Here is a 57671-nt window from a genome sequence, read left to right on the forward strand (position 1 = left end):
GCGCCCTGCTGATTCAGGAAGCCGGTGGCCTGGTCAGCGATTTCAGCGGCGGCCACGAATTCCTTGAGAAGGGCCACATCGTGGCGGGCAACACCAAGTGCTTCAAGGCCGTGCTGACCGCCATCCAGCCGCACCTGGCACCGAGCATGAAGCGCTAAGCGAACTCTACTCGGCAATAAAAAAGCGCCCCGCGGGGCGCTTTTTTATTGCCGGACCATTACTGCGCCGGCGGCGCGACGGTCTGCTGCGAGAGAATCAGCTGGCCACTGTCACTCAACGGGATGCGCTGACCCGGATCATGATCCATGCGCACCTGACCGATCTTGCCGTCCAGCTGGTACTGCACGTCATAACCCACCAGTTTTTCACTGGTATCGGTCACCGTATTGCAGCGTGTTTCGGTGGTGGTGTAGGTATCACCCGCCTGCATGTTTTCCTGCACCTTGTTGCCGGCATAGCCACCTGCCGCGGCACCGGCCACGGTGGCCACCTTCTTGCCGGTACCACCACCCACCTGATTGCCAAGCAAACCACCGGCCAGTGCACCAATCACCGTACCAGCGATCTGATGCTGATCCTTCACCGGCGCCTGTTTGGTCACCGTCACCTCGCGACACTCCTGGCGCGGCGTCTTGATGGTTTCCTTGACCGGCTGCACCGCCAGCACCTCGGCATACTTGGGAGCAGTGACCATATGGTAGGTCGCCACAGCACCTCCGGCAGTGACACCTACGGCACCCAGCACCGCTCCTACGATCATCGACTTGTTCATCTTGCCCTCCAATATGGCGCGATCTGCGGATAAATCCCGCACCTGCTTAATTGGAGGGCAATTTCGCCGGTGAGTTCCAGGCGATCCCACTGCAGGCCAGCAGTTGCGAAGCACCCCACAAAAAAGCCCGGCACTAGGCCGGGCTTTTCTTATGCCATGGCATCAAGGGCGCTCATCAACCTCTTCGGCAACCGCCGGAGGAATCAGATCCTCAGTCGTCAGCTTCAGCCAGATCAGCAGAATGCTGGCGATATACACCGACGAGTAGGTACCCGCCGACACACCAATGAACAGCGCCAGGGAGAAGCCCCACAGCGGCTCACCACCAAACACCATCAGCGCAACGATCGCCAGCAGCGTGGAGATCGACGTAGCCATGGTGCGCAGCAGGGTCTGGGTGGTCGAGATATTGATGTTGTCGATCAGCTCGGTCTTGCGAAGTACGCGGAAGTTTTCCCGGATACGGTCGAACACCACGATGGTGTCGTTCAGCGAGTAGCCGATGATCGCCAGCACCGCGGCCAGCACGGTCAGATCAAACGGGATCTGGAAGAAGGAGAACACGCCCAGGGTCACGATCACGTCGTGAATCAGCGACACGATAGCGCCAAAGCCGAACTTCCACTGAAAGCGGAAGGCGACGTAGAGCAGGATGCCCCCGAGCGCCAACAGCATGCCCAGGCCACCCTGATCGCGCAGCTCCTCACCTACCGCCGGACCGACGAACTCGACACGTTTTACCGTCGCCGGGTTGGCGCTGTCGGCCTTGAGCAGTGCATCAGCCACCTGGTTGCCCAGCAACGGGTCATCGCCCGGCATACGCACCAGCAGATCGGTGGTGGCACCAAAACTCTGTACCACCGCGTCGGCATAACCAGCCTGAACCAGCTGCGCCTTGACCTGCTGCTGGTCAGCCGGTTTCTGGTAGGACAACTCGATCAGCGTACCGCCGGTGAAGTCCAGGCCGAAGTTGAGCCCCTTGATGGCCAGGCTACCCAGCGAAATCAGGGTCAACACCACGGTGACCGCAAAGGCCACGTGGCGAATACCCATGAAATTAATGACTTTTTTCATCTGGTCAGCCCCTTAGATCCACAGCTTCTTGAAGTCCCGACCACCGAAGATCAGGTTGACCATGCCCCGGGTTACCACTACCGCCGTGAACATCGACGTGATGATGCCCAGCGACATGGTCACGGCGAAGCCCTTGATCGGGCCGGTGCCCATGGCAAAGAGAATGCCGCCGACCAGCAGCGTGGTCAGGTTGCCGTCGATGATGGCCGTAAAGGCACGATCGAAACCCTCATGGATGGCGCGCTGGATCGACATGCCATTGGCAATTTCCTCGCGAATACGCGAGAAGATCAGCACGTTGGCGTCCACCGCCATACCCATGGTCAGCACAATACCGGCGATACCCGGCAGGGTCAGGGTTGCGCCGAGCGCCGACATCAACGCCAGCAGCACGACCATGTTGAAGCCCAGCGCCACAGTTGCCAGCACACCGAAGAAGCGGTAGATAGCGATGATGAACAGCGAAACGAAGAGGAAACCCCACAGGGATGCCTCGATGCCCAGGTCGATGTTCTCGGCGCCGAGGCTCGGACCGATGGTGCGCTCCTCGGCGAAGTGCATCGGCGCCGCCAGACCGCCGGCACGCAGCAGCAGCGCCAGCTCGGACGACTCACCCGGACCATCCAGACCGGTGATACGGAACTGATTACCCAGCGCCGACTGAATCGTGGCCAGGCTGATGATCTTCTTCTCTTCCTTGAAGGTCTGTACTTCGACTTCCTTCTCGACCCCATCGACCAGCTGACGCACCAGTTTGCTCTGCGGCTTCTGCTCGATGAAGATCACCGCCATGCTGCGCCCGACGTTGGTGCGGGTGGCGCGAGTCATCAATTCACCGCCGTGACCATCCAAACGAATGTTCACCTGCGGCCGACCGTTCTCGTCAAAGCTGGCCTGGGCGTCAGTTACCTGATCACCGGTGATGATCACCCCACGCTCCAGCGGCACAGCCGGACGTCCAGCCTCGCGGAACTCGAACGCCTCGGTAGCGGCACGCGCGGTGTCCGCATCCGCCGCCAGACGGAATTCCAGGTTGGCGGTCTTGCCAAGAATGCGCTTGGCCTCGGCCGTGTCCTGCACGCCCGGCAGCTCGACCACGATACGGTTGGCCCCCTGACGCTGTACCAGTGGCTCGGCCACACCCAGTTCGTTGACCCGATTACGCACGGTGGTCAGGTTTTGCTTGATCGAGTATTCGCGAATCTCGGCCAGCTTGGCCTGGCTCAGCGCTAGACGCAGCACCTGCTGACCAGCACGCTCGCTACGGGTCATCTCGAACTCGGTAAAGCTCTTGCGCACCAGCGCCTCGGCCTTCTCCAGGGTTGCCTCATCACTGAAGCCCAGAGCGATGGCACCATCCTGCGGCGGCAGGCTGCGGTAGCGCACACGCTCCTTGCGCAGCAGGCTCTTCACCTCCCCTTCATAGACCTTCACGCGCGAGGTGACGGCCTTATCCATGTCGACTTCCAGCAGGAAGTGCACGCCACCGGAGAGGTCCAGACCCAGCTTCATCGGGCTGGCAGCCAGATTGCGCAGCCACTGCGGTGTAGTCGGCGCCAGGTTCAGAGCGACCACATAGCCATCGCCGAAGGCATGTTTGAGCACGTCCTTGGCCGGCAATTGATCGGCCATCTTGGTCAGGCGCAGCAAGGCGTTCTTCTCGCCCAGACTGCCGGCCTTGACTGCAATGCCAGCGGCCTTGAGCGCATCTTCAGCCTTCTTGACGTCGGCTTCGGTGATTTTCAGCGCCGTGCTCTCGCCACTGATCTGGATGGCCGGATCGTTGGGGTAGAGGTTGGGCGCGGAATAGATAAAGCCGATCGCCAGCACAGCCAGGATCAGCAGGTATTTCCACAGTGGGTATTTATTGAGCATGACACCGCCCGTTTATTATGAAGCGGGGCGCCATAAGCGCCCCGTTGTTGGAAACCAGCCTGAAAGTCAGATGGCTTTCAGCGTGCCTTTCGGCAGGGCTGCGGCAATCGCACCCTTCTGCATCTTCAGCTCGACGGTATCGGAAACCTCGATCACCACGAACTCATCGGAAACCTTGACCACCTTGCCGGCGATACCACCGGAGGTCACCACTTCGTCGCCCTTCTGCAGGCCGCCGATCAGGTTCTTGTGCTCTTTGGCACGTTTGGCCTGCGGACGCCAGATCATGAGATAGAAGATGACCACGAAACCGATCAGGAATACCCACTCGAAACCACTACCGGCAGGACCAGCAGCGGCAGCCGGAGCAGCTGCATCGGCGTAGGCAGCGGGAATCAGAAAGCTCATGTAAAACTCCTAGTCAAAGGTCTTGTATTGGGTGAGCGACCGGCCAACCGGACCGATATCGCACGAACTCTGCAAACTGACAGCGATTCTCATTAATTGGGGTGCGCACAAGTCGATTTCAAGCCTACTCAATCCGCCAGCGGAGGCACTGGCAGACCGCGTTTGGCGTAGAAGGCCGCAACGAAGTCGGCCAATGTACCCTGTTGAATAGCCTCGCGCAAACCAGCCATCAGACGCTGATAATGGCGCAGGTTATGGATGGTATTGAGCATGCTGCCGAGCATTTCGCCGCACTTGTCCAGGTGGTGGAGATAGCCGCGGGAGAAGTTCTGGCAGGTGTAACAATCACAACTCGCATCCAGCGGCGACTCGTCATGTTTGTGCACCGCATTGCGGATTTTCAGCACACCGCTCTCGACGAACAGGTGGCCGTTACGAGCGTTACGCGTCGGCATCACGCAGTCGAACATGTCGACCCCACGACGCACACCTTCGACCAGATCTTCCGGCTTGCCCACGCCCATCAGGTAACGCGGTTTGTCAGCCGGCAGGTGCGGCGGCAGGAAATCCAGCACACGGATCATTTCTTCCTTGGGCTCACCGACCGACAAACCGCCAATCGCCAGACCATCGAAGCCGATCTCGTTCAGCCCTTCCAGCGAACGCAGACGCAATTCTTCGTGCATGCCGCCCTGAACAATGCCAAACAGGGCCGATGGGTTATCGCCGTGAGCCTCCTTGGAACGCTTGGCCCAGCGCAACGACAGCTCCATCGAACGCTTGGCGGTATCGAAATCCGCCGGATAAGGCGTGCACTCGTCGAAAATCATCACGATATCGGAGCCCAGTGCGCGCTGAACGGCCATCGACTCTTCCGGCCCCATGAAGACCTTGGCGCCATCCACCGGCGAGGAGAAGTACACGCCCTCCTCCTTGATCTTGCGCATGGCACCGAGGCTGAACACCTGGAAACCGCCGGAGTCGGTGAGAATCGGGCCCTGCCACTGCATGAAATTATGCAGATCACCGTGCTGCTTGATCACCTCAGTACCCGGACGCAGCCAGAGGTGAAAGGTATTACCCAGAATGATCTGCGCGCCGATCGCCTCGATATCCCGCGGCAGCATGCCCTTGACCGTACCGTAGGTGCCCACCGGCATGAAGGCCGGGGTTTCCACGACGCCCCGCGGAAAGGTCAGGCGACCACGACGGGCACGCCCATCGGTAGCCAGCAAATCGAATTTCATGAAGCTCATGCCTGGGTCTCCGGTGCATCGGGCTGCGGATTACGGGTGATGAACATGGCGTCGCCATAACTGAAGAAGCGATAGCCATGCTCGACCGCCGCCGCGTAGGCGGCCATGGTGGCGCGATAGCCGGCGAACGCGCTGACCAGCATCAGCAGGGTCGACTCCGGCAGGTGGAAGTTGGTGACCAGAGCATCGACCACATGAAACGGCCGCCCCGGATAAATAAAGATGGAAGTATCACCACTGAAGGCCTTGAGCTCGCCGCTTTGCGCTGCAGTTTCCAGCGAACGCACGCTGGTGGTGCCCACAGCGATCACCCGACCGCCGCGCGCGCGACACGCCGCCACGGCATCGACCACATCCTGGGTGACCTCCAGCCACTCGCTGTGCATGTGGTGATCCTCGATACGCTCGACGCGCACCGGCTGGAAGGTGCCCGCGCCGACGTGCAGGGTGACGAAAGCCGTACCCACGCCCTTCTCACGAATGGCAGCCAGCAAGGCCTCGTCAAAGTGCAGCCCGGCCGTCGGCGCAGCGACAGCTCCTGCCTTGTCCTTATCGGAATAAACCGTCTGATAGCGCTCACGGTCAGAGGCGTCGTCCGGACGATCGATATAGGGCGGCAACGGCATATGGCCGACCCGATCCAGCAGCGGCAACACCGGTTCGGCAAAGCGCAGCTCGAAAAGGGCATCGTGACGCGCCAGCATCTTGGCCGAACCGCCGCCGTCGATCAGAATCTGCGAACCGGGCTTGGGCGACTTGCTGGAGCGCACATGGGCCAGTACACGATGGGTATCGAGCACTCGCTCGACCAAGATTTCCAGCTTGCCGCCGCTGGCCTTCTGACCGAACAGACGGGCTGGAATCACCCGGGTGTTGTTGAACACCACCAGATCGCCAGGGCGCAGATAGCCCAGCACATCGGAAAACTGATGATGACCAAGCTGCCCACTAGGGCCGTCAAGCACCAGCAGGCGACTGGCACGGCGCTCCGCCAACGGGTAGCGGGCAATCAACTGTTCAGGCAGGTCGAAGTGAAAATCGGCAACGCGCATAGCGGGTAATTCTCGTTAGGGGCGCAAATCTTACCGGAAACCCCTATCGGCAGCCACGCACGAGCCCGTCAGCCCGACTAACGCACCCCGGTATAACGCTCAACGATGCCGGCCAGCGTGCCATCCTGCCGGACCTTGGCAATGGCCGCGTTCAGCGGCACAAGCAGATCGGCCCGAGTACGATGCACCCGAATCCGCAGCGCAGAACGGTTGATCACAGGCCCCAGTTCGATCTGCTCTGTCAAACCAGTTAGATCCGGATGTTCCCGCAATAGATAGGCAACCTCCAGCCGGTCGATAATTGCGGCCTCGACACGCCTCTGGGCTACCCTGCGCAACTGCGACTTACTGTCGGGACTGTCACTCCGGGTAAAGTACTCACTGCCGATGTATCCATAGCCCCGCACGGTTGCGATGGTATGACCCTGCAAGTCCTGCAACTGGCCGAAGGGGAATGCCCGGCCGGCGGGAAACACCAGCACTTCTTCGGCGTCCAGTACCGTATCGCTCCACAGCGACACCTCTGCCTGCTCAGGCGACGCTCGCCAGGCCTTGCTAACGCAGCATTCCAGCTGCACCCGGCCCTCACGGAACTGTTTCTGCGCCCGCAGGGGTGGCAGCGGTCGATCCGCCAGCAAGGGCTCGTCCAGACTCACCTGCAGCGCCTGCATGACATCACTCAGGATCCCGCTGACGGCGGTATCGCGCACTATCCAATAGGGCTCCCAGCTCTCGCTGGTCACGGCATAACGAACCGACTCCGCCTGGGCACAAAGCGAGAGACTAAGGGACACCCACAACGTCAACCGGACAAGACCGTTCACATCAAGCTCCGAGCACTCTTTCCCCGAGCATAGTCCGCCCCCACCACAGAAGGACAGTCCACCCAAAGTCACCGACAAAGACCGCCTGTCGATTGACCGCCCCAAGACGCATCCCTATACTTCGCGCCCTGTGCCTCGGTGGCGGAATGGTAGACGCAGCGGATTCAAAATCCGCCGTTGGTAACAACGTGAGAGTTCGAGTCTCTCCCGGGGCACCACTCCTTCGATTTACCCCTCGTTTTACCCCCGCATTTCCCTCCTGTTTTTCCTGTTGGCAATCACAACACATTTGGCGTAGAGTGCTTTTCACTGTGTGTTTGCATGGGTCACGAGAAACATGACCTGATGCAGTAGATCGTTAGATCCGCTTCATCTTTGCTTGATTTTCCTTAAATCCTTGCAAAACTCAGTACCGGCCCTCGGCCATGAGGACGAGGCGTTTTATTAAGTTTCAAGGATTTTAGGCATGTCCCAGCGTCAAAACGGCACCGTGAAGTGGTTCAACGATGAGAAAGGCTACGGCTTCATCACCCCGGAAAGCGGCCCAGATCTGTTCGTTCACTTCCGCGCTATTCAGGCTGACGGCTTCAAGAGCCTGAAAGAAGGCCAGAAAGTGACTTTCGTGGCCGTTCAAGGCCAGAAAGGCATGCAAGCAGACCAGGTACAACTGGTAGGCTAAGGCCAAATGAGAAAAGCCCCCACGGGAAACCCTGGGGGCTTTTTTCTGCCTGCCATTTATTGCTGCTCCCGCCTTACAATGACGGCCGAATGCACTTCGTGAGCCCGTCATGCCGAAACATCAGCTGCGCCCTCAGGGCGACTTCCCCACAGCCGGACTGATCCGCCGTCTGGCCGCCCTGTTCTACGACTTTCTGCTCAGTGTGGCCCTGCTGATGGTAGTGACCCTGATCTACAAGGGCATCCAGATGAGCATCATCGGCGAAGAGCGCCTGCGCCAGCTCAGCGACGCCGGCGCGTTGGACGGAGACCCGCTGCTCTCGACCATCCTGGTCATGGTGCTGTTCGGCTTCTTCGCCAAGTTCTGGACGCACAATGGTCAGACCCTTGGCATGCAGGTGTGGGGATTGCGCATCCAGAATGCCGACGGCAGCGCCATCAGCCTGTGGCAGGCACTGCTGCGTTTTGTCGTGTCCGTGGGCTCCTGGCTCTGTGGCGGTCTGGGTTACCTGTGGCTGCTGTGGGACAAGGAAAAACGCACCTGGCACGACATCTACTCGGAAAGCCAGGTAGTGCAACTACCGAAGAACGTGCACAAGAAATGAAAGAAGCCGGCAGTTGCCGGCTTCTTTCATTTAGCCCCACGCCTAACGGCGCAACTGGGCGCAATAGTCCTGCTCAGGCAAGGCCGCCGTGTACCAGACATAGTCGGCCTGCTCAACACCGACCGTTTGCCCCGCCTCCGCCAGCATCAGCACGACCGGCTCAATGCCAGCCAGATCCTTCATGTGCAGCGGAACGCCCAGATCCTTGCGCACATGGAAACCTCCGGCGAACAGCAGGCCTGGCGCCGGCGCCGCCAGCAGACGCTCAGCCATGCGCCGGTCACGTTGCTGCTGGACGGCCAGCATGGCCGGCAGTTGCGCCTCCGGCAGCAGCCCACAATGTGACGCACTGATATCATCGAGCAGCGCTTTCTGCACCGTTTCAGCTGTCGACGCCTTGCCACTCAGCGCGGGTTTGCTGCGATAGATCGCCATGATTTCGTCACGATCAAGGTTGGCCGCCAGCAGCGGAAACGGTTGCTGCAGGGCATAGTCGACCAGCGGGCCGTACAGCGACCACGACCAGTTCTTCTGCCATCCCAGCTGCCGCGGCAGGTTCTCAAGCCTCTCCCCCTGACGAAGACGCTGCTGAACCGCCTCGACCTTGCCCTGCTGATCCGGGTTGAGCATCTCCAGCAGCAGACTGCCCTGAGCCCTCTCGCGCGCCAGCCCGCGTAGCAGCCACAACTGCAGCGCATGGTGATCGGGATTGTCGTGCTTTTCCCCCACCAACACCTGCGGCGCGCTCACCAGGCGAGCCAGCAGCATTTCCGGCGTCAAACGCTGCCCTGTGCGAAGTTCCTCAATCACTCCCAACTGCGGGTGATCCCGCTGAGCAGGTGCCTGCCAGGCCGGCACCTCGGACACTGAAGATTGGCAGGCACTGAGCAGCCCCAGCACCGTCACCAGCACAACACGTAAATTCATGATTACCTCAACGCGCCACAATCAACGGATGACCCCGTTCGGGGTGCGCCTGTACCAGCACTTCCAGCCCAAACACCCGACTAACCGTCTCAGCCTGCAGCACCTCGACCACAGGACCATAGGCACAGGACTCGCCACGATCGAGCAAGAGCAATGTGTCGCAATAGCGCGCCGCCAGATTCAGATCATGCAGAATCACCAGCACCGCCACGCCGCGCTCGGCAAACTGACGCGCTGCCTGCAGGATGGTGTGCTGATGCAGCGGATCAAGCATGGAGGTCGGCTCATCGAGCAACAGCACCTGCCCGGCCTGCCCCGGCCACAGCTGAGCCATAACCCGCGCCAGATGCACGCGCTGGCGCTCCCCCCCGGACAGGGTCAGGTAACTGCGCCCCGCCAGATGCCCGACATCCGCCGCAGCCAGTGCGGCCTCGATGACCTGCGCATCGACAACCCGGCCACTGGCGTGCGGCAGGCGCCCCATGCCCACCACCTCATCCACGCGGAAGGCAAACCCCAGCGTGGAGCTCTGCGGCAACACCGCCAGTTGTCGGGCCCGGGGCAACGCCTCCCAGCCCTGCAACGGCGTGCCGTTCAACAGTATCTGCCCGCCACTGGCCGGCAGCTCGCCACTGAGAGCAGCCAGCAAGGTGCTTTTGCCCGCGCCATTGGGCCCCAGCACCCCCAGCACTTCCCCCGGCCGCACAGTCAGGGCAATGTCGCGCAATACCGGGCATTCGCCACGGTTCACGCCCAGATCGATTACCTGCAGCATCAGTGACGCCCCTTGACCAGCAAATAGAGGAAGAACGGCGCACCGAGCAATGCGGTAATGATGCCAATCGGCAATTCCGCCGGAGCCAGCAGCAAGCGCGCCAGCAGATCCGCCAGCAGCAACAGCGCCGCACCGGCCATCGCCGATGCCGGCAGGAGAATGCGGTGATCCGGACCGACCAGCAGGCGCAGCAGATGAGGCACCACCAGCCCGATAAAACCGATCAGCCCGGCCGCTGCCACCGCCGCGCCTACCCCCAGGGCGGTGCACAGCACCAGTTCCCGCTTCAGCCGCTCGACCTCGAATCCCAGATGACGGGCTTCCGACTCACCCAGCAGCAGCGCGTTCAGCGCCGTCGCCCGGCGTGGCAACCAGATGGCCACCCCCACACCCACCAACAGCAACGGCCACAACCGTGCATAGCTGGCACCATTGAGGCTGCCCATGTTCCAGAACGTCAGACTGCGCAGCGTCGCATCGTCGGCGAGGTAGGTGAACAGTCCAATCAGTGCACCAGCCAGAGCACTCAGCGCCACCCCGGCCAGGAGCATGGCGGCCACACTGGTCTGGCCGTCACGCCGCCCGAGGCGATACACCACGGCCGTCACCCCCAGACCACCGGCGAAGGCGGCCAGTGACAGCAGGTAGGGCTGCAGCCATAAGGGGCCAAGCCCCCAACCCAGACTGGTGCTGCCGACAATCACCAGCGCCGCCCCCAGGGCGGCACCACTGGAGACTCCGACCAGACCGGGATCGGCCAGCGGATTGCGAAACAGCCCCTGCATGGCGACACCACACAGCGCCAGCACCGCACCCACCGACAGCCCCAGCAGGGTTCGCGGCAGACGAATCTGGCCGATGATCAGCTCGGCCTGCCCCGGCACCTGTTCACCAGACAAGCCGCTCAGGCGCAGCAACGCCTCAAGGGTATCCAGCAAAGGCAGGCTGACCGGCCCCAAGGCCAGCGACAGCCAAAGCGCCAGCAACAGCAAGGCCGTCAACGCGACAAACAGGGAACGAGAAGAGATGACGGCAATCATGACTGAGCGTGCGCCAGACGAAGACTTGGAGCGGCAGGATAAAAGCCTGCTGCCATGCTGGCCAGCACTTGCGCCCCCTGGCAAGCAATAGCGACTCGTTAGTCTCAACCGCCACGGCCCAGCGGACAGGAAAATCTGCGTGGACACTACCGACAGCGGTGACGGGCAGGGATAATGCACACCCTTCGGAGGCTGCCATGCATTTGCTCTGTTTCAGCCGCGAACTGGCCGAGGGCCAGAGCCGCGGTTTTATCGTTGAAGACCGCAACCTGCTGCTGGTACGCCGACATGGGCAGGTGTACGCCTACCGCAATCGCTGCCCTCATCGCGGCATTGCCCTGGAGTGGCTGCCCAACCAGTTTCTCGATCACAGCGGCAGCCTGATCCAGTGCGCGACCCACGGAGCGCTGTTTCTCATCGAATCCGGCGAGTGCGTGGCCGGCCCCTGTGCCGGACAGATGCTCCAGGCGATTGGGTGTCAGGAGCAGGACGGCAGCATCTGGGTTTCGGCTTGAAAAGCCTGGCTAGAGCACTACGTCCAGGCGTCGCACCAGGCGAATCGCCTCGGGGGTGATCTCGGCGCCATAGGCCAGCACCTCGACACCCGCCTCCCAGGCTTCACGGAGCCCGGCGGCATAGGCCGGATCGATCTCCTGTGCCGCGCGTACTGCTTCGATGCCACTGAGGTTCACGCAATACAGCTGCACGGCCCGCACACCGGCGCGGGTCTGTGCCGCCAGCTCGCGCAGGTGCCTGGTGCCTCGTTCGGTGCGGGCATCGGGGAAGGCGGCCACGGCCGAATCCGCAAAACCCAGGGTCACGCTCTTCACTTCGATCCAAACCGGCCCTGTCGAGAATTCCAGACGAAAATCCGCCCGGCTGTTTTCCTCGCCAAAGCGCACCTCACGCCGGAGCCCGGTAAAACCGGCGAGTTCAGTGATCACCCCGTCACACAGAGCCTCCTCTACCAGCGCATTGGCCCGCGCGGTATTGATGCAGGCCAGGCGCCCGTGCGGGGTTTCGCCCAGTTCCCAGGTGCCCGGCAATTTGCGCTTAGGGTCCTGGCTGCGGCTGAACCAGACGCGGCAACCTTCGCTCATGCAGTTGAGCATCGAGCCGGTGTTCGGGCAGTGGATGGTCAGCTGCTCGCCGCCGGCGGTCTCGATATCGGCGAGAAAGCGCTTGTAGCGGCGCAGCAGGCAGCCCTCCTCCAGGGGCGGATCAAAGCGCATCGGGGCGCCAGCTCTTCAGCCCGCGGGCAATGCGCTCGACCGCCTGCTGCAGACGCGGCAGGCTCTGGGTGTAGGCAAAGCGCACATGCTGGTCGGCCTGGTAACGGCCGAAGTCGATGCCCGGGGTGAAGGCCACATGCTCGGTTTCCAGAAAGTGCCGACAGAACGCAAAGGCGTCGCCACCAAATGCCGAGATGTCGGCATATAGATAGAAGGCGCCCTGTGGCTCCACGGCGATGCGGAAACCCAGTTCGCGCAGGGCCGCCAGCAGATAGTCGCGGCGCGCGGCGAACTCGCCGCGACGCTGCTCGAGAATGGCCCGCGTCTCCGGCTCGAAGCAGGCCAGTGCCGCATGCTGGGCCATCGAGGGGGCACTGATATAGAGATTCTGCGCCAGCTTCTCCAGCTCGCCCACCGCGGCCGGCGGCGCCACCAGCCAGCCGAGGCGCCAGCCGGTCATGCCGAAATACTTGGAGAAGCTGTTGAGCACGAACGCCTCGTCATCCACCTCCAGCACGCTGGCCGCCTCGCAGCCGTAGGTCAGACCATGGTAGATCTCGTCCACCACCAGATGCCCGCCACGCTGCTTGAGTGACTGCGACAGTGCAGCCAGCTCATCACGCTCCAGCAGGGTGCCGGTGGGATTGGCCGGCGACGCCACCAGGGCCCCCACACTGTCAGCGCTCCAGAAACGCTCGACCAGCTCCGATGTCAACTGGTAACGCACCTCGGGGCCGACCGGCACCAGTTGCGCGGCACCTTCGACCAGCCGCAGGAAATGGCGATTGCACGGATAGCCTGGATCGGCCAGCAGCCAGTGCTTGCCCGGATCGACCAGGAGGCTGGTCGCCAGCAGCAGCGCGCCGGAGCCACCGGGGGTGATCAGAATGCGCTCTGGATCGATCGACAAGCGATAGCGATCGGCGTAGAACCGAGCAATGGCCTCGCGCAGTTGAGGCAGACCACGGGCGGCGGTGTAACGGGTATGGCCGGCACCCAGCGCCGCCTGGCCGGCTCGCACGATGGGCTCGGCGGTGGTGAAGTCCGGCTCGCCGATTTCCAGATGAATCACATCGTGACCGGCGGCCTGCAATTCATTGGCCCGCGCCAGCAGTGCCATGACGTGAAAGGGCTCGATGGCACGACTGCGTGCACTGTAAGACTGGGCCATGAGGCTACCCTGAAAAGACAAAGGCGCAATTCTACCCAAGCCCTGCGCGCACGGCAGCAAGCACGACATGCGGGAGTGGCGCCCACGGGAACCTTCTGGTAAGTTCGCCCGCTTGCAGCCGCAGGGCCCGTTTACCGGGCGATGGACACGTTCCTGCGCAGTGGATAAGAGAAAGTGAGAGGCAGTCATCCATGGCCACCAAAGCAAAACAACAGAACAGCCAACTGATTCGCGGCTTCGAACCCTACAAAGAGAAAAAGGGTGAGGAGTACATGAGCGATCCGATGCGCGCGCACTTCACTGACATTCTCAACAAATGGAAGCTGGAGCTGATGCAGGAAGTCGACCGTACCGTGCATCACATGCAGGACGAAGCGGCCAACTTCCCGGACCCGGCCGACCGCGCCAGCCAGGAAGAAGAGTTCAGCCTGGAACTGCGTGCCCGCGACCGCGAGCGCAAACTGATCAAGAAGATCGACGAAACCCTGCAGCTAATCGAAGACAACGACTACGGCTGGTGCGATTCCTGCGGCGTTGAGATCGGCATTCGCCGCCTCGAGGCCCGCCCCACCGCCACGCTGTGCATCGACTGCAAGACCCTGGCGGAAATCAAGGAAAAGCAGATCGGTTCCTGATCCCGGACGGGGCGCCTAGGCGCCCCGTTGCATTTCTGCGACCTGCCTCGCCATGACCACCAGCTCCTACATCGGGCGCTTCGCTCCCACCCCCAGCGGCCACCTGCACTTCGGCTCACTGGTCGCCGCCCTCGCCTCCTACCTCGACGCCCGCCATGTGGGTGGCCGCTGGCTGGTGCGCATGGAAGACCTCGATCCGCCACGCGAAATGCCCGGCGCCCAGGACGCCATTCTGCGCGCCCTGGAAATCTACGGCCTGCACTGGGACGGTGAGATCATCCGCCAGAGCGAACGCCAGGCAGCCTATGCCGCGATGATCGAGCGTTTGCTGCAGCAAGGCCTTGCCTACGCCTGCAACTGCTCGCGCAAGCAACTCGAGGGCCACCACGGCATTTATCCCGGCACCTGCCGCAATCGCCAACTGCCCCCCGATGACGCGGCCATCCGCCTGCGTGTACCCGAGCTGGACTACCACTTCTGCGACCGGGTGCAGGGTAAGTACCGCCAGCACCTGGCCCGTGAAGTCGGCGACTTCGTGATCCGCCGTCGCGACGGGCTGTACGCCTATCAGTTGGCCGTGGTGCTGGATGATGCCTGGCAGGGCATCACGGATATCGTCCGCGGCGCCGACCTGCTCGACTCCACGCCGCGCCAGTTGTACCTGCAGGAGCTGCTCGGGCTGCCCCAGCCGCGTTACCTGCATGTGCCGCTGATCATCCAGCCGGACGGTCACAAACTGGGCAAGTCCTACCGCTCGCCGCCGCTGCCGGCCGATCAGGCCCCCACCCTGCTGGTACGCGCCCTGCGCGCCCTGGGCCAGCAACCGCCGGAAGCTCTCGCCGCCTGCAGCACCGACGAGGTGCTGGACTGGGCCATCAGCCATTGGGATGCCCTGCGCATCCCGCGCTGCCGCACCCTGGCCGAAGCGCAACTGCGCTGACCGCCTCGCCGGGTCACGATGCTTTCAGCCGCCGGTCGGCTCCGCTACCATCGCGACACGCCCGTCACGAGTTCCGGCATGTACATCTACCGTCTGGTCCTGCTCCTGGTAGTAGGGATCTACCTGTTTTCCCCCGCCATCATGGATTGGTGGATCGAGCCCACCGGCGCCTGGTACCGCCCGTACCTGCTGTGGCTGATCCTGATCGTGGCAACCTTCATCCTGCAGAGCCAACACGATGCTGACGAGCTTTAGCCTTAGCCAGCTGCTGGCCATCAGCACGCTCTACCTACTGGCCCTTTTCGGGGTTGCCTGGATCAGCGAACGCGGCTGGATTCCCCGACGCATCATGCGCCACCCGCTGACCTACACCCTGTCGCTGGGCGTGTACGCCAGCGCCTGGGCCTTCTACGGCACCGTGGGCATGGCCTACCAGTACGGCTATGGCTTTCTGGCCAGCTACCTGGGGGTGTCCGGCGCATTCCTGCTCGCGCCGGTGCTGCTCTATCCGATCCTGCGCATCACCCACACCTACCAGCTGTCATCGCTGGCCGACCTGTTTGCATTCCGTTTCCGCAGCACCGCCGCCGGCACCCTGACCACGGTATTCATGCTGCTCGGCCTGCTGCCACTGCTGGCGCTGCAGATCCAGTCGGTCGCCGACTCGATCAGTATCCTCACCCATGAACCTCTGCAGGAACGCGTAGCCCTGGCCTTCTGCGGTCTGATCACCCTGTTCACCATGCTGTTTGGCGCCCGTCATGTGGCCACCCGCGAGAAACATGAAGGTCTGGTGTTTGCCATCGCGTTCGAGTCGGTGGTCAAGCTGGTGGCCCTTGGCGGCATCGGCCTGTACGCCCTGTATGGTGTGTTCGACGGCCCGCAGGACCTGCAGCAGTGGCTGCTGCAGAACCAGTCGGCGCTGACCGCCCTGCACACCCCGCTGCAGGAAGGCCCATGGAGGACCCTGCTGCTGGTGTTCTTCGCCTCGGCCATCGTCATGCCGCACATGTACCACATGGCCTTCACCGAGAACCTCAACCCGCGGGCCATGGTCACGGCCAGCTGGGGCCTGCCGCTGTTGCTGCTGTTGTTCAGCCTGGCGGTCCCGTTGATTCTCTGGTCGTGCCTCAAGCTCGGCGCCACCACCAGCCCGGAATACTTCACCCTGGGCCTGGGTATTGCCGTGGAAAGCGAAACACTGGCCCTGCTCGCCTATGTCGGCGGCCTGTCCGCGGCCAGCGGCCTGATCATCGTGCTGACCCTGGCGCTGTCGGGCATGGTTCTCAACCACATCGTACTGCCGCTGTACCAGCCGCCTGCCGAAGGCAACATCTACCGCTGGCTGAAGTGGACCCGCCGTGGCCTGATCTGCGCCATCATCCTCGCCGGCTATGGTTTCTACCGCCTGCTCAAGGCCGAACAGGACCTCTCCAACCTCGGCATAGTCGCCTTCGTCGCCACCCTGCAATTCCTTCCGGCCACACTCTCGGTACTCTACTGGCCGAACGCCAATCGACGCGGTTTCATCGCCGGCCTGCTGGCAGGCATGCTGGTATGGGCGGTCAGCCTGCTGCTACCGCTGCTGGGCAATGTGCAGACGCTCTATGTGCCGGTGTTCAGCACCGTGTACGTGCTGGATGACACCAGCTGGCATCTCGCAGCCATCGCCTCGCTGGCCGCTAACGTGCTGATATTTACCCTGGTGTCGCTGTTCACCGAGGCCAGCGCCGATGAAGTCAGCGCCGCCGAAGCCTGCGCCGTGGACAATGTACGCCGCCCGCAACGTCGCGAACTGCTGGCCGTATCGCCGCAGGAATTTGCCGCGCAACTTGCCAAGCCGCTGGGCGCCATGACCGCGCAGAAGGAAGTCGAGCGGGCCCTGCGCGACCTGCATCTGCCCTTCGATGAACGCCGCCCCTACGCCCTGCGCCGCCTGCGTGACCGCCTGGAGGCCAACCTCTCCGGCCTCATGGGCCCCAGCGTGGCGCAGGATCTGGTGGAGAATTTCCTACCCTACAAATCCGGCAGCCAGGCCTACGTCAGCGAGGATATCCATTTCATCGAGACACGCCTGGAGGACTACCACTCGCGCCTGACCGGCCTGGCCGCCGAGCTCGACACCCTGCGCCGCTACCACCGCCAGACCCTGCAGGAACTGCCGATGGGCGTGTGTTCGCTGGCCACCGACCAGGAAATCGTCATGTGGAACCACGCCATGGAGGATCTCACCGAGATCCCCGCGCAGCAGGTCATCGGCTCCCGGCTCGATGCCCTACCCAGTCCCTGGCGCGAACTGCTGGTGTGCTTCGTCGACCTGAACATCGAGCACCTGCACAAACAGCGCCTCAACCTCGATGGCCAGGCGCGCTGGCTCAACCTGCACAAGGCCGCCATCGAGGAGCCGCTGGCACCCGGCAGTAACGGCCTGGTGCTGCTGATCGAAGACGTCACCGAGACCCAGTTGCTGGAAGACAAGCTGGTGCATTCCGAGCGTCTGGCCAGCATCGGTCGCCTGGCCGCCGGGGTAGCGCACGAGATCGGCAACCCGATCACCGGCATCGCCTGCCTGGCACAGAACCTCAAGGAAGAGCGCGAGGGTGACGGCGAGATCGAGGAAGCCAGCCTGCAGATTCTCGAACAGACCAAGCGTGTCTCGCGCATCGTGCAGTCGCTAATGAGCTTCGCCCACGCCGGTACCCGCACTCATAACAGCGAACCGGTGTGCCTAGCCGAAGTGGCGCGCGAAGCCATCGGTCTGCTGTCGCTGAACAAGCGCAGCCACGACGTGCAGTTCTTCAACCTGTGCCATCCCGATCACTGGGTCAGCGGCGACCCCCAGCGCCTGGCTCAGGTGCTGATCAACCTGCTGTCCAACGCTCGCGATGCCTCGCCTGACGGCGGCACCATCCGCGTCTCCAGCGAACAGCAGGGCGACAGCATCGAGCTGATCGTCGAGGATGAAGGCAGCGGTATTCCAAGGGCGATCATGGATCGTCTGTTCGAACCCTTCTTCACCACCAAGGACCCGGGCAAAGGTACGGGCCTCGGCCTGGCTCTGGTCTATTCGATCGTGGAAGAGCATTATGGGCAGATATCCATCGATAGCCCGGCCTTCCCTGACCGTCAGTGCGGAACCCGCATCCGTGTCACCCTGCCCCGGCATGTCGAGGCGACGTCCGATGAACCCTGAGCAATCGCGCGCTCCCGGCCGGCCTGAAGCCCGCTGTGTTGCAGCACCGATCCCGCGACCGTCGAGAGAACTGTATTGATGCCGAATATCCTGATCGTCGAAGACGAAACCATCATCCGCTCCGCACTGCGACGCCTGCTGGAGCGCAACCAGTATCAGGTCAGCGAAGCTGGCTCGGTACAGGAGGCTCAGGAACGCCACAGCATCCCCAGCTTCGACCTGATCGTCAGTGACCTGCGCCTGCCCGGCGCGCCCGGCACAGAACTGATCAAGCTGGCCGAAGGCACCCCGGTGCTGATCATGACCAGCTATGCCAGCCTGCGTTCGGCCGTGGATTCGATGAAACTCGGCGCGGTGGACTATATCGCCAAGCCCTTCGACCATGACGAGATGCTCCAGGCCGTAGCCCGCATCCTCAAGGATCGCGAAAACGCCCGTAACCGCCCAGCAGAAAGCCCGCGCAGCAACACTGGCCGCAGCTCGGAAAAGGCCGTGGCCGCCGTCGAAGGCGACATGAACATCATCGGCAACTGCGCGCCGATGCAGGATCTGTTCAGCAAGATCCGCAAGGTCGCGCCTACCGATTCCACCGTACTGATCCAGGGAGAGTCCGGTACAGGCAAGGAGCTGGTGGCCCGTGCGCTGCACAATTTCTCCCGCCGGGCCAAGGCACCGATGATCTCGGTGAACTGCGCGGCCATCCCGGAAAGCCTGATCGAGTCCGAACTCTTTGGTCATGAGAAAGGCGCCTTCACCGGAGCCAGCGCCGGCCGTGCCGGCCTGGTGGAAGCCGCCGATGGCGGTACGCTGTTTCTCGACGAGATCGGCGAGCTGCCACTGGAGGCCCAGGCCCGCCTGCTGCGCGTCCTGCAGGAAGGCGAGATCCGCCGGGTCGGCTCGGTACAGTCGCAGAAGGTCGATGTGCGCCTGATCGCCGCCACCCACCGCGACCTCAAGTCCCTGGCCAAGATCGGCCAGTTCCGCGAAGACCTGTATTACCGCCTCAACGTCATCGCCCTGCGCCTGCCCGCCCTGCGCGAGCGCGGCGATGATGTCCTGGAAATCGCCCGTGCCTTTCTGCAACGCCAATGCACGCAAATGGCGCGTGAAGGCCTACATTTCAGCTTCGAAGCCGAGCAGGCGATCGCCCAGTACAGCTGGCCGGGCAACGTACGCGAGCTGGAGAACGCCATCGAGCGCGCGGTGATTCTTTGCGAAGGCGGCGAGATCAGCGCCGAGCTGCTGGGCATCGACATCGAACTGGCCGAGCTGGACGACGATTTCGACAACAGCAGCAGCGGTTCAGGCCTGGAGCCTACCGAAGACCTGTCACTGGAAGACTACTTCCAGCACTTCGTCCTCGAACACCAGGACCACATGACCGAAACCGAACTGGCGCGCAAACTCGGCATCAGCCGCAAGTGCCTGTGGGAACGACGCCAGCGCCTGGGCATTCCCCGGCGCAAATCCAGCGCTTCCTCCTGACCCAGACTGCCGGCCCTGAGCCGGCAGTTTGCTGTTACCCCCTCAACATCTCGTAACAAGTCCGGGGCAACCGGTAACGAGCCTGCCCCACCCGCAACCATCTCGCCACCACAAAAAACAGCTAAGTCACTGATTTTAAATGGCTTTAAAAAGTTGGCACGCCATCTGCTTTCTATTTGGCACAACAACAATAAAAAGCTCCAGCTAAAACAATAAAAATAAGACGTTACGACTCCCGTACAACAAAAACAAAAGTGTGGAGGCGCAGTTAACTGATTGTTTTGGAGAGGAAGCGCCGCCGGGTCAAACCGCAGACAGACCGAGAATAATAAATCTGCCCCGAGGCAGCCGCCGCTCTGACTGGATCATGGATTGATCATGGCAACATCAGCTTCCAAAGCAATCCGTTGGCTACTGACTCCCTGCTTGGGAGTAGCTGACAAGGCCCCTGGCCTGCCTTACGGGTCAAACAATTCCAACAATAAGCCCGTAATAATAATAAAAACAAAGCACGCACCAACTTGGGGGGGAACTTCGGTTCCCCCAGTAGCTTTGCCCCTTCTCCCCCCGCTGCATTCACCAGTCTTCGTGCCAGTGCTAGAATCCGCGGCTATTGCCCGGGCCTTTATCCTGCCGGCCCCGAAATCCATTCGACAGAACACCCCATGCTGAAGAAGCTGATCCAGACGCTACGACGCAAGCGCCCCCACGCCCCTCCGCGCAGCACCCCCGCCGTGCTCAATGCCCGCCAGCACAACCTGGCCCGCGACCGAATCAGCCGCAACGCCGTGAATGTGGTCGAGCGCCTGCAGAAGGCCGGTTACCAGGCCTACGCAGTAGGTGGCTGCGTCCGTGACCTGATGCTCGACTTCGACCCCAAGGATTTTGACATCGCCACCAGCGCCACTCCCGAACAGGTGCGCGCCGAGTTCCGCAACGCCCGCATCATTGGCCGCCGCTTCAAGCTGGTCCATGTGCATTTCGGCCGGGAGATCATCGAAGTGGCGACCTTTCGCGCCAACCACCCGGAAATCGATGACGAGGACAACCCACAGCAGTCCTCCCGCCACGAAAGCGGGCGCATCCTGCGCGACAACGTGTACGGAAGCCTGGAAGACGACGCCCAGCGTCGCGACTTCACCATCAATGCGCTGTACTACGACCCGGTGACCGAGCGAATACTCGACTATGCCCACGGCGTGCCGGATATCCGCAATCGGCAGATACGTCTGATCGGCGACCCGACCCAGCGCTACCAGGAAGACCCGGTGCGCATGCTGCGTGCGGTGCGTTTTGCCGCCAAGCTCGACTTCGACTTAGAGCGCCACACCGCCGAGCCGATCCAGCGCTTGGCCCCGCTGCTGCGCGATATTCCGTCGGCCCGCCTGTTCGACGAAGTGCTCAAGCTATTCCTTTCCGGCTATGCCGAACACACCTTCGAACTACTGCTGCAATATGACCTGTTCGCCCCACTTTTCCCTGCCGCCGGCGCGGCCCTGCGCCAGCAGCCGGACTATGCCGGCAAGCTGATTCGCCAGGCCCTGATCAATACCGACGATCGCATCGAACAGGGCAAGCCGGTTACCCCTGCCTTCCTCTTCGCCGCCCTGCTCTGGCCAGCCCTGCCGGCTCGCGTGTTGCGCCTGCAGGAACAGGGCATGCCGCCGATCCCGGCCATGCAGGAAGCGGCGCACAGCCTGATCGTCGAGCAATGCCAGCGCACCGCCGTACCCAAGCGCTTCACCATCCCGATCCGCGAAATCTGGGACATGCAGGAGCGCCTGCCGCGTCGCCAGGGCAAGCGAGCCGACCTGCTCCTGGAAAACCCGCGCTTCCGTGCGGGCTACGATTTCCTCCTGCTGCGTGAAAGCGCTGGTGAGCAAACTGACGGCCTGGGCGACTGGTGGACCGACTACCAGGAAGTCTCCGACAGTGAGCGCCGCCAGATGATCCGCGACCTCAGCAGCAAGGAAAAGGAAGACAGCAGTGGTGCCCCGCGCAAGCGTCGTCGCGGCGGCAATCGCCGACGTCGCGGCCCGCGCAGTGACGGCAGCGCGCCCAGCGGCGAATAAGATGGAGAGTGTATATATCGGCCTCGGCAGCAATCTGGCCGAGCCCCAGAGCCAGCTGCGCGCGGCTCTGCAGGCCCTGCAGGCCCTACCTGACAGCCGCCTCATTGGCTGTTCCTCGCTGTATGCCAGCGACCCGCTCGGCCCTGCCGACCAGCCACGCTACGTCAATGCCGTGGCCGCACTCGACACCCGCCTCGAACCACACGCCCTGCTCGACCAGCTGCAGCGCATCGAGCTTGAGCAGGGGCGCCAGCGCAAGGCCGAACGCTGGGGCCCGCGCACCCTCGACCTGGACATCCTGATGTTCGGTGAGCGCGTGCTGCACGACGAGCGCCTCACCGTACCGCATTACCATATGCACGCCCGCGCCTTCGTACTGTATCCGCTGGCCGAACTGGCTCCAGGCCTGCAGTTGCCGGATGGCCGCGTGCTGACCGAGCTGCTGACCGCCTGCCCGTTTACTGGCCTCGAGCGCATTGCCGCGGCGCCACTGCCGACGGTAACGGCGTAACACGCAGGTAACACCTGCAATTGACTTCCCTGCCCCCCATCAGGACTATAGGCGTCCCGTTGCCTAGCGCCCTGTTTCGAGAGGCGCCAATCCAGGCCTGCCGACGCTGACATTGCCCCGCGCAGTCGCCGTACGCCGGCAGCTTGAATGAGGACATGCCCATGCCTGATGTAACCCTGACCACCCTGCAAGAGCTGAAGCAGCGCGGCGAAAAGATCGCCATGCTCACGGCCTACGACGCCACCTTCGCCCAGGCTGCCTGCCAGGCCGGCGTCGACGTGCTGCTGGTGGGCGACTCGCTGGGCATGGTCCTGCAAGGCCAGGACAGCACACTGCCGGTCAGCGTTGCCGACATGGCCTACCACACCGCTGCCGTTAAGCGCGGCAACCGGGGCGCCCTGATCCTCGCCGACCTGCCGTTCATGAGCTACGCCAGCCTGGAGCAAACCTTCACCAACTGCGCCGCGCTGATGCAGGCCGGTGCGCACATGGTCAAACTGGAAGGTGCGGCCTGGCTGGCCGAGCCGATCCGCCTGCTGGCCGAACGCGGCATTCCGGTTTGCGCCCACCTCGGTCTGACCCCTCAGGCGGTCAACATCCTCGGCGGCTATAAGGTCCAGGGCCGCCAGGAAGCCCAGGCCCGTCAGCTGCGTGCCGATGCCATGGCACTGGAGCAGGCCGGTGCCGCCATGCTCCTGCTCGAATGCGTACCCAGCGCCCTCGCCGCGGAAATCACCCAATCGGTGAAGATTCCGGTGATCGGCATTGGCGCTGGCATCGATACCGATGGCCAGGTCCTGGTGTTGCACGACATGCTCGGCCTGGCCCTGTCCGGACGCACGCCGAAGTTCGTGAAGAACTTCATGGACGGCCAACCTTCCATCCAGGCAGCACTGGCCGCCTACGTGACTGCTGTCAAGGAGCGCAGCTTCCCCGCTGCCGAACACGGATTTTCTGCATGAACACCGTCAAGACCGTGCGCGAACTGCGCGCCGCCATCGCCCGCGCGCGCGCCGAAGGCAAGCGCATCGGCTTCGTGCCAACCATGGGCAACCTGCACAGCGGCCACGTCGCCCTGGTGGAAAAAGCCAGCCAGCGCGCCGACTTCGTGGTGGCCAGCATCTTCGTCAACCCGCTGCAGTTCGGCCCCAACGAAGACCTCGCCAAATACCCGCGCACTCTCGCCGCCGACCAGGAAAAACTGGTCAGCGCCGGCTGCCACCTGCTGTTCGCCCCGACGCCAGAAGAGATGTACCCCCAGGGCATGGACGACCAGACCCGCATCAGCGTGCCGGTGGTTTCCGAAGGCCTCTGCGGTGGCAGTCGCCCGGGGCACTTCGAGGGCGTCGCCACCGTGGTGACCAAACTGTTCAACATGGTCCAGCCGGACCTGGCGATCTTTGGCGAGAAGGATTTCCAGCAACTGGCGGTGATCCGCAAGCTAGTGCGTGACCTCAACCTGCCGGTGCAGATCTTCGGCGAGCCGACCGTACGTGCCGACGATGGCCTGGCACTGTCATCGCGCAACGGCTACCTCAGCGCCGAACAACGCCAGGTGGCACCGCAGCTGTTCGCCACCCTCAAGGACATGGCCGACAGCATCTGTGGCGGCCGCGACGATTTCTCGCGCCTGACCCTGGATGGCCTCAAGCACCTGGAGAAGGCTGGCTTCCGCCCCGATTACCTGGAAATCCGCGAAGCAGGCAGCCTGCGTCCGGCCCAGGCCGGCGACAAGGAACTGGTGATTCTGGTGGCCGCCTACCTCGGCACCACGCGCCTGATCGACAACCTGGCCTTCACCAGCCATCCCTGAGCCCGACTTGAAAAGCGCAAGCCATTGGCTTGCGCCGCATAACCGCTAGAATCAAGCCCGGCCCATGCCGGGCTTTTGTTGAATACACTCCCCGTTCGCTCTCACGCTGCAAGGTTCTTATGGATCATCACCTGACACCCCTCGATGTCACCCAACTGGCCAACTGGAAGGCCCTCACCGAGCACCGTGAAGCCATGGGCGAGTTCAGCATGCGTGCTGCCTTCGCCAGTGACAGCCAGCGCTTCCAGCGTTTCAGCCTGTATGCCTGCGGCCTGATGCTGGACTACTCGAAGAACCTGATTACCGAGCAGACCCTCGAACTGCTGGTCAAACTAGCCGAAGAAGCGCAACTGGGCGATGCCATCAGGGCCATGTTCAACGGCCAGGTGATCAATGCCTCGGAGCAGCGCCCGGTACTGCACACCGCCCTGCGCCGTCCGGTGGGTGACAAGGTGTTCGTCGCCGGCAAGAACATCATGCCCGACGTGCATCAGGTGCTGCAGCAGATGACCGACCTGGTCACCCGCCTGCACAACGGTCTGTGGCGCGGCTACAGCGAGAAGGTCATCACCGATGTGGTCAACATCGGCATCGGTGGCTCCTTCCTCGGCCCGCAGCTGGTCTCCGAGGCCCTTCTGCCCTTCGCCCAGAAGGGCGTGCGCTGCCACTACCTGGCCAACGTCGACGGCAGCGAGTTCCGCGAGCTGGTCAGCAAGCTGTCGGCGGAAACCACCCTGTTCATTGTCTCCAGCAAATCCTTCAGCACCCTGGAAACCCTGAAAAACGCCCAGGCGGCAAGAGCCTGGTACCTCGCCCAAGGCGGCAGTGAGGCCGAGCTGCACCGCCACTTCATCGCCGTATCGAGCAACGTCGCGGCGGCCAAGGCGTTCGGCATCCGCGAGGAAAACGTGCTGCCGATGTGGGACTGGGTAGGTGGGCGCTACTCGCTGTGGTCGGCCATCGGTCTGCCGATCGCCATGTCCATTGGCATCTCCAACTTCAAGGAAATGCTCTCCGGCGCCTATGCCATGGACCAGCATTTCCAGAGCGCCCCCTTCGAACGCAACATCCCGGTGCTGCTGGCTCTGCTGGGCGTCTGGTACGGCGACTTCTGGGGTGCACGCAGCCAGGCGATCCTGCCGTACGACTATTACCTGCGCAACATCACCGACCACCTGCAGCAGCTGGACATGGAGTCCAACGGCAAGAGCGTGCGCCAGGATGGTTCGCCGATCACCGCCGGCACCGGCCCGGTGATCTGGGGCGGCGTCGGCTGCAATGGCCAGCATGCCTATCACCAGTTGCTGCACCAGGGCAGCCAGCTGATCCCGGCCGACTTCATCGTGCCGGTGTCCAGCTACAACCCGGTGGCCGACCACCACCAGTGGCTGTATGCCAACTGCCTGTCGCAGAGCCAGGCGCTGATGCAGGGCAAGAGCCGCGCGGAAGCTGAGGCTGAACTGCGGGGCAAGGGCCTGCCGGAAAGCGAAGTGCAGCGCCTGGCGCCACACAAGGTGATCCCCGGCAACCGGCCGAGCAACACCCTGGTGCTGGAACGCATCAGCCCGCGCCGCCTCGGTGCGCTGATCGCCATGTACGAACACAAGGTCTATGTCCAGAGCGTGCTCTGGGGCGTCAATGCCTTCGACCAGTGGGGCGTTGAGCTGGGCAAGGAGCTGGGTAAGAACGTCTACTCGCGCCTGACCGGCAGCGACGACAGCCAGGCCGATGACGGCTCGACCCAGGGCCTGATCGAGTTCTTCCGCGGTCGCCACCGCGGCTAAGCAGCGCACCTTCCCCAGTAAAAGCCGACCCTGCCGCACAGCCGGTCGGCTTTTTTGTCGCCATCGGCTGACCGATATGCCGGCCATATACTGCGTCCCGGCTATTGAACCAAGCAGTTGCTTGGTTCACCCTAGCGCCCATCGCGGAATCACAACAATAAGGACCCGCCATGTACGCCATCACTCAGCATCCGGTCAGCGATGCCGTGCGCGCTCGCGCACATCTGGACAACGACACCTACCTGCGCCTGTACCGCCAGTCCATCGATCAGCCAGACACCTTCTGGAGTGAACAGGCGCGGGCCTTCCTCGACTGGTTCAAACCCTGGGATCAGCTGCATCACAGCAACCTGCTCAAGGGTGAGGCAGAGTGGTTCAAGGGTGGCCTGCTCAACGTCGCGCACAATTGCATCGACCGCCATCTGGCTGGGCGGGGCGAGCAGATTGCGCTGATCTGGGAAGGCGACAACCCCAGCGAATCGGCGCACATCACCTACAACCGCCTGCACGACAAGGTCAGCCGGTTTGCCAATGTCCTGAAAGACCGTGGCGTGCAGAAAGGCGACCGGGTGTGCATCTACATGCCGATGATCCCCGAGGCGGCCTACGCCATGCTCGCCTGCGCGCGCATCGGCGCCGTGCACTCGGTGGTGTTCGGCGGCTTCTCCCCTGATGCCCTGCGTGACCGCATCCTCGACGCCGACTGCCGCACCGTGATCACGGCCGACGAAGGCGTGCGTGGCGGCAAGTACGTACCCCTGAAAAAGAACGTCGACCTGGCCCTGCAAAGCTGCCCGGATGTCTCCACCGTGGTCGTGGTCGAGCGCACCCAGGGCGAGGTGGACTGGGTTGCAGGCCGCGACCTCTGGTACCACCAGGCCATGCAGACCGTCAGCCGTGACTGCCCGGCCGAGCCGATGGACGCCGAGGACCCGCTGTTTATCCTCTATACGTCCGGAAGCACCGGCAAACCCAAGGGCGTTCTGCATACCACCGGCGGTTACCTGCTGGGCGCGGCCATGACCCACAAGTACGTGTTCGACTACCACGAAGGCGATATCTACTGGTGCACCGCCGACGTCGGCTGGGTCACCGGGCACAGCTATATCGTCTATGGCCCTCTGGCCAACGGCGCCACCAGCCTGATCTTCGAGGGCGTGCCAAACTACCCGGATGCCTCGCGCTTCTGGCAGGTGATCGACAAACACCAGGTCAACATCTTCTACACCGCGCCCACCGCCCTGCGCGCCCTGATGCGCGAAGGCGAGGAACCGGTGAGGAAGACCAACCGCTCCAGCCTGCGCCTGCTCGGTTCGGTGGGCGAGCCGATCAACCCGGAAGCTTGGGAGTGGTACTACCACGTGGTCGGCGAGCAGCGCTGCCCGATCGTCGATACCTGGTGGCAGACCGAGACCGGCTCGATCATGATCACCCCGCTGCCCGGCGCCACCAACCTCAAGCCGGGCTCGGCCACCCGCCCCTTCTTCGGCGTGCAGCCGGTGCTGCTGGATGACAAGGGCCTGGAGATCGACGGTCCGGGCAGTGGCGTACTGGCGATCAAGGCCAGCTGGCCGAGCCAGATCCGCAGCGTTTACGGCGATCATGCGCGGATGATCGACACCTACTTCAAGCCCTACCCCGGCTACTACTTCACCGGCGACGGCGCGCGCCGCGACGAGGCCGGCTACTACTGGATCACCGGCCGGGTCGACGACGTGATCAACGTCTCCGGCCACCGCATCGGCACCGCCGAGGTGGAAAGCGCCCTGGTCCTGCATGACGCCATCGCCGAAGCGGCCGTGGTGGGCTACCCGCACGACATCAAGGGACAGGCCATCTACGCCTTCGTCACTCCGGTGCTGGGCGTGGAGCTGTGCGACCGGCTCAAGGCAGAGCTGCTGGCGCTGGTCAGCAAGGAAATCGGTAGCTTCGCCAAGCCCGAACTCATGCAGTGGGCGCCGGGCCTGCCGAAAACCCGCTCGGGCAAGATCATGCGGCGCATCCTGCGCAAGATTGCCTGCAACGAGCTGGATAACCTCGGCGACACCTCGACCCTGGCCGATCCGAGCGTGGTCGACAGCCTGATCAGCCAGCGCCTGAACCAGTAACACCGCCTTTGTAGGAGCCCGCTTGCTGACGATCTCTCGACAGTGCGCTGATCGCCAGCAAGCTGGCTCCTACAGGTCTCCCCCCGTATATCGAGTTTGCCCCCATGGAATTTCTCCGCCGCCGCATCGAAGCCCAGGTACTCAGCCTCAGCGGCATCGTCCTCGGCCAGATCGACTTCAGCCAGCCCAAGGGCGATCCCGGCCTGTTCGGCCCCGAGGCGGTGTGCTGGCAGGTGCATGGTGACTTCACCAGCATGATGGTCGGCGGCATCAGCGCCCTGCTCCTGCAGGCCCTGCATCCGCTGGCGCTGGCCGGCGTGTGGGACCACTCGAACTTCCGTGAGGACCTGATCGGTCGCTTGCGCCGTACCGGTCAGTTCATCTCCGGCACCACCTTCGGCTCGCGCCGTGACGCCGACTGGCTGATCGAAAAGGTACGCACCATCCACCTGCAGGTGGTCGGTACCGCGCCGGACGGACGGCCCTACGCGGCCAGCGACCCAGCCCTTCTGACCTGGGTACACGTGGCCGAGGTGTCGAGCTTTCTCGCCGCCCACCTGCGCTACCGCAACCCGCAGCTGAGTGGTGCCGACCAGGACCGCTACTACGCAGAAGTCGCGCTGATCGCCGAGCGCCTGGGCGCCGATAACGTACCGAAATCCCGCGCCGAGGTGGTCGCCTACCTTGCCGCCATCCGCCCGCAGCTACTGTGTGACGAGCGCTCGCGGGAAATCCTCCGTATCCTGCTCGCCGCCCCGGCACCCAGCACGCTGGCCGTGCCGGTGGGCAAGCTGCTGATGCAGGCCGGCATCGACCTGCTGCCCGACTGGGCCCAGACCATGCTTGAGCAGCACATCGGAGCTGCTCGCAGTCGCGCCATCCAAGCCGGGGTGAATAGCCTGGCTCCGGCCCTGCGCTGGGCCGTGCGTGGCGGTGCCATCCACCACGCCCGTCGACGCATGGGCCTGCCGTCGCGCGGCTGACCGGTCGGTTCGCAGGCTGGTCGCCGGCAAAGCGTCTGTGCCACCATAGCGCCCCTGCCGCGGCCAGTCCGCGCCCCACTGTTTTCGAGGAGCCCCGCCATGCAAGAGGTCGTCATCGTCGCCGCCACCCGTACTGCCATCGGCAGTTTCCAGGGCTCACTGGCCGCCATTCCCGCCGTAGACCTGGGTGCCGCGGTGATCCAGCGCCTGCTGGAACAGACCGGCCTGAACGGCAGCGAAGTGGATGAAGTGATCCTCGGCCAGGTCCTCACCGCCGGCGCCGGCCAGAACCCGGCACGCCAGACGGTCATCAAGGCCGGTCTGCCGCACACGGTCCCGGCGATGACCATCAACAAGGTCTGCGGCTCCGGCCTCAAGGCCCTGCACCTGGCCACCCAGGCGATCCGTTGTGGCGATGCCGACGTGATCATCGCGGGCGGTCAGGAGAACATGAGCCAGTCGCCCTATGTCATGCCCGCCGCCCGCACCGGCCAGCGCATGGGCCACGGCAAACTGATCGACACCATGATCCAGGATGGCCTGTGGGACGCCTTCAACGACTACCACATGGGTATCACCGCCGAGAACCTGGTGGACAAGTACGGCATCAGCCGCGAGGAGCAGGATGCCTTCGCCGCCGCCTCCCAGGCCAAGGCTGCCGCCGCCATCGAGGCCGGGCGCTTTAATGACGAGATCACCCCGATCCTGATTCCTTCGCGCAAAGGCGAGCCGGTCAGCTTCGCCACCGACGAGCAGCCGCGTGCCGGCACCACCGCCGAGTCGCTGGCCAAGCTCAAGCCGGCGTTCAAGAAGGACGGCAGCGTCACCGCCGGCAACGCCTCCACCCTCAACGACGGCGCCGCCGCCGTGCTGCTGATGAGTGCCGACAAGGCCAAGGAGCTGGGCCTGCCGGTACTGGCACGTATCGCCGGCTACGCCAATGCCGGCGTCGATCCGGCCATCATGGGCATCGGCCCGGTCTGCGCCACCCAGCGCGCCCTGGCCAAGGCCGGCTGGCAGCTGGACGACCTCGACCTGATCGAGGCCAACGAAGCCTTTGCCGCCCAGGCCCTGGCCGTCGGCAAGGAGCTGAGCTGGGATGCCGGCAGGGTCAACGTCAACGGCGGCGCCATCGCCCTCGGTCATCCGATCGGCGCCTCCGGCTGCCGTATCCTGGTCAGCCTGCTGCACGAGATGATCAAGCGCGACGCCAAGAAAGGCCTGGCCACTCTCTGCATCGGTGGCGGTCAGGGTGTGGCCCTCGCAATCGAACGTGCCTGAACCGACTGACGACGGAGCAACGCCGGCCTAGTGCCGGCGTTTTTCTTGGTAAACTGCGCGCCTTCCTTTTGCCGAGACGCCGCGCATGTCCTCTCTCGACCAGGCGCTGCGCGCCGCCCTCGCCGCCCGGGAAACCCTGCTGGCGCAGCTGCACAGCCAGGGCACCGACTGCTACCGCCTGTTCCACGGCAGCCAGGAGGGCGCCCCGGGCCTCACGGCCGACCGTTACGGTCCGCAACTGCTGGTGCAGAGCTTCCACCACCCCGTCGAGCGCGACGACCTGCTGCAACTGCACGCGACCATCAACCAGGCTCTGGGACTGGAACTACAGCTGGTCTACAACGACCGCTCCGGCAGCAATTCGCGGATCGACCGCAGCGACCCGGTGTACCAGATAGAGCCTGCCGCCCTGGAAGATCAGATCGGCCACGAGTGGGGGCTCAACTACCGGGTGCGTGCCCGTCATCCCGGGCAGGACCCGCTGCTGTTTCTCGACCTGCGCAATACCCGGGGCTGGATCAAGGCTCACAGCGCAGGTAAATCGGTACTCAATCTGTTCGCCTACACCTGTGGCGTCGGCCTGTGTGCCGCAGCCGGTGGTGCCAGCGAAGTGGTCAACCTCGACTTTGCCGAGGGCAATCTGGAGGTGGGCAAGGAGAACGGCGCGCTGAACCCGCAGTTGCCGACCATGCAGTTCATCCAGTCCGACTACTTCCCGGCCATCCGCCAGCTCGCTGGCCTGCCGGTCAGCACGCGGCGCGGGCAGAAGCTGCCGCACTATCCTCGCCTCGAACAGCGCCAGTTCGATCTGGTGCTGCTCGACCCGCCAGCCTGGGCCAAGAGTGCCTTTGGCACAGTAGACCTGCTGCGCGATTACCAGAGCCTGCTCAAGCCGGCCCTGCTGGCAACCGCCAAGGGTGGCACGCTGATCTGCTGTAACAACCTGGCCAGGGTCGAGCTGGAAGACTGGCGCCAGCAGGTGCTGCGCTGCGCGGAAAAACTCGGCAGACCGGTTCGGGATTGCCAGGTGATCCGCCCGGCCGACGATTTCCCCTCACGGGACGGCAAGCCGCCGCTGAAAACCCTGCGCCTGCAACTCTAACAGACGGTTGAAAAACGTTGGCGAGGCAGCCAGCGCAAGGCAAAAACAGGCGAAGAAGCGCAGTTTACAAATAGTAAATGAGCATTTTGAGCCTGTTTTTAACGCTGCATGGGCAACGCAGGTAGGTTTTCAACGGCCTGTTAAAGCCCGCTAGACCACTTCCCGCCTTGCCAGCCATACTCAGGACATCACGTGTCGGGAAAGTGCACACAGCCATGTCCAAAGGATTGCAACGCGGCCTCACCACCCTCGCCCTCGCCGCAGGCACCTACAGCCTGCTGGGTTTTCTGATTCTGCCCGGAGTCGGTCAGCGCATCGTCAACCAGCAGTTGGCGCAGTACGCCACAGTGCCCGCCAGCCTGCAGCGCATCGAACTCAATCCCTTTACGCTCAAGCTCGATCTCTGGGGCCTGCAACTGGGTGAAGGCGCACAGCGTCAGGTGGGCTTCGAGCACCTGGGCATCGACCTGCAATGGGACAGCCTATGGAGCGGCGCCCTGCACCTGGCCAGTATCGAACTGGACAAGCCGCACACCGAGCTGCTGTTCGCCAAGGACGGCACGCTCAACCTGACCCAGCTGTTCAAGCTGCCGCCCAGCGAGCCCAAGACAGAAGAGCCGGCTGGTGAGCCCTTCCCGTTGCGCCTCGATCGCCTTGCCCTCAACGGCGGCAGCCTGCATTTCAAGGATGAGCGCCCCAGTGAAGCTATCGAGTTCGCCTACGACAGCCTTGATCTGAGCCTGCACAAGCTCAGCACCCTGCCCGATGACAATGCCGAGCTGACCCTTATGGCCACCGGGCCCAACGGCGGCAAGCTGGAGTGGCAAGGCGAGGTCAGCCTCACGCCACTAGCCTCCACCGGCAGCCTGAAACTCAGCGACGCCAAGCTCAAGGCCATCTGGCCCTATGTGCGCGATGCCGTGCCGCTGGACCTGCAGGAGGGCACCCTGAGCGCCAGCACCGACTACCAGTTCAGCCTGCAGCAGGGCACCACACTGAAACTGGAACAACTCGCCGTCAGCCTCGCGCCCTTTGCCATCCAGAGCCCCGAGCAGAAACCGCTGCTGAAGCTCGAGCGCCTGGACATCAGCAACAGCTCGCTCGACCTGGCACAGAAGCAGGTGATCATCGGCCAGATTCGCAGTCAGAACCTGGAAGCCTGGGCGGCCCGCGAGAAGGATGGCCAGCTCGACTGGCAGAAACTGCTGGCCACACCGGCCAAACCGGCTACCAGCCCAGAGCCGACCGACAGCCCGACTGAAACCAGTAGCGTCGCGGCCGCCCCTGACGATTCTGCTGGCGACGCTGCCGCGAACGGCCAGACTAAGGCGGAGCCAGTTCCGCCAGGCGTCGATAAGCCCTGGCAGATCACCCTGGTCAATACCCAGTTGCGCGGCTACCGTGCGCACCTCGAAGACCGCGTCCCCGAGCAGGCGGTGAAACTGGATATCGGCCCCCTGGATCTGGACCTGCAGAACTTCGTCAGCAGCGGCGACCAGCCCTTCCAGCTGAAGCTCGACAGCGGCCTGGGCAAGCAGGGCAAGCTCAGCGCCGCCGGCCAGGTTCTGCTGCAACCGCTCGGTGCCCAGCTGCAGATCACCACAAAGGATATTGACCTGCGCCTGGCCCAGGCCTATCTGCAGCCGTTTGTGCGCCTGGAGCTGCGCAGCGGCCTGCTCGGCAGCAATCTCAAGGTCGACCTCAAGAGCGCTGCACCACTGGCCTTCAGCGTTGCCGGCAGCGCCGAGGTACACCAGCTGCATACGCTCGACACCCTGAAAAACCGGGATTTCCTCAAGTGGCAGCAACTGCAGCTAGACGGCCTGCAGTACGTGCACGGCGACCAACTGCGCATCGACAAGATCAGCCTGCAGCAGCCTTATGCCCGTTTCATCATCAACGAAGACCTGACCACCAACGTCAACGAGCTGCTGATCCCGCAACCCGCCAGCCCGGCCCCCAGCGCCCCAGGCAAACCGCTGGGCATCCATATCGGCGGTATCGCGATCGCCGACGGCTCGGCCAACTTTGCCGACTTCAGCCTCAACCCCAACTTCGCCACCGCCATCCAGCGCCTCGACGGTCACATCGGCACCATCGACAGCCGCTCGCCCAAGGCGGCGGCGGTCGATATCAAGGGGCGCGTCGATCGCTATGCGCCGGTCAGCATCAAGGGTGAGCTGAACCCCTTCGCACCGCTAGACAAGCTGGATATCGCCACCAGTTTCCAGCATGTGGAACTGACCACCCTGACGCCCTACTCCGGCAAGTTCGCCGGGTACCGGATCAAAAAGGGTCGCCTCAACCTCGACCTCCACTACCGCATCGAGAAAGGCCAGCTGAATGCCGACAACAAGCTGGTGCTGGAGCAGCTGCAGCTGGGTGAGCAGGTCGACAGCAAGGATGCGGTGGACCTGCCGATCCGCCTGGCCGTGGCCCTGCTCAAGGACAGCGAAGGCAAGATCAGCATCGAGCTGCCAGTCTCGGGCGATCTGAACAACCCTGAATTCAGCGTCATGCCCATCGTCTGGCAGACCCTGCGTAATCTGGTAGTGCGGGCCGTGCAGGCACCGTTCAACTTCATCGCCGGGCTGGTCGGCGGCGAGCAGGCCGACCTCAGCCAGGTCAGCTTCGCCCCGGGCAGCGACAGTCTGGACAAACAGGCCAAGGGCACCCTGGAGACCCTGACCAAGGCCCTGCAACAGCGCCCGACCCTGCGTCTGGATGTGGAAGGCATTAGCGCCAAAACCAATGATGGCCCCCTGCTGGCAAGCCAACGCCTGCAGGAGGAATACCAGAGCAACTACTACCGCATGCTGCAACGCAGCGGTGACAAGGTCCCGGCCAGCCCCGGCGAGCTGGAGGTGCCGGACGGAGTCAAGCCCAGCCTGCTCGAAGGTATCTATCGCGCCCGCCTGAAACAACAGCCTCCGGCCGAATGGAAAGAGCTGGATGATGCCGAACGCAGTGCCCGTCTGGAGCAGGCGGTGCTCGCCAACTGGCAGAGCAGCGAGCTGCTGCTGCGTCAGCTGGCTCAGGATCGCGCCCGCAGCATCAAGGATTTCCTGGTCAGTCAGGGCCTTGCTGATGAACGCATCTTCCTGCTGGATGTCGCCCTCAGCGACACCGCCGAACCCGGACGCACCGCCAGCGCCCTGCACCTGGACAGCGAATAGTGAAAAAGACTTTGTGGTTCCTCCTGCTGGCGGCCTGGAGCGCCGCCAGCCAGGCCGAGAGCATGCGCTGCGGCAGCGCCCTGGTAAGCGTCGGCGATCGTGCCTTCGAGGTCGAGGAGCGCTGCGGCCCGCCCAAATACCGCGACGTGCTGGGCTACAGCCTGGGCGAATACGATCGCCGTGAATTCAGAATCGAGGAATGGGTGTACGGGCCGAGCAACGGCATGCTGTATATCCTCACCTTCGAAGCCAACCGCCTGCGCACCATCGAAACCCGGCGCAACCAGTGAGTCCCGTCATGCCTTACCGACTGCTGCTCTGTCTTCTGCTACTGACCAGCCCCTCTCTCTGGGCCAGCTCCACCCTGCGCTGCGGCAGTGGCCTGGTCAGCAGCGGTGATACCGCCAGCGAAGTGCTCAGCACCTGCGGCGAACCGATCAGCCGCGATTTCCTCGGCTACCGGGTCGTCACCGGTTACTATGGCGAACGCAATGAAGTCGCCGTGGAAGAATGGGTCTACGGCCCGCGCAGCGGCATGTATCATTTTCTGCGCTTCGAGGCCGGTCGACTGACCAGCGTCACCAGCAAGCGCAAGCAGTAACCCCAAAACCAAGGAATGGAGTCCAAGAATGAAGACAGTTTCTGTTCTACTCAGCAGCATGGCGTTGGTTCTCAGTGCTGAGGCCCATGCCAGCTTCCGTTGCGAAAGCAAGATCGCCAGTGAGGGGGATCGGACCTCGGAGGTGGAGAGCAAGTGCGGTCAACCCGCCAGCCGTGAAATGCTTGGCTATACCACGGACAAGCAGGGCAATCGCGAAATGCAGATCGAGGAATGGGTCTACGGCCCAATCAACGGTATGTACTACTACCTGCGATTCGAAGGCGGCCGCCTGGACAGCGTAACCAGCAAGCGCCAGCAGTAACACCCAAGCACACGGAAGTCCCTCATGCTGATCATTCCGGCGGAACACCCGCTCGACTGGAAACGCCCGCCGGTCATCACCCTGCTGCTGATCCTGCTTAACTGCCTGATCTATTTTGCCTACCAGAGTGGCGATGAGGCACGACAGGAAGCCGCCATCAAGAGCTACCTCGACGGCGGACTGCTCAATCGCGAGCGCAATCTGATCGTCGAACGACTGATGCAGGAGCACGAGCTCAAGGAGTACGAGCGCGAGCAGGTCCAGGCCATGCCACGCCAGCAACTGGCGGGCGCCGCCCTGACCGATCTGGAGTTCGAGCAGCAGATCCACCAGCGGGCTGACTATCAGGCCGATGCCCAGTGGCAGAGCAAACGCCAGGCCGCCGAAGCCGCCCGCGATCAGATCAGCAGCTTCCGTTTCGGCTTCATTCCCGAGCGCTTTACCATCCAGGGGCTGTTCGGCGCCATGTTCCTGCATGGCAGCTTCGATCACCTGCTGGGCAACATGCTGTTCCTGTTCATCTTTGGCTTCGCCCTGGAACTGGCATTGGGCAAAGCCACCTACCTGCTGCTGTATCTGGCCAGCGGCCTGGCCTCGCACCTGTTGTGGTGGGCTGTGGAACCTGCGTGGGTACCGGGTGTCGGCGCCTCCGGTGCGATTGCCGGCCTGATGGGCATGTACCTGGGCGTCTATGGCCTGCGCAGGATCAAGTTCTTCTACTGGCTGGGCCCGCTATTCGGCTACTTCACCGCACCCGCCCTGTGGGTGCTGCCGGTATTTCTCGGCAAGGAGCTTTATGGCGCCCTGCTGGCCGACAATAACGTCAACTACTGGGCGCACTTTGGTGGTATCGCCTTCGGCTTCATCGCCGTGTGGCTGCCTCGCCAGTTCAACCGCATCCAGGTCGACGAGGCCTACATCAACAAGGAAGATGCCGACGCGCCGTTCAAGCGCGAGCTGCAGGCACTGGATCAACTGATCGGCCGCTTCGTTCTCGACCAGGCCGCCAGTCGCGGGCTGGACCTGTTGCAGCGCTACCCCGAGCGCCTGGAGCTGCTCGACAAGCTCTACCCGGTTGCCAAGACCCGCCAGGACAAGGCGCTATTCAGCGCATTGCTGAAGCAGCTGTTTGCCCTGCCCGCCGGTAGCGGGCAACTGGCCCTGCTGCAGAAGCTGGCCAGCGACGCCGGCGAAGGTCAGTCACCGATGCTCAAGCACCCCAGCGTGCTGCTGCATCTGCTGCAGCATCTGCTGCGTGAAGGCGACAGCCGCCATGCTCTGCAACCCTGGCGCCTGCTCGCCGCACAAACCCCAGCACCCGCACAGCTGGCGACGCTGAGCCTGCAATTGAGCAAGCAGCTTGGCCAGCGTGGTGATCGCCACGGCCTGGCCGATGTCGCACGACTGCTCCGCGAACAGTTCCCGGATGCCGAGCAAACCCGCCAGGTGAACCTGTTGCAGGCTCACCTGGCGCGCTGATCAGTTGGCCGCCAGACGACTGATCACTGCTTCCAAAGCTTCCACTTCATCCAGCAAGGGCGAGCCGGGGTAGCGACTGCGGATAAAACCCAGCAGTTTCTGCGCCGGCTCCAGCTGCCCCAGCCCCTCGGCAAAGCCACGTGCCGCCAGCAGGTAGGCCCGCGGCACATGCGGGTAGTCGGGGAAGCGCTGGTGGAAGTTGCGCAGCAGGCTCAGACCCTCGCGGGTTTTGTGCCGCGCCAGCAAGGCCTCCGCCACCTTTTCACAGACCAGTGCATCCTCGGGCAGATAGTCGCCCTGCAATTGCCGTGCATTGAGCATGGCCGTGGCTGCTTGCGCGGGATTCTGCCGGGCAGCCAGCGGCAGGTAATGCGCCAGGTGGCGCAGGCAGCGCTCACGCGACTGCATGGCGAACAGCAACTGGTGATAACGCTCATTCAGACGCAGATCGTTGGCATCGCGATCCAGCGCCTTGCCGAGGACTTCCAGTGCCTGGCCGGCCTGCCCCTCCTTCAGACGGATTTCCGCTTCAGCCAGTGCGCGGCGCTTGCGGTATTCCGGCTCGGGAAAACCAGCATGCTCATCCTCTGCCGCCGCGGCAAAACCCAGGGCGCCCTGATACTGGAACACCGCGTAGCCAAGCATGGCGCTCATCACCACCAGGCTGTAGACAAACAGGAAGGTCGCCACCGGCATCAGCACAACCCGCGGCAGGCCGTGGGCCAGCAGGTACGTCACCGAGTCCGGTAGGCTCCACAGCATGAAGCAGAACACCCAGAGAATCAGATAACGCCAGCCCATGGCCTTGATCACCGCACCAATCGCGTCCGGATTCAGGGCCGCCAACAGACTCTTGTCCAGCACCAGGCGGATGATGATGGCCGGCAACACCAGTTGAATCAGCAGCGCGGTGATCATGAAGATCGCCTCGCTGTGAAAGTCCGCCGCCAACCACATCAGCCCGGCACTCAACAGCACCAGACCCAGCAACTGGAAGAACAGACTGAAACGTCCCGAGCCAAAGGCTGCGCTCAGGCTGGGGGCCTCTGCCAGTGCCAGGCTGGCATGCTCGATAACCGCCTCCAGGTATTTACTGGTCAGGCTGATCAACACCACCAGCAGCGCCATCGTGGCCATAAAACCAGAGGGCATGAACAGGCTGACCAGCGCCACCAACGCGGCAAGCTGCAGCGGTGCGGCCTGCAGGCCATAGAGGAAGAAACGCGGAATGCGCTCCCAGAAGGGCTGCGCGCGGTTGGCTGCCCCCAGGTAGGTCAGAGCTGCGCGGCACAACGGGCAGCTCGGCTGCTCATCCGGCGCATCGGCATTACGCGGCATGCAGCAGTCGCCGAAATGCCGTGCGCAGGGCGCGCAGTGCCAGGTCGCCGGCTGCGCAGGGTGATAGTGGCAGTAAGTCTTGTCCATGCCGTGTGACATCCTTGATCGATAGGCGCCCATTCTCCGGGCAAAAAAAGGGGGCCTGCAAGGCCCCCTTTCTTCTTAGCGGTCGCTGGCTTAGACGCCAGAGGCCTCGGCAGCTTCAACGTCCTTCATGGACAGCTTGATGCGGCCACGGTTGTCGACGTCGAGTACCAGGACTTTGACCTGTTGGCCTTCCTGCAGAACGTCGGTGACCTTGTCGATGCGCTTGTCGCTGATCTGCGAGATGTGCAGCAGGCCATCCTTGCCCGGCAGGATGCTGATGAACGCGCCGAAGTCGACGATGCGCTCCACCTTGCCTTCGTAGATCTTGCCGATCTCGGCTTCGGCGGTAATGCCCAGTACGCGCTGACGAGCAGCTTCAGCGGCATCCTTGGTTTCGCCGTAGATCTTCACGCTGCCATCGTCTTCGATGTCGATGGAAGCCTTGGTCTCTTCGCAGATGGCACGGATGGTCGCGCCGCCCTTGCCGATGACGTCGCGGATCTTGTCCGAATCGATCTTCATCTGAATCATGGTCGGAGCATTTTCCGACAACTCGGCACGCGCGCTGCCGATGACCTGATTCATCTGGCCGAGGATGTTCAGGCGCGCTTCCAGCGCCTGCTCCAGGGCTTTTTCCATGATTTCTTCGGTGATGCCGTTGATCTTGATGTCCATCTGCAGGGCGGTGATGCCCTGAGCGGTACCGGCTACCTTGAAGTCCATGTCGCCCAGGTGGTCTTCGTCACCGAGGATGTCGGTCAGAACGGCAAACTTGTCGCCTTCCTTGACCAGACCCATGGCGATACCGGCAACCGGCGCCTTGACCGGAACACCGGCGTCCATCAGGGCCAGGGAAGCGCCACAGACCGACGCCATGGAGCTGGAGCCGTTGGATTCGGTGATTTCCGAAACCACGCGAATGGTGTACGGGAAGTCTGCCTGGCTCGGCAGCATGGCCTGTACGCCGCGACGGGCGAGACGGCCGTGACCGATTTCACGACGGCCAGCGCCGCCCATGCGACCACACTCACCAACCGAGAACGGCGGGAAGTTGTAGTGCAGCATGAAGCTGTCCTTGCGCTCGCCTTCCAGGGTATCGAGCAGCTGGGCATCGCGCGCGGTACCGAGGGTTGCAACGACCAGGGCCTGGGTTTCGCCACGGGTGAACAGGGCCGAACCGTGGGTCTTGCCCAGTACGCCAACTTCGATCTTCAGCGGACGAACGGTGCGGGTGTCGCGGCCGTCGATGCGCGGCAGACCGTTGACGATGTTCTCGCGCACGGTGCGGTATTCCAGCAGACCGAAGACATCTTTCACTTCGCCAGCGGAGAACTGACCTTCGCCCTCACCGGCGAACTTGGCCAGAACCTGATCACGCAGCTCGTCGAGACGGCTGTAGCGGTCCTGCTTGATGGTGATGGTGTAGGCCTGGGAGATGGCAGCACCGAACTCGGCCTTGATGGCGTTGACCAGCGCGGTGTTCTCGGCCGGAGCGCTCCAGTTCCAGGTCGGCTTGCCGGCTTCGGCAGCCAGTTCCTTGACCGCCTTGATCACGGACTGGAACTCTTCATGGGCGAACAGCACGGCGCCCAGCATCTGGTCTTCGGTCAGCTCTTCGGCTTCCGATTCCACCATCAGTACGGCGGTGTCGGTACCGGCCACGACCATGTCCAGGCTGGAGCTCTGCAGCTGCTCATAGGTCGGGTTGAGGATGTAGCCGATTTCCGGGTGGAAACCGACACGGGCGGCGCCGATCGGGCCGCTGAACGGAATGCCGGAGATAGCCAGAGCAGCGGAGGTACCGATCATGGCGGCGATGTCCGGATCGGACTTCTTGTTGGTCGACACCACGGTGCAGACAACCTGCACTTCGTTCATGAAGCCTTCCGGGAACAGCGGACGGATCGGACGATCGATCAGGCGCGAGGTCAGGGTTTCCTTCTCGGAAGGACGGCCTTCACGCTTGAAGAAACCGCCGGGGATACGGCCGGCGGCATAGGTTTTCTCTTGGTAATGCACGGACAGCGGGAAGAAGCCCTTGCCCGGATCGGCTTGCTTGGCGCCGACCACAGTCACCAGCACGGTAACGTCGTCCATGGTGACCAGTACGGCACCGCTGGCCTGACGAGCCATGCGGCCGGTTTCGAGGGTGACGGTCGACTGACCGAACTGGAATTGCTTGATGACCGGGTTCACGGTGTCTTTACCTTCTCTATTTGTGGCTCTTGGGGAAATCGCGGGCAGCTACGGGAATCGGACCCGACACCGTCCAAAACGCGGAAGACGGAAAGCCAGAAGCCGAAAGCAGGGTTTCCCCCACTTCCGGCTCCAGGCTTCCGCTCCAAATCTGCAACGCTAAATTAGCGACGCAGACCCAGGCGACCGATCAGGGCGCTGTAACGAGCAGTGTCAACGTTCTTCAGGTAGTCCAGCAGCTTACGACGCTGGTTCACCATGCGGATCAGACCACGACGGGAGTGGTGATCCTTGGCGTTGTCCTTGAAGTGACCCTGCAGCTTGTTGATGTTGGCGGACAGCAGGGCAACCTGCACTTCCGGAGAACCGGTGTCGCCTTCAGCGCGCTTGTAGTCGTTTACGATCTGGGCTTTTTCTTGAGCGCTCAGTGCCATGGTTAGGGCTCCTCTGAGTGAACAGGCCAGGGCTTTGACCCTGTGTTTTAAAGTGAGGAATGACCATGCCTGTTAACAGCCACCCTCGTTCCCCTGGCAGATCAACCCGCCAGCGGTTTCGGTCAGACTGACCGAATCAGTCGACGCGGGGCAATTCGCCCATCGTCTGTCACCTCACCGATACCGATGAAGCGTCCTTCGTGATCCTGTACCCGCAGCATGCCGAACTTCGGTGCTTCCGGTACGCGTACCGGCTGCCCATGCAACCAGTAGTAGGCGCTGTGCTCCGAGAGCTGTACCAGCGGCCAGTGCAGCAAACCCGCATCTGCCGGCAGGAGAAACGCATCCAGCGCTTCCGAGCCGCCCTCGGCATGGGCTTTCTCCAGCGTTTCCAGGCTTACGGCTTGGGCCAACACAAAAGGCCCGGCCTGGGTGCGTCGCAATTGCGCCACATGAGCACCGCAGCCCAGCACCTGACCGAGGTCTTCGACCAGGGTGCGAATGTAGGTGCCTTTGCTGCAGGCCACCTCAAGCGTCGCCAGTGGCGGCTCGAAGGCCTCTACATCGAGGCGCGATATAGTAACAGATCGCGCCTCGCGCTCCACTACCTCTCCAGCCCGCGCCAGCTTGTACAGCGGTTGACCATCCTTCTTCAACGCCGAGTACATGGGCGGTATCTGTTTGATATCACCACGAAAACCCACCAGCGCCTGCTCCAGTTCGGAGCGACCAACGGTCACCTCGCGGCGCTCAAGAACATCACCTTCGGCATCGCCGGTTGTGGTGGTCACCCCCAACTGCGCCACGGTGCGGTAGCCCTTGTCGGCATCCAGCAGGTACTGGGAGTACTTGGTCGCCTCGCCGAAACAGAGCGGCAAAACACCAGTGGCGAGCGGATCGAGACTGCCGGTATGACCGGCCTTCTCGGCATTGAGCAACCAGCGCACCTTTTGCAGCGCCTGGTTGGAGCTCATGCCCAGCGGCTTGTCGAATACGAGAATACCGTTGACTGCACGGCGAATACGTTTGACCTGGGCCACGCTCAGTCCTCGTCCTGCTGCTTACGACGATCCTCGGCCAGAGCCTGGTCGATCAGGGCGGACAGGTGCGCACCACGGGAGATGCTCTCGTCGTAGTGGAAATGGATCTGCGGCACGCTGCGCAGCTTCATCACACGCCCCAGCAACATGCGCAGGTAACCGGACGCATCGTTGAGGATATGCAGATTGCCACGCACCTTGTCCGCGTCGGTATCGCCCATCAGGGTGATGAACACCTTGGCATGGCCCAGGTCACGACTGACCTCGACGGCGGTGATGGTGACGAAGCCCAGGCGCGGATCTCTGACTTCGCGCGGAATCAGCACGGCCAGCTCTTTCTGCATCTGGTCACCGATACGCTGGGTGCGACTGTAATCTTTTGCCATTTTCCTTTACCTCATAAGCGGCAAACGCCCGACTCCGCAAACAGAGCGGAGCCGGGCGCTGCAGGGCGAACGAGCAACCTTACAGGCTGCGCGCCACCTGGACTTTCTCGAACACTTCGATCTTGTCGCCGACCTTGACGTCGTTGTAGCTCTTCACCGCGATACCGCACTCCATGCCGTTACGCACCTCAGACATGTCGTCCTTGAAGCGGCGCAGGGATTCCAGTTCGCCTTCGAAGATCACCACGTCGTCACGCAGCACACGGATCGGACGATTACGGTGCACGACACCCTCGACCACCATGCAGCCGGCAACCGCGCCGAACTTCGGCGAGCGGAACACGTCACGCACTTCGGCGATACCCAGGATGTTCTCGCGCACATCGCTGCCAAGCATGCCGGTCAGGGCCTTCTTGACGTCTTCGATGATGTCGTAGATCACGTTGTAATAACGCATGTCCAGGCCTTCGGCCTCGACGATCTTGCGCGCACCAGCATCGGCACGGACGTTGAAGCCGAACAGCACGGCGTTGGAGGCCAGCGCCAGGTTGGCATCGGACTCGGTGATACCACCGACACCACCGCCAACCACGCGAACCTGCACTTCATCGTTGCCCAGACCGCTGAGCGAACCCTGCAGTGCTTCCAGCGAGCCACGGACGTCGGACTTGAGGACGATATTGAGCGTCTTCTTCTCTTCCTGGCCCATATTCTCGAAGATGTTTTCCAGCTTGCCGGCATGCGCGCGAGCCAGTTTCACTTCGCGGAACTTGCCTTGACGGAACAGGGCCACTTCACGGGCCTTCTTCTCGTCGGCAACTACGGTCATGTCGTCGCCCGCTTCCGGGGTGCCGTCCAGGCCGAGAATCTCGACCGGAATCGACGGACCGGCTTCCTTGATCGGCTTGCCGTTCTCGTCAAGCATGGCGCGCACGCGGCCATAGTTGACGCCGACCAGGACCATGTCGCCCTGACGCAGGGTGCCGTCCTGAACCAGCACGGTGGCTACCGGGCCACGGCCCTTGTCCAGGCGGGACTCGACGACCACGCCACGGCCCGGAGCCGACGGAGTGGCTTTGAGTTCAAGCACTTCAGCCTGCAGCAACACAGCTTCGAGCAGTTCGTCGACGCCGGTACCCATCTTGGCGGAGACATGAACGAACGGCGCATCACCGCCCCACTCTTCCGGGATAACGTCCAGAGCGGCTAGACCGTTCTTGATGTTGTCCGGGTTGGCATCGGGCTTGTCGATCTTGTTGACCGCAACCACGATCGGCACGCCAGCGGCTTTCGCATGCTGCACGGCTTCCTGGGTCTGCGGCATCACGCCGTCGTCCGCCGCCACCACCAGGATGACGATATCGGTCGCCTTGGCACCACGGGCACGCATCTGAGTGAACGCAGCGTGACCCGGGGTATCGAGGAAGGTGACCATGCCGCGATCGGTTTCGACGTGGTAGGCGCCAATGTGCTGGGTAATACCACCCGCTTCACCAGCGGCCACCTTGGCGCGGCGGATGTAGTCGAGCAGCGAGGTCTTACCGTGGTCAACGTGACCCATCACGGTCACTACCGGCGCGCGGGACAATGCCTCGCCTTCAAACTTCAGCGACTCAGCCAGTTGCTCTTCCAGGGCGTTCTCGCTGACCAGCTTGACCTTGTGCCCAAACTCTTCAGCCACCAGCTGGGCAGTTTCCTGATCCAGCACCTGGTTGATGGTCACCGGAGTGCCCATCTTGAACATGAACTTGACGATTTCCGCGCCCTTGATCGCCATCTGCGACGCCAGCTCGGCAACGGTAATGGTTTCGCCAATGTTGATATCACGCACGATGGGCCCCGTTGGGCTCTGGAACCCATGTTGATTGCGCTTCTTCAGCTTGGACTTGCCACCACGACCACCACGGCGGAAACCATCGGTCTCCTCGTCGGTGCTACGTGGCGCAACGCGCGGCGCCGGAACCTTCTCTTTCTCTTTGACCGAAGGACGGTGGGCCGTGTGCTTGCGATCGCGACGCTCATCCTCATCACGAGTCGGCGCCGGACGATCCGGCACGCGACGGACCTCTTCCTTCTTGCGGTCATCCAGCGGAGCGGCGGCAACCGCGTCAACGACAGGAGCGACCGTCGCAGCAACAGGAGCTGCGGCAGGAACCTGAGCCTGCCGGCTTGCCACCTCGGCAGCCTGCTTCTTGGCTTCTTCGACAGCCTTCTGGCGCGCCGCTTCCTCGGCAGCCTGCTGCTCGGCCAGCTCGCGCAGACGATCAGCTTCGAGCTCTTCCGGGCTGCGCTTGACGTAGGTTTTCTTCTTGCGCACTTCAACGCTGACCGTCTTACTACCAGCGACCCTCAGGGTCGTGGTGGTCTTGCGCTGCAGGGTAATCTTGCGCGGCTCTTCAACTTTCTCACCGTGGCTACCTTTCAGGTAGGCCAGCAGAGCCTGCTTCTCGTTATCGGTCACAACCTGGTCGGCGCTGGAATGCGACAGACCGGCCTCACGCATCTGCTGCAGCAGGCGCTCTACCGGCGTATCGACCACTTGGGCCAGTTCTTTCACCGTGACTTGCGTCATGCACTTCTCTCCTCGGACAGCGACCGCTTACTCAAACCAATGAGCGCGGGCTGCCATGATCAGCTTGCCGGCACGCGCTTCATCCATACCGTCGATCACGAGCAGGTCATCAATCGACTGCTCCGCCAGGTCCTCACGGGTAATCACACCACGCATTGCCAGCTCTGCAGCCAGCTCGCGGGTCATACCTTCCAGGCTGACGAGATCTTCGGCGGGATGGGCATCCGCCAGTTTTTCCTCTGTGGCGATCGCCTTGGTCAGCAAACGATCCTTCGCGCGGGCGCGCAGCTCATTGACGATGTCTTCATCAAAACCGTCGATATTGAGCATTTCTTCCATTGGCACGTAGGCGATTTCTTCCAGGCTGGTGAAGCCCTCTTCGACCAGCACTTGCGCCAACTCTTCATCCACTTCCAGTTCGTCGATGAACTGCTGGAGGATGTCGCCAGTTTCTTCCTGTTGCTTGGCCTGAATGTCCGCTTCGGTCATCACATTCAGGGTCCAGCCGGTCAGCTGACTGGCCAGACGCACGTTCTGACCGCCACGACCGATGGCCTGGGCCAGGTTGTCCTCGGCAACGGCGATGTCCATGGCATGGGCATCTTCGTCAACGATGATGGCAGCAACTTCGGCCGGTGCCATGGCATTGATCACGAACTGCGCCGGGTTGTCGTCCCACAGCACGATATCGACGCGCTCGCCACCCAGCTCGCCAGAAACGGCCTGGACACGCGAACCGCGCATACCGATGCAGGCGCCCTGCGGATCGATACGCTTGTCCTTGGAACGCACGGCGATCTTGGCTCGCGAACCCGGATCACGGGCTGCGGCCATCACGTCGATCAGCTGCTCGGCAATTTCCGGCACTTCGATGCGGAACAGCTCGATCAGCATCTGCGGCGCGGTACGCGACAGGATCAGTTGCGGACCACGGTTCTCGCTGCGAATTTCCTTCAGCAGGGCACGCAGACGGGCACCAACACGGAAGGTTTCACGCGGGATGATGTCTTCGCGGGCCAGCAGAGCTTCGGCGTTGTTACCCAGATCAACGATCACGTTGTCGCGGGTCACTTTTTTCACGGTACCGGAGATGATGTCACCGACGCGCTCGCGATAGGCTTCGACCACCTGGGCACGCTCAGCCTCGCGCACTTTCTGCACGATGACCTGCTTGGCGGTTTGCGCAGCAATGCGACCAAACTCGATGGAGTCGATCTTCTCTTCGACAACGTCGCCAATCTTGGCGCCGGCCTTGATTTCTTGAGCCTGCTCTACGGTCAGCTGGGCTGCCGGATTCTCCAGGTCATCTTCATCGACGACAGTCCAGCAACGGAAGCTCTCGTAGTTGCCGCTGTGGCGGTTGATTTCAACCCGCACTTCGACTTCGTCGTCGTAACGCTTCTTGGTGGCAGTCGCAAGCGCCAGCTCCAGCGCTTCGAAAATCACACTTGCCGGTACGCCCTTTTCATTGGACACCGACTCTACAACCAGCAGTACTTCTTTACTCATCGTACGCCTCGCCTATCTCAATCCGTTGGACCCGCGGAGTCCGCGCTCTGTGCGTGTTCAGCGCTGGCTGCGGAGCCGCGCTTCAATCAAACCGGGGAATGATGTTGGCCTTCTCGATGGAGTCGACCGGCAGCAGATACTCGTGCTCGTCCGCCTGGACAATCACATCCTGCTCCTCGACACCCTTCAGCAGACCCTGAAAGTTGCGACGCCCTTCAAATGGCGAACGCAGCTTGATCTTCACTTGCTCGCCAGCGTGTTTGGCAAACTGTTCAAGCGTGAACAGCGGCCGATCCATGCCTGGCGACGAAACCTCGAGGGTGTACTCGGAACTGATGGGGTCTTCCACATCCAGTACACCGCTGACCTGACGACTGACTTTTTCGCAGTCATCTACCTGAATGCCATTGGCATGATCGATATAGACACGCAGCAATGAATGTCGACCTTGGGAGATGAACTCAACCCCCCAGCATTCATAACCCAGCGCTTCAACGACCGGAGCCAACATGGCCTGCAACTGTTCCAGCTTGCTCGACACGTGAACCTCTCGTGCATGCCGTGAAAATAAAAAATGGGCGAAACGCCCATCCCATGTGCCGCCTGCATGACGACCAAAACTGTCCAGCTAGCAAAAAGCCCCTAAAAAGGGGCTTCGCGACCACTGGTGCGCGAGCCTGGCCTCCAGAACTGGAGCAACCCTGCACCGCAACAAAGCTGATGCGCAAGGATACAGCCCCACCGCCCTTTCGGTCAACCTGACGACCAGTAACGACAACGCCCGCATGCAGCGGGCGTTGTCTTGTATGGTACCGAGGAGGGGACTCGAACCCCTACAGCCTATGGCCACTACCACCTCAAGGTAGCGTGTCTACCAATTCCACCACCTCGGCAAAACCGTCTTACTGCCCCTCTGCGGGAGGAACATCGGAAGCCGCATCAGCCTTCGGCTTTTGCTCTTCCAGAACCGGAACATCAGATACTGCCGGAACTTCTTGCTTCTGCTCGAGCACTGCCGGATCCGGCAGGCCTGCACCACTCAACTCGTTAGCTTTCTCTTTAGCAAAGAAGGCTAAGCCCAAGCTGGTAATGAAAAATACGGCGGCGAGTATAGCAGTAAACCGACTCAGAAAGGTAGCAGAACCTTGGCTTCCGAATACAGTTGCCGAAGCACCCGCACCAAAGGATGCACCAGCATCCGCACCCTTACCCTGCTGCAGCAGCACCAGGACCACAAGGCCCAGCGCCATCAGCAGATGAATCACGACTACGATAGTCTCAAGCATTCTCAGTTTCCTGCGGCACGACAGATCGCACCAAACTCATCTGCATTTAGTGAGGCGCCACCAATAAGCCCCCCATCAATATCCGACATGCCGAACAACTCGACAGCATTGGCGGCCTTTACGCTACCGCCATAAAGCACGCGCAAACCGCGCGCTACTTCAGCATTCTCAGCCGCGACCTGAGCGCGGATCGCCGCATGCACTTCCTGAGCCTGCTGCGGCGTCGCAGTCAGACCAGTACCAATTGCCCACACAGGCTCATAAGCCACTACCGCGCGAGCAAAAGCACCAACACCCAGCTCTTCAATCACCGCACCCAGCTGACGCGAAACAACCAGCAGAGTCTCTCCCGCCTCACGCTCCTGCAGGGTTTCACCCACACAGAGAATTGGCTGCAATCCGCAGGATTGCGCTGCTTCGAATTTTCGCGCCACCTGCTGATCAGTCTCCCCCAGCACCATTCGGCGCTCGGAATGCCCAACCAGAACAAAGACACATTCAGCATCATGCAACTGGCTCGCAGCAACCTCACCGGTAAGCGCACCCTGCATCGGCTCAACCGAACAGTTTTGAGCACCTACCGCAATCGACTTGCCATGCAGCTCATGAACAACCTGCTGCAGATACAGACAAGGAGGCAAAACCGCGACCTCGACTCCTGCAGGCAACGCCAACTGACGGAGCCCTTTGATCAGCTCTGCGACGCTGGCGCGGGTACCGTGCATTTTCCAGTTACCAGCTACCAAGGGGCGACGCATGCTCTACCTCGTCGATCAAAGTGGGCGCAGATGTTACCCAAGCAAAAATGAACAGGCAAGAAAAATCAGGCACATACCTCAGCCACCAGACCGGCCAGCGACTCTGCATGGGCGCGCACCGCTCGCTCATCCTCACCCTCGACCATGACCCGCACCAACGGCTCGGTTCCAGACTTGCGCAGCAGCACACGCCCCTTTCCAGCCATAGCAGCAGTAACCTCGGCACACGCAACCTGAACCCGCTCATCAGCAACAGGATCATGAGCGCCGGCCTGGTAGCGGACATTGATCAGCACCTGCGGACACTTGTGCATGCCTTGGCGCGCCTCCGCCAAACTCTGGCCTGAGCGGCGCAGAGCCATGACCACCTGCAGCGCCGCAATGATTGCATCACCCGTAGTCGTGTGCTGGAAACACACCAGATGGCCAGAACCCTCGCCACCCAGCACCCAGCCACGCTCCAGCAGCTCAGCAATCACGTATCGGTCACCGACCTTGGCTCGCACAAAGGGGATGGCCAATTCCTGCAAGGCCAACTCCAACCCCAGATTGCTCATCAGCGTACCGACAACGCCACCCTCGAGGCGGCCACGCTCGTGCAGATCCCGAGCGATCAGGAACAGCAGCTCATCGCCATCCACTACGACACCCGCCTGATCAACCATCAACACACGGTCGCCATCACCATCAAAGGCAATCCCCAGATCGGCTTTTTGCGATACCACGGCAGCCTGCAGCGCCTCGACATGGGTCGAGCCACACTGATCATTGATATTCAGGCCATTGGGCTGAGCCGCAATTACCGAAACCTCAGCCCCCAGCTCGCGAAACACACTGGGCGCCACCTTGTAGGTCGCACCATGGGCGCAATCGAGCACCACCTTCAGACCAGCCAGATTGGTACTGGTCGGCACACTGCTCTTACAGAATTCGATATACCGGCCGGCAGCATCATTGATGCGGGAGGCCTTGCCGATCTGAGCAGACTCGACAACCGTCATCGGCTGATCCAGCAGCTCTTCGATCATCAACTCCACTTCATCCGGCAACTTGGTGCCCAGACTGGAAAAGAACTTGATGCCGTTATCATCGTGCGGGTTATGCGAAGCACTGATGACGATGCCCGCCTCAGCCTGAAAAGTCCGTGTCAGATAGGCCACTGCCGGAGTCGGCATGGGACCCAATAGCTGCACATCGGCGCCAGCCGCCGCCAACCCTGCCTCAAGAGCAGATTCGAACATATAGCCGGAAATGCGCGTGTCCTTGCCGATCAGGATGCGGCATTTTCCGTGCTTGCGGAACGCCATACCCGCCGCCCAGCCGAGCTTGAGCATGAACTCGGGAGTGATCGGAAATTGCCCGACATGACCGCGAATACCGTCGGTACCGAAATACTTTCTGCTCATTACTACTTCCTTATTTATTCAGCGCATCGCACCGCATCGATCATGCGCACGACATCGACCGTCTCAGCCACATCGTGGGCACGAATGATATGAGCGCCTTTGGCCACCGCCAAGGCCGCCAAAGCCAAACTACCGGGCAGACGATCTTCCACATCACGCTCCAGCACCTTGCCGATCATGCTTTTACGCGACACACCAACCAGCAAAGGACTACCCAGCTCATGCAGCAGCTCCATCTGACGAAACAGACTGAGGTTGTGCGCAAGCGTTTTGGCAAATCCAAACCCCGGGTCCACCAGCAGCTTATCTCTGGCAATACCGGCCTGCGCACAGGCCAACTGGCGCTCACGCAGAAAGCCCATCACATCAAGCAGCAAGTCGTCATAGACCGGATTGTCCTGCATGGTCTGTGGCTCACCATGCATATGCATGAGACACACAGCCATCCCACTATCAGCGGCCGCCCGCAGAGCCCCCTCCCGCTGCAGCGAACGAACATCATTTATAAGTCCAGCACCCAACCGACCACATTCACGCATCACCGCAGGTGTCGACGTATCCACCGACACCACGACATCCAGTTCTGCCACGATGCGCTCAACCACAGGCGCGACTCGCTCCATTTCCTCGAGTGGAGAAACCGGACGAGCACCTGGACGCGTCGACTCCCCACCTACATCGATCAAGGAAGCACCCGCCCTCACCATTGCCTGGGCATGGAGCAGGGCCGAATCCAGAGCGCTGTAGCGGCCACCGTCAGAAAAAGAGTCGGGAGTTACATTAAGAATGCCCATCACATGCGGATGGGCCAAATCAAGAATCCGGCTGCCACATGGCAGCCGGGTCGGACAGGACTGACTGATCATCGAAAGACTTAATGCTCGCCGGCCGGACCACCGATGGGCGTCTGCGGCATGTCTACTGGAGCGTCTGGCGCAGCCGAACTGCCCGAACCACCCTGCCAGTCACGCGGCTCGCGCGGTGGGCGCCCCTCCATGATGTCGCTGATCTGCTCGGCATCGATGGTTTCATACTTCATCAGTGCCTCAGCCATCAGATCTAACTTGTCACGATTTACCTCGAGCAGATGCCGAGCTTTACCGTAACTGTCATCAATGATGCGACGCACTTCCTGGTCAATCAGTTTGGCGGTTTCACCCGAAACATTCGTGTGCTGACTACCTGCACTGCGCCCCAGAAAGACCTCTCCCTCTTCTTCCGCATACATGAGCGGACCGAGCTTTTCCGACAAGCCCCACTTGGTCACCATGTTTCGAGCAATCTGCGTGGCACGCATGATGTCGTTGGAAGCACCCGTAGTGACGCCGTCAAAGCCCAGGGTCATTTCCTCAGCGATACGGCCACCAAACAGCGAGCATATCTGACTCTCCAGCGCCCGCTTGGACAGGCTGTAACGATCTTCCTCCGGCAGGAACATGGTTACACCAAGCGCCCGCCCACGTGGAATGATCGACACCTTGTAGACCGGATCATGCTCGGGAACCAGACGCCCGACGATAGCGTGGCCAGCCTCGTGATAAGCGGTATTGAGCTTTTCCTTGTCGGACATGACCATGGATTTGCGCTCGGCACCCATCATGATCTTGTCCTTGGCCAGCTCGAATTCCTTCATTTCTACCAGGCGCTTGTTGGCCCGCGCAGCAAACAGAGAAGCCTCATTCACCAGATTGGCCAGATCTGCACCGGAAAAGCCCGGAGTGCCCCGCGCGATAACGGCCGGATCGACATTGTCGCCCATCGGCACCTTGCGCATGTGCACTTTGAGAATCTGCTCACGACCACGGATATCCGGCAGGCCCACCACCACCTGGCGGTCGAAACGACCTGGGCGCAGCAACGCCGGATCCAGCACGTCTGGACGGTTGGTGGCGGCGATGACGATTATGCCGTCATTCATTTCGAAGCCGTCCATCTCCACCAGCAACTGGTTAAGGGTCTGCTCGCGCTCATCGTGACCGCCCCCCAGACCGGCGCCGCGATGACGACCAACCGCATCGATCTCATCAATGAAGATGATGCAGGGCGCATGTTTCTTGGCCTGCTCGAACATGTCGCGTACACGACTGGCACCGACACCGACGAACATCTCGACGAAATCGGAACCGGAAATGGTGAAGAACGGCACCTTGGCCTCACCAGCGATCGCCTTGGCTAACAGCGTCTTGCCGGTCCCCGGCGGGCCGACCATCAGCACGCCACGCGGGATACGCCCACCCAGACGCTGGAACTTGCCCGGATCGCGGAGGAATTCGACCAGCTCGCCGACCTCTTCCTTGGCCTCGTCACAACCGGCAACGTCAGCCAGAGTGGTTTTAACCTGATCTTCCGAGAGCAGGCGCGCCTTGGACTTGCCGAAGCTCATCGGCCCGCCCTTGCCGCCACCGCCGCCCTGCATCTGGCGCATGAAAAACATGAATACGGCGATGATCACCAGAATCGGGAAGCTAGCGACAAGCAACTGGGTCCAGATGCTCTGGCGCTCTGGCTGTTCACCAATGATCTTGACGTTATTGTCGAGCAGATCCTTGATCAGGCCACGATCCTCAATGGCCGGGCGCACAGTATCGAACTTGGTGCCATCCGCACGCTTGCCACTGATGATATAGCCGTTGACCGTCACCTCGGTGACTGCCCCCTGCTGCACCTGCTGGATGAACTCGGAATAGTTCAGCTTGCTGGCTTCAGTAGGGCTGGAGAAGTTGTTCATCACCGTCACCAGAACGGCTGCGATGATCAGCCACAGGATCAGGTTCTTTGCCATATCGTTCAATTCACTACCCTCTGAAGCTCGCCCCGTCCCGAGGCGCCACTCCGCATCACGGCTGGTTGATTACCCGCCTTAACTTACACCAAAGCCCTTCGCCCCGCAGGCACGCTCTGTAACGCTTTACTACCTGAAACCAGTCTAGGCCTCGCGAAAGCCACGAGCGAGCGGATATTGCTCATACCGGCAGTTACGCGACGGTAGGAATCAGCTCACCCTCGCCACACGACCCAAACACAAATATTGGGGCCCTTTCGCTAATCACAAGAGCAACCGAGCAATTACCGACGATCCTTGGGTTTGGCTGGGCTGCCACCGCTCGCTCGGGTAAACTAAGCGCCGTTTTCGAAGAGTTCAGACCTAGAGGTCAAATTATGGCGCTCACTCAAGAGCAGAAGAAACAGTTCAAATCCATCGGCCACCACCTCAAACCAGTGTTGATTGTGGCGGAAAACGGTTTGAGCGAAGGCGTTGTTGCTGAGCTGGAACGCGCCCTGAACGACCACGAGCTGATCAAAGTGCAGTTCCGCATCACCGAGCGCGAAGATCGCCGCGCCCTGATTGACGAGCTGAGCCGCGTCGGCCGCTGCGAGCTGGTACAGGTCATCGGCAAGATGGCACTGCTCTACCGCAGGAATCCCAAGCCGAACAAGAACCTGTCCAACATCAGCCGTTTCAGCGCACTCTGAGCATGTGGTGCGCGTGCCTCAGGCGCTGCGCACCGACTCACCGCCGGGCCCCGCCTGCAATACCAGCAAAAGGCCGCAAAAGGCCTGAGCGACAAAGCCCAGCAGTTGCCAGAATACTTCCGCCGGCCACCAGTGCCTAGCCAGGAAAAACAGCAACGCCAAGCCCAACACCGCAAACAGCAGCTGACCGCGCAAATCCAGCACGGCACGGCGCCCCTCTGCCAACTGCAACAGCAGTAGCTGCAAAAGTGCACAGAAAGCAGCAAAGCCTACCAGTGCCGGGCGCAGCTTGTCGGCCACACCCTCCACCAGCAAGCTGGCCATTCCCGCCTGTTCCAGCATGGGCAGCAGCACGAAGTGCAGCATCCACATGCCACCAACCCAAAAGGTCAGAGCCAGGCGCCAGGTAATGACGCCAGCCCTGAGCGGCGCGGCGTCAGAGATGGCGGACTTCAACAATCTCGTACTCGATAATGCCGCTCGGCGTCTTCACCGTCACCACATCACCCTCTTCCTTACCCACGAGGGCGCGGGCAATGGGCGAGCCGACGGAAATCTTGCCAGCCTTGATGTCAGCCTCATCCTCACCCACGATCTGGTAAGTCACGCTTTCATCTGTCTCGACGTTGGCGATCTCGACGGTAGTACCGAAGATCACCTTGCCGGTATGGGCAATGGTGGTGACATCGATGACCACCGCGTTCTGCAGGCGACCCTCGATATCACGGATGCGCGCCTCAACCATGCCCTGCTGCTCGCGAGCGGCATGATATTCGGCGTTCTCCTTGAGATCGCCCAGTTCACGTGCCTCGCCGATGTCCTGACTGAGTTTCGGACGCACGACCTTGGTCAGGTGAGTCAGCTCTTCCTCTAGGGCGCGAGCGCCCTGGACGGTCATCGGGTATTTATTCATGCCTTGATTCCTGCATGCAGATCTTGCAGCCGGCGCACAGCCTTTTCCGGGCCGAACTTGAGCGCTTCGCAGATCGCCTGACCAGCCGCAATGGTGGTGGTGCAGTAGATCTTGTGCTGTAGAGCGTTACGACGGATGGAGTAGGAGTCGGCAATCGACTGACGCCCCTCGGTAGTGTTGATGATCAGGGTTACTTCGTCGTTCTTGATCATATCGACCACGTGTGGGCGACCTTCGGTCACCTTGTTCACGCGACGCACCGGCAGTCCAGCAGCCTCGATCACGCGGGCGGTGCCGGCAGTGGCGACCACCTCGAAACCGAGATTGACCAGATCACGAGCGACTTGCTCGACGAATGGCTTATCGTCTTCGCGCACACTGATGAAGGCCACGCCGGCGTTCGGCAGAATCTCGCTGGCACCCAGCTGAGCCTTGGAGAAGGCCTCGCCAAAGGTATCGCCAACACCCATGACTTCACCGGTGGACTTCATCTCTGGGCCGAGAATCGGATCGACGCCCGGGAACTTGGCGAACGGGAATACCGCTTCCTTGACGCTGAAGTACGGCGGAATGATTTCCTTGGTGTAGCCAGCATCGGCCAGCGACTTGCCAGCCATGACGCGCGCCGCCACCTTGGCCAGCGAGACGCCAACGCACTTGGAGACGAACGGCACGGTACGCGAGGCGCGCGGGTTCACTTCGATGACGAAGATGTCCTCACCCTGCACGGCCATCTGCACGTTCATCAGACCGACCACGCCGAGTTCCAGGGCCATTTTCTTGACCTGGTCGCGGATCTCGTCCTGGATGTGCATCGGCAGCGAGTACGGCGGCAGGGAGCACGCCGAGTCACCGGAGTGCACGCCGGCCTGTTCGATGTGCTGCATGATCGCGCCGATCACCACGCTTTCGCCGTCACACACCGCATCCACGTCCACCTCGATGGCGCAGTTGAGGAAGTGGTCGAGCAGCACCGGGCTATCGTTGGAGACCTTGACCGCTTCGCGCATGTAACGCTTGAGTTCGTCTTCCTGGTAGACGATCTCCATGGCACGGCCGCCCAGTACGTAGGACGGGCGCACCACCAGCGGATAACCAATGGTTTTGGAGTGGGCCAGAGCCTCGTCTTCACTGCGCGCAGTGGCGTTGGCCGGCTGACGCAGACCGAGACGCTGAACCATCTGCTGGAAGCGCTCACGGTCTTCGGCACGGTCGATGGCGTCAGGCGAGGTACCGATGATCGGCACACCGGCTTCTTCCAGGGCGCGACAGATCTTCAGCGGAGTCTGACCGCCGTACTGCACGATCACGCCTTTCGGCTGCTCGACGCGAACGATCTCCAGTACGTCTTCCAGAGTTACCGGCTCGAAGTACAGGCGATCGGAGGTGTCGTAGTCGGTGGAGACGGTTTCCGGGTTGCAGTTGACCATGATGGTCTCGTAACCGTCTTCACGCATCGCCAACGCCGCGTGTACACAGCAGTAGTCGAACTCGATGCCCTGACCGATACGGTTGGGACCGCCGCCCAGGATCATGATCTTGTCACGACCACTCGGATTGGCCTCGCACTCTTCCTCGTAGGTCGAGTACATGTAGGCGGTGTCGGTGGCGAACTCGGCGGCGCAAGTGTCGACGCGCTTGTACACCGGCAGCACTTTCAGCTTGTGGCGGTGGCTACGCAGGTTCTTCTCGGTCACACCCAGCAGCTTGGCCAGGCGCGCGTCGGAGAAGCCCTTGCGCTTGAGCTTGTACATCAGGTCGCGATCGATGCTGGACAGGCCGAGGGTCTTGACCTTCTCCTCATCCTTGACCAGATCCTCGATCTGCACCAGGAACCACTCGTCGATGCGGGTCAGCTCGAACACTTCGGAGATGCTCTTGCCGGCGCGGAAGGCATCAGCCACGTACCAGATGCGGTCGGCACTCGGCACGGTCAGCTCGCGGCGCAGGGTGCTCTCGGCCTCCGGATCGTTCAGATCGAGCTTCGGATCGAAGCCAGCCACGCCCACTTCCAGACCGCGCAGGGCTTTCTGCACGGATTCCTGGAAGGTGCGACCGATAGCCATGACTTCACCCACGGACTTCATCTGGGTGGTCAGGCGGGCGTCTGCTTTCGGGAACTTCTCGAATGCAAAACGCGGAATCTTGGTGACGACGTAGTCGATGGCCGGCTCGAACGAGGCCGGAGTACGGCCACCGGTGATGTCGTTCTGCAACTCGTCGAGGGTGTAACCAACGGCCAGCTTGGCGGCGATCTTGGCGATCGGGAAGCCGGTGGCCTTGGAGGCCAGGGCCGAGGAACGCGACACGCGCGGGTTCATCTCGATCACGACCATACGGCCGGTGTTCGGGCAGATGCCGAACTGCACGTTTGAACCGCCGGTTTCCACGCCGATCTCACGCAGCACCGCCAGGGAGGCGTTGCGCATGATCTGGTATTCCTTGTCGGTCAGGGTCTGCGCCGGAGCCACGGTGATGGAGTCGCCGGTGTGCACGCCCATCGGATCGAAGTTCTCGATGGAGCAGACGATGATGCAGTTGTCCTTCTTATCGCGGACCACCTCCATCTCGTACTCTTTCCAGCCAATCAGCGACTCGTCGATCAGCAGCTCACTGGTCGGCGACAGGTCCAGACCGCGGGCGCAGATTTCCTCGAACTCTTCGCGGTTGTACGCGATACCACCGCCGGTGCCACCCATGGTGAACGACGGACGGATGATGCACGGGAAGCCGACCTTATCCAGTACGCCGTAAGCCTCTTCCATGTTGTGCGCAATGCCGGAAACCGGGCAGGCGAGACCGATATCTTTCATCGCCTTGTCGAAGCGCGAACGGTCTTCAGCCTTGTCGATGGTATCGGCATTGGCACCGATCATCTCGACGCCGAACTTCTCCAGCACGCCATGGCGCTCCAGATCCAGCGCGCAGTTCAGCGCGGTCTGGCCACCCATGGTCGGCAGCAGCGCATCCGGGCGCTCCTTCTCGATGATCTTGGCCACGGTCTGCCACTTGATCGGCTCGATGTAGGTGGCATCGGCCATGGTCGGGTCGGTCATGATGGTGGCCGGGTTGGAGTTCACCAGGATGACGCGGAAACC

General features: G+C 62.1%; 52 protein-coding genes and 2 tRNA genes (2 of these 54 cut by a window edge). 25 read left to right on the top strand and 29 right to left on the bottom strand.

The genetic code is table 11. From position 1 onward, the window contains the following. A protein-coding gene (gene suhB / locus HNP49_RS08665; RefSeq protein ID WP_184682377.1) for an inositol-phosphate phosphatase crosses the window boundary here: on the top strand, positions 1-158 show its final stretch. Its footprint begins 658 nt before the window's first position; only the last 158 of its 816 coding nucleotides appear in the window; its start codon lies off the left edge, out of view; the stop codon is at positions 156-158. A 59-nt stretch (positions 159-217) separates the two neighbouring features. Here the strand turns inward: suhB and HNP49_RS08670 are convergent, their stop codons facing one another. The 7 genes from HNP49_RS08670 to HNP49_RS08700 form a co-directional block, all read right to left on the bottom strand. Further along, a complete protein-coding gene (locus HNP49_RS08670; RefSeq protein WP_184682378.1) occupies positions 218-772 on the bottom strand; it encodes a glycine zipper 2TM domain-containing protein in 555 nt (184 codons plus the stop codon). Between the two features lie 162 nt (positions 773-934). Then, positions 935-1846, bottom strand: coding sequence for a protein translocase subunit SecF (gene secF / locus HNP49_RS08675; protein ID WP_184682380.1), 912 nt, complete (start codon positions 1844-1846; stop codon positions 935-937). Positions 1847-1858: 12 nt separating this feature from the next. After that, positions 1859-3721 carry a protein translocase subunit SecD gene (gene secD, locus HNP49_RS08680; RefSeq protein WP_184682381.1) on the bottom strand — a complete coding sequence of 621 codons (1863 nt, stop codon included), beginning with the start codon at positions 3719-3721 and terminating at the stop codon, positions 1859-1861. Positions 3722-3787: 66 nt separating this feature from the next. Beyond that, a complete protein-coding gene (gene yajC / locus HNP49_RS08685) occupies positions 3788-4129 on the bottom strand; it encodes a preprotein translocase subunit YajC (protein WP_184682383.1) in 342 nt (113 codons plus the stop codon). 128 nt (positions 4130-4257) lie between these two features. Next, positions 4258-5376 carry a tRNA guanosine(34) transglycosylase Tgt gene (tgt, locus tag HNP49_RS08690; protein WP_184682534.1) on the bottom strand — a complete coding sequence of 373 codons (1119 nt, stop codon included), beginning with the start codon at positions 5374-5376 and terminating at the stop codon, positions 4258-4260. A gap of 5 nt (positions 5377-5381) precedes the next feature. Next, positions 5382-6437, bottom strand: a complete 1056-nt coding sequence (gene queA, locus HNP49_RS08695) for a tRNA preQ1(34) S-adenosylmethionine ribosyltransferase-isomerase QueA (RefSeq protein WP_184682385.1) — start codon at positions 6435-6437, stop codon at positions 5382-5384. A 77-nt stretch (positions 6438-6514) separates the two neighbouring features. Next, positions 6515-7261, bottom strand: a complete 747-nt coding sequence (locus HNP49_RS08700; protein WP_311772091.1) for a transporter substrate-binding domain-containing protein — start codon at positions 7259-7261, stop codon at positions 6515-6517. A gap of 132 nt (positions 7262-7393) precedes the next feature. Between HNP49_RS08700 and HNP49_RS08705 the strand changes: the two genes are divergently transcribed. The 3 genes from HNP49_RS08705 (at position 7394) to HNP49_RS08715 (ending at position 8544) form a co-directional block, all read left to right on the top strand. After that, positions 7394-7479, top strand: a tRNA-Leu gene (locus tag HNP49_RS08705). Positions 7480-7727: 248 nt separating this feature from the next. Further along, positions 7728-7940, top strand: a complete 213-nt coding sequence (locus HNP49_RS08710; protein WP_095940081.1) for a cold-shock protein — start codon at positions 7728-7730, stop codon at positions 7938-7940. 109 nt (positions 7941-8049) lie between these two features. Then, a complete protein-coding gene (locus HNP49_RS08715; protein WP_184682386.1) occupies positions 8050-8544 on the top strand; it encodes an RDD family protein in 495 nt (164 codons plus the stop codon). 42 nt (positions 8545-8586) lie between these two features. Here HNP49_RS08715 and HNP49_RS08720 read toward each other — a convergent pair whose 3' ends face one another. Genes HNP49_RS08720 through HNP49_RS08730 form a run of 3 tightly spaced genes read right to left on the bottom strand, consistent with a single transcriptional unit; the run spans position 8587 to position 11232 of the window. Further along, on the bottom strand, positions 8587-9471 hold the full coding sequence (locus tag HNP49_RS08720) for a ChaN family lipoprotein (RefSeq protein ID WP_184682387.1): 885 nt from the start codon (positions 9469-9471) through the stop codon (positions 8587-8589). A gap of 7 nt (positions 9472-9478) precedes the next feature. Continuing rightward, complete coding sequence (locus tag HNP49_RS08725; RefSeq protein WP_409372536.1) at positions 9479-10222, bottom strand: heme ABC transporter ATP-binding protein; 744 nt, start codon at positions 10220-10222, stop codon at positions 9479-9481. A gap of 23 nt (positions 10223-10245) precedes the next feature. Next, positions 10246-11232, bottom strand: a complete 987-nt coding sequence (locus HNP49_RS08730) for an iron ABC transporter permease (RefSeq protein ID WP_184682538.1) — start codon at positions 11230-11232, stop codon at positions 10246-10248. A gap of 251 nt (positions 11233-11483) precedes the next feature. On the opposite strand from HNP49_RS08730, the gene HNP49_RS08735 reads away from it, so the two are divergent. Continuing rightward, the gene (locus tag HNP49_RS08735; protein WP_184682389.1) at positions 11484-11801 is read left to right on the top strand and encodes a Rieske (2Fe-2S) protein; all 318 of its coding nucleotides are present in this window, start codon (positions 11484-11486) and stop codon (positions 11799-11801) included. Between the two features lie 9 nt (positions 11802-11810). Here the strand turns inward: HNP49_RS08735 and sfsA are convergent, their stop codons facing one another. Continuing rightward, positions 11811-12518 (bottom strand): DNA/RNA nuclease SfsA, encoded by a 708-nt coding sequence (gene sfsA / locus HNP49_RS08740; RefSeq protein ID WP_184682390.1) that lies wholly within the window; start codon positions 12516-12518, stop codon positions 11811-11813. Next, on the bottom strand, positions 12508-13689 hold the full coding sequence (locus HNP49_RS08745; protein WP_184682391.1) for a pyridoxal phosphate-dependent aminotransferase: 1182 nt from the start codon (positions 13687-13689) through the stop codon (positions 12508-12510). The genes sfsA and HNP49_RS08745 overlap by 11 nt, the downstream gene beginning before the upstream one ends. Positions 13690-13880: 191 nt before the next feature. Here HNP49_RS08745 and dksA point away from each other — a divergent pair, with 191 nt between their 5' ends. The 19 genes from dksA (at position 13881) to HNP49_RS08840 (ending at position 37174) form a co-directional block, all read left to right on the top strand. Further along, the gene (dksA, locus tag HNP49_RS08750; protein ID WP_184682392.1) at positions 13881-14324 is read left to right on the top strand and encodes an RNA polymerase-binding protein DksA; all 444 of its coding nucleotides are present in this window, start codon (positions 13881-13883) and stop codon (positions 14322-14324) included. A gap of 52 nt (positions 14325-14376) precedes the next feature. After that, positions 14377-15264, top strand: coding sequence for a tRNA glutamyl-Q(34) synthetase GluQRS (gene gluQRS / locus HNP49_RS08755; RefSeq protein ID WP_184682393.1), 888 nt, complete (start codon positions 14377-14379; stop codon positions 15262-15264). A gap of 78 nt (positions 15265-15342) precedes the next feature. Then, on the top strand, positions 15343-15519 hold the full coding sequence (locus HNP49_RS08760) for a hypothetical protein (RefSeq protein WP_184682394.1): 177 nt from the start codon (positions 15343-15345) through the stop codon (positions 15517-15519). Further along, positions 15503-18457: a sensor histidine kinase gene (locus tag HNP49_RS08765; RefSeq protein ID WP_184682396.1), complete on the top strand. Its 2955-nt coding sequence runs from the start codon at positions 15503-15505 to the stop codon at positions 18455-18457. The genes HNP49_RS08760 and HNP49_RS08765 overlap by 17 nt, the downstream gene beginning before the upstream one ends. A gap of 78 nt (positions 18458-18535) precedes the next feature. Then, positions 18536-19942: a sigma-54 dependent transcriptional regulator gene (locus HNP49_RS08770; RefSeq protein ID WP_184682397.1), complete on the top strand. Its 1407-nt coding sequence runs from the start codon at positions 18536-18538 to the stop codon at positions 19940-19942. Positions 19943-20607: 665 nt separating this feature from the next. After that, entirely contained in the window at positions 20608-22014 is a 1407-nt protein-coding gene (locus HNP49_RS08775) for a polynucleotide adenylyltransferase PcnB (RefSeq protein ID WP_184682399.1), read from the top strand. Between the two features lies 1 nt (position 22015). Then, entirely contained in the window at positions 22016-22525 is a 510-nt protein-coding gene (gene folK, locus HNP49_RS08780; RefSeq protein WP_184682401.1) for a 2-amino-4-hydroxy-6-hydroxymethyldihydropteridine diphosphokinase, read from the top strand. 161 nt (positions 22526-22686) lie between these two features. Continuing rightward, positions 22687-23487: a 3-methyl-2-oxobutanoate hydroxymethyltransferase gene (gene panB, locus HNP49_RS08785; RefSeq protein WP_184682403.1), complete on the top strand. Its 801-nt coding sequence runs from the start codon at positions 22687-22689 to the stop codon at positions 23485-23487. After that, entirely contained in the window at positions 23484-24338 is an 855-nt protein-coding gene (gene panC, locus HNP49_RS08790) for a pantoate--beta-alanine ligase (protein WP_184682405.1), read from the top strand. The genes panB and panC overlap by 4 nt, the downstream gene beginning before the upstream one ends. Positions 24339-24457: 119 nt before the next feature. Next, positions 24458-26122 carry a glucose-6-phosphate isomerase gene (pgi, locus tag HNP49_RS08795; protein ID WP_184682407.1) on the top strand — a complete coding sequence of 555 codons (1665 nt, stop codon included), beginning with the start codon at positions 24458-24460 and terminating at the stop codon, positions 26120-26122. A 170-nt stretch (positions 26123-26292) separates the two neighbouring features. Then, positions 26293-28230 carry an acetate--CoA ligase gene (gene acs / locus HNP49_RS08800; RefSeq protein WP_184682409.1) on the top strand — a complete coding sequence of 646 codons (1938 nt, stop codon included), beginning with the start codon at positions 26293-26295 and terminating at the stop codon, positions 28228-28230. A 104-nt stretch (positions 28231-28334) separates the two neighbouring features. Further along, positions 28335-29213 carry an oxygenase MpaB family protein gene (locus tag HNP49_RS08805; RefSeq protein ID WP_184682410.1) on the top strand — a complete coding sequence of 293 codons (879 nt, stop codon included), beginning with the start codon at positions 28335-28337 and terminating at the stop codon, positions 29211-29213. A 99-nt stretch (positions 29214-29312) separates the two neighbouring features. Continuing rightward, positions 29313-30494, top strand: coding sequence for an acetyl-CoA C-acetyltransferase (locus HNP49_RS08810; protein WP_184682412.1), 1182 nt, complete (start codon positions 29313-29315; stop codon positions 30492-30494). An 85-nt stretch (positions 30495-30579) separates the two neighbouring features. Then, complete coding sequence (locus HNP49_RS08815; protein ID WP_184682414.1) at positions 30580-31596, top strand: class I SAM-dependent rRNA methyltransferase; 1017 nt, start codon at positions 30580-30582, stop codon at positions 31594-31596. 215 nt (positions 31597-31811) lie between these two features. After that, positions 31812-34772 (top strand): DUF748 domain-containing protein, encoded by a 2961-nt coding sequence (locus tag HNP49_RS08820; RefSeq protein WP_184682416.1) that lies wholly within the window; start codon positions 31812-31814, stop codon positions 34770-34772. Beyond that, positions 34772-35062, top strand: coding sequence for a DUF2845 domain-containing protein (locus tag HNP49_RS08825; protein WP_409372530.1), 291 nt, complete (start codon positions 34772-34774; stop codon positions 35060-35062). The genes HNP49_RS08820 and HNP49_RS08825 overlap by 1 nt, the downstream gene beginning before the upstream one ends. Positions 35063-35070: 8 nt before the next feature. Further along, the gene (locus tag HNP49_RS08830; protein ID WP_184682418.1) at positions 35071-35373 is read left to right on the top strand and encodes a DUF2845 domain-containing protein; all 303 of its coding nucleotides are present in this window, start codon (positions 35071-35073) and stop codon (positions 35371-35373) included. A gap of 28 nt (positions 35374-35401) precedes the next feature. Continuing rightward, positions 35402-35695, top strand: a complete 294-nt coding sequence (locus HNP49_RS08835) for a DUF2845 domain-containing protein (protein WP_184682420.1) — start codon at positions 35402-35404, stop codon at positions 35693-35695. A gap of 24 nt (positions 35696-35719) precedes the next feature. After that, a complete protein-coding gene (locus HNP49_RS08840) occupies positions 35720-37174 on the top strand; it encodes a rhomboid family intramembrane serine protease (RefSeq protein WP_184682422.1) in 1455 nt (484 codons plus the stop codon). On the opposite strand, the gene HNP49_RS08845 is transcribed toward HNP49_RS08840, so the two are convergent. The 14 genes from HNP49_RS08845 to ftsH form a co-directional block, all read right to left on the bottom strand. After that, positions 37175-38599, bottom strand: coding sequence for a hypothetical protein (locus tag HNP49_RS08845; protein WP_184682424.1), 1425 nt, complete (start codon positions 38597-38599; stop codon positions 37175-37177). A 90-nt stretch (positions 38600-38689) separates the two neighbouring features. Next, positions 38690-40795, bottom strand: coding sequence for a polyribonucleotide nucleotidyltransferase (gene pnp, locus HNP49_RS08850; RefSeq protein WP_184682426.1), 2106 nt, complete (start codon positions 40793-40795; stop codon positions 38690-38692). Between the two features lie 164 nt (positions 40796-40959). Next, complete coding sequence (gene rpsO / locus HNP49_RS08855) at positions 40960-41229, bottom strand: 30S ribosomal protein S15 (RefSeq protein ID WP_095940111.1); 270 nt, start codon at positions 41227-41229, stop codon at positions 40960-40962. A 122-nt stretch (positions 41230-41351) separates the two neighbouring features. Next, positions 41352-42269, bottom strand: coding sequence for a tRNA pseudouridine(55) synthase TruB (gene truB / locus HNP49_RS08860; protein ID WP_184682428.1), 918 nt, complete (start codon positions 42267-42269; stop codon positions 41352-41354). A gap of 2 nt (positions 42270-42271) precedes the next feature. Further along, on the bottom strand, positions 42272-42655 hold the full coding sequence (gene rbfA, locus HNP49_RS08865; RefSeq protein ID WP_184682429.1) for a 30S ribosome-binding factor RbfA: 384 nt from the start codon (positions 42653-42655) through the stop codon (positions 42272-42274). 79 nt (positions 42656-42734) lie between these two features. Continuing rightward, the gene (gene infB / locus HNP49_RS08870) at positions 42735-45227 is read right to left on the bottom strand and encodes a translation initiation factor IF-2 (protein WP_184682431.1); all 2493 of its coding nucleotides are present in this window, start codon (positions 45225-45227) and stop codon (positions 42735-42737) included. Positions 45228-45254: 27 nt separating this feature from the next. Continuing rightward, positions 45255-46736, bottom strand: a complete 1482-nt coding sequence (nusA, locus tag HNP49_RS08875) for a transcription termination factor NusA (RefSeq protein ID WP_184682433.1) — start codon at positions 46734-46736, stop codon at positions 45255-45257. An 82-nt stretch (positions 46737-46818) separates the two neighbouring features. Next, entirely contained in the window at positions 46819-47277 is a 459-nt protein-coding gene (gene rimP, locus HNP49_RS08880; protein WP_184682435.1) for a ribosome maturation factor RimP, read from the bottom strand. Between the two features lie 266 nt (positions 47278-47543). Next, positions 47544-47629, bottom strand: a tRNA-Leu gene (locus HNP49_RS08885). Between the two features lie 9 nt (positions 47630-47638). Then, a complete protein-coding gene (gene secG, locus HNP49_RS08890) occupies positions 47639-48022 on the bottom strand; it encodes a preprotein translocase subunit SecG (RefSeq protein WP_184682437.1) in 384 nt (127 codons plus the stop codon). 2 nt (positions 48023-48024) lie between these two features. Next, positions 48025-48780, bottom strand: a complete 756-nt coding sequence (gene tpiA / locus HNP49_RS08895) for a triose-phosphate isomerase (RefSeq protein WP_184682439.1) — start codon at positions 48778-48780, stop codon at positions 48025-48027. A gap of 65 nt (positions 48781-48845) precedes the next feature. Beyond that, complete coding sequence (glmM, locus tag HNP49_RS08900) at positions 48846-50186, bottom strand: phosphoglucosamine mutase (protein ID WP_184682441.1); 1341 nt, start codon at positions 50184-50186, stop codon at positions 48846-48848. A 14-nt stretch (positions 50187-50200) separates the two neighbouring features. Then, a complete protein-coding gene (gene folP / locus HNP49_RS08905) occupies positions 50201-51052 on the bottom strand; it encodes a dihydropteroate synthase (RefSeq protein WP_184682443.1) in 852 nt (283 codons plus the stop codon). A gap of 8 nt (positions 51053-51060) precedes the next feature. Next, positions 51061-52968 (bottom strand): ATP-dependent zinc metalloprotease FtsH, encoded by a 1908-nt coding sequence (gene ftsH / locus HNP49_RS08910; RefSeq protein ID WP_184682445.1) that lies wholly within the window; start codon positions 52966-52968, stop codon positions 51061-51063. A 377-nt stretch (positions 52969-53345) separates the two neighbouring features. Here ftsH and yhbY point away from each other — a divergent pair, with 377 nt between their 5' ends. Continuing rightward, entirely contained in the window at positions 53346-53660 is a 315-nt protein-coding gene (gene yhbY, locus HNP49_RS08915) for a ribosome assembly RNA-binding protein YhbY (protein ID WP_184682447.1), read from the top strand. 18 nt (positions 53661-53678) lie between these two features. On the opposite strand, the gene HNP49_RS08920 is transcribed toward yhbY, so the two are convergent. The 3 genes in view from HNP49_RS08920 to carB are tightly spaced (each overlapping or abutting the next) and all read right to left on the bottom strand, a layout consistent with a single transcriptional unit that may run on beyond the window. Then, a complete protein-coding gene (locus tag HNP49_RS08920; protein WP_409372537.1) occupies positions 53679-54116 on the bottom strand; it encodes a DUF4149 domain-containing protein in 438 nt (145 codons plus the stop codon). Then, a complete protein-coding gene (gene greA, locus HNP49_RS08925; protein WP_184682450.1) occupies positions 54097-54573 on the bottom strand; it encodes a transcription elongation factor GreA in 477 nt (158 codons plus the stop codon). Before greA ends, HNP49_RS08920 begins: the two co-directional genes overlap by 20 nt. Then, positions 54570-57671, bottom strand: the 3' portion of a protein-coding gene (gene carB / locus HNP49_RS08930; RefSeq protein WP_184682459.1) for a carbamoyl-phosphate synthase large subunit. It continues 120 nt past the right edge of the window; the window shows 3102 of its 3222 coding nt (coding positions 121-3222); its start codon lies beyond the right edge, outside the window; it ends in the stop codon at positions 54570-54572. The genes greA and carB overlap by 4 nt, the downstream gene beginning before the upstream one ends.

Source organism: Pseudomonas fluvialis (assembly GCF_014207935.1).
Classification (GTDB): domain Bacteria; phylum Pseudomonadota; class Gammaproteobacteria; order Pseudomonadales; family Pseudomonadaceae; genus Aquipseudomonas; species Aquipseudomonas fluvialis_A.

What these genes read in the sequence shown, in the direction of transcription:
- HNP49_RS08670 (WP_184682378.1), bottom strand. Translation starts at nt 772, where the DNA reads ATGAACAAGTCGATGATCGTAGGAGCGGTGCTGGGTGCCGTAGGTGTC.
- secF (WP_184682380.1), bottom strand. Translation starts at nt 1,846, where the DNA reads ATGAAAAAAGTCATTAATTTCATGGGTATTCGCCACGTGGCCTTTGCG.
- secD (WP_184682381.1), bottom strand. Translation starts at nt 3,721, where the DNA reads ATGCTCAATAAATACCCACTGTGGAAATACCTGCTGATCCTGGCTGTG.
- yajC (WP_184682383.1), bottom strand. Translation starts at nt 4,129, where the DNA reads ATGAGCTTTCTGATTCCCGCTGCCTACGCCGATGCAGCTGCTCCGGCT.
- tgt (WP_184682534.1), bottom strand. Translation starts at nt 5,376, where the DNA reads ATGAAATTCGATTTGCTGGCTACCGATGGGCGTGCCCGTCGTGGTCGC.
- queA (WP_184682385.1), bottom strand. Translation starts at nt 6,437, where the DNA reads ATGCGCGTTGCCGATTTTCACTTCGACCTGCCTGAACAGTTGATTGCC.
- HNP49_RS08710 (WP_095940081.1), top strand. Translation starts at nt 7,728, where the DNA reads ATGTCCCAGCGTCAAAACGGCACCGTGAAGTGGTTCAACGATGAGAAA.
- HNP49_RS08715 (WP_184682386.1), top strand. Translation starts at nt 8,050, where the DNA reads ATGCCGAAACATCAGCTGCGCCCTCAGGGCGACTTCCCCACAGCCGGA.
- HNP49_RS08720 (WP_184682387.1), bottom strand. Translation starts at nt 9,471, where the DNA reads ATGAATTTACGTGTTGTGCTGGTGACGGTGCTGGGGCTGCTCAGTGCC.
- HNP49_RS08735 (WP_184682389.1), top strand. Translation starts at nt 11,484, where the DNA reads ATGCATTTGCTCTGTTTCAGCCGCGAACTGGCCGAGGGCCAGAGCCGC.
- sfsA (WP_184682390.1), bottom strand. Translation starts at nt 12,518, where the DNA reads ATGCGCTTTGATCCGCCCCTGGAGGAGGGCTGCCTGCTGCGCCGCTAC.
- HNP49_RS08745 (WP_184682391.1), bottom strand. Translation starts at nt 13,689, where the DNA reads ATGGCCCAGTCTTACAGTGCACGCAGTCGTGCCATCGAGCCCTTTCAC.
- dksA (WP_184682392.1), top strand. Translation starts at nt 13,881, where the DNA reads ATGGCCACCAAAGCAAAACAACAGAACAGCCAACTGATTCGCGGCTTC.
- gluQRS (WP_184682393.1), top strand. Translation starts at nt 14,377, where the DNA reads ATGACCACCAGCTCCTACATCGGGCGCTTCGCTCCCACCCCCAGCGGC.
- HNP49_RS08760 (WP_184682394.1), top strand. Translation starts at nt 15,343, where the DNA reads ATGTACATCTACCGTCTGGTCCTGCTCCTGGTAGTAGGGATCTACCTG.
- HNP49_RS08765 (WP_184682396.1), top strand. Translation starts at nt 15,503, where the DNA reads ATGCTGACGAGCTTTAGCCTTAGCCAGCTGCTGGCCATCAGCACGCTC.
- HNP49_RS08770 (WP_184682397.1), top strand. Translation starts at nt 18,536, where the DNA reads ATGCCGAATATCCTGATCGTCGAAGACGAAACCATCATCCGCTCCGCA.
- HNP49_RS08775 (WP_184682399.1), top strand. Translation starts at nt 20,608, where the DNA reads ATGCTGAAGAAGCTGATCCAGACGCTACGACGCAAGCGCCCCCACGCC.
- folK (WP_184682401.1), top strand. Translation starts at nt 22,016, where the DNA reads ATGGAGAGTGTATATATCGGCCTCGGCAGCAATCTGGCCGAGCCCCAG.
- panB (WP_184682403.1), top strand. Translation starts at nt 22,687, where the DNA reads ATGCCTGATGTAACCCTGACCACCCTGCAAGAGCTGAAGCAGCGCGGC.
- panC (WP_184682405.1), top strand. Translation starts at nt 23,484, where the DNA reads ATGAACACCGTCAAGACCGTGCGCGAACTGCGCGCCGCCATCGCCCGC.
- pgi (WP_184682407.1), top strand. Translation starts at nt 24,458, where the DNA reads ATGGATCATCACCTGACACCCCTCGATGTCACCCAACTGGCCAACTGG.
- acs (WP_184682409.1), top strand. Translation starts at nt 26,293, where the DNA reads ATGTACGCCATCACTCAGCATCCGGTCAGCGATGCCGTGCGCGCTCGC.
- HNP49_RS08805 (WP_184682410.1), top strand. Translation starts at nt 28,335, where the DNA reads ATGGAATTTCTCCGCCGCCGCATCGAAGCCCAGGTACTCAGCCTCAGC.
- HNP49_RS08810 (WP_184682412.1), top strand. Translation starts at nt 29,313, where the DNA reads ATGCAAGAGGTCGTCATCGTCGCCGCCACCCGTACTGCCATCGGCAGT.
- HNP49_RS08815 (WP_184682414.1), top strand. Translation starts at nt 30,580, where the DNA reads ATGTCCTCTCTCGACCAGGCGCTGCGCGCCGCCCTCGCCGCCCGGGAA.
- HNP49_RS08820 (WP_184682416.1), top strand. Translation starts at nt 31,812, where the DNA reads ATGTCCAAAGGATTGCAACGCGGCCTCACCACCCTCGCCCTCGCCGCA.
- HNP49_RS08830 (WP_184682418.1), top strand. Translation starts at nt 35,071, where the DNA reads ATGCCTTACCGACTGCTGCTCTGTCTTCTGCTACTGACCAGCCCCTCT.
- HNP49_RS08835 (WP_184682420.1), top strand. Translation starts at nt 35,402, where the DNA reads ATGAAGACAGTTTCTGTTCTACTCAGCAGCATGGCGTTGGTTCTCAGT.
- HNP49_RS08840 (WP_184682422.1), top strand. Translation starts at nt 35,720, where the DNA reads ATGCTGATCATTCCGGCGGAACACCCGCTCGACTGGAAACGCCCGCCG.
- HNP49_RS08845 (WP_184682424.1), bottom strand. Translation starts at nt 38,599, where the DNA reads ATGGACAAGACTTACTGCCACTATCACCCTGCGCAGCCGGCGACCTGG.
- rpsO (WP_095940111.1), bottom strand. Translation starts at nt 41,229, where the DNA reads ATGGCACTGAGCGCTCAAGAAAAAGCCCAGATCGTAAACGACTACAAG.
- rbfA (WP_184682429.1), bottom strand. Translation starts at nt 42,655, where the DNA reads ATGGCAAAAGATTACAGTCGCACCCAGCGTATCGGTGACCAGATGCAG.
- infB (WP_184682431.1), bottom strand. Translation starts at nt 45,227, where the DNA reads ATGACGCAAGTCACGGTGAAAGAACTGGCCCAAGTGGTCGATACGCCG.
- nusA (WP_184682433.1), bottom strand. Translation starts at nt 46,736, where the DNA reads ATGAGTAAAGAAGTACTGCTGGTTGTAGAGTCGGTGTCCAATGAAAAG.
- secG (WP_184682437.1), bottom strand. Translation starts at nt 48,022, where the DNA reads ATGCTTGAGACTATCGTAGTCGTGATTCATCTGCTGATGGCGCTGGGC.
- tpiA (WP_184682439.1), bottom strand. Translation starts at nt 48,780, where the DNA reads ATGCGTCGCCCCTTGGTAGCTGGTAACTGGAAAATGCACGGTACCCGC.
- glmM (WP_184682441.1), bottom strand. Translation starts at nt 50,186, where the DNA reads ATGAGCAGAAAGTATTTCGGTACCGACGGTATTCGCGGTCATGTCGGG.
- folP (WP_184682443.1), bottom strand. Translation starts at nt 51,052, where the DNA reads ATGATCAGTCAGTCCTGTCCGACCCGGCTGCCATGTGGCAGCCGGATT.
- ftsH (WP_184682445.1), bottom strand. Translation starts at nt 52,968, where the DNA reads ATGGCAAAGAACCTGATCCTGTGGCTGATCATCGCAGCCGTTCTGGTG.
- yhbY (WP_184682447.1), top strand. Translation starts at nt 53,346, where the DNA reads ATGGCGCTCACTCAAGAGCAGAAGAAACAGTTCAAATCCATCGGCCAC.
- greA (WP_184682450.1), bottom strand. Translation starts at nt 54,573, where the DNA reads ATGAATAAATACCCGATGACCGTCCAGGGCGCTCGCGCCCTAGAGGAA.